The following is a 53962-nucleotide window of genomic DNA, read 5'->3' as shown; positions in this document are numbered from 1 at the left end:
GTGCTCGACGCGCTCGAGGCGCAGGGCGCGCTGGTCCGCGTGCGGGACGCGGCCGACCGTCGCATCGTGCGGGTCTCGATCACGACGCGCGGTCGGGAGCGGATGGCCGAGGCCGCCGCGGGTGTCGAGCGCGTGCTCGCCGGATTGCCCCAGCCGACCCCGGGGCAGGCCGCGACGATCCGAGCGCACCTGCTCGAGCTCCTGGAAGCCCTGGACCGCGCCGATCAGCGCTAGCCTCGATGCGGTGCGGGCGCTGCTGATGGACTACGCGGGCGTGCTGACCGAGGCGCCGGAACTGCTCGACATCGTTGCCAGGGCCCGCGCGGCGGGCGTGGCAACCGCGCTGGTGTCCGATGCGCAGGTCGTTCCCGAGGCGTGTGCGGGTGCGTTCGACCTGCTGGCGCTCGGCGCCGCGCTGGGCGTGCGGAAGCCGGACCCCGAGCTCTACCGCCGTGTCGCCGCACGGCTCGGGGTGGCTGTCGCCGAGTGCGTGGTGGTCGACGACCACGCACGCAACGTACGCGGGGCCCGCGCGGCGGGTGCGATCGTCGTGCACCACGTGTCCGCGGACACCACGCTGGTGGAACTGGAGGCTCTGTTGGCCCTCGGGACGTGAACGTCCCGGAGCGCGGACCGGCCGGAGCGCTCCTCGTCCGCGTCGTCGTTCGGCGCGGGGTGGGAGTGCTCCGGCCGGCTCGGTCCGGTCAGTCCTGGGTCAGTGTGTCACTGCGGCGGGGGCGGGGGCGGCTGCTCGCCCGACTCCTCCGGAGGCGGAGCCTGGGTGGTGTCACCGCCGCCCGTGGCCCCCTGGAGGTGGTCGACGCCCTGGTCGATGTGCTCCTCGTGGCCGGCGAAGCGGCCCTTCGCCGCCTCCCCCGCCTTGTCGAGCCCCTGGTCGACCTTGTCGTCGTGCTGACTCAGCATGTCCTTGGCCTTGTCCATGAAACCCATGCCCCCACCATGGACCCTCGCGCCCGTCCGCGCTGCTTCAGCTGTCACCCGTTCGGACGAAGATGGACGTGCGACGGGCGGAGCTCGTCGACGCTGTTCACCCCGATCAGCTGGAGGGTCCGCACGATCTCTCCCGCCAGGATCGAGACGGCCTTCTCCACACCGACCCGGCCGCCCGCCATCAGCCCGTACAGGTACGCCCGTCCGATCAGGGCCGCGCGGGCACCGAGCGCGACGGCGGCGAGCACGTCGGCGCCGTGGACGATGCCGGTGTCGACGAACACCTCGGCGCGATCGCCGACGGCCTGCACGGTGGGCTCGACGAGCTCCAGCGGCACCGGAGCACGGTCGAGCTGGCGCCCCCCGTGGTTGGACAGCAGCACCGCGTCGGCCCCGGCGTCGACCACGCGGGCGGCGTCCTCGACGCTCTGGATGCCCTTGATCACGAGCTTCCCGGACCAGGCGCCGCGGAGCCACTCGACGTCGTCCATCGTGAGCGCCGGGTCGAACACCCGATTGATCAGCTCGGCGACGGTGCCCTCGGTCGACCCGAGGCTGGCGAAGTTCAGCGGCTCCGTGGTCAACATGTTGAACCACCAGTGCGGGTGCAGCGCACCGTCGGCGAAGGTGCGCAGCGACAGCGCGGGCGGGATCGACATCCCGTTGCGCACGTCGCGCAGCCGCGCCCCGCCCACGGGCGTGTCGACGGTCAGCATCAGCGTGTCGTACCCGCACGCGGCCGCCCGCTGGACCAGGTCCGCGGCGTGGGCGCGGTCGCGCCAGATGTAGAGCTGGAACCACTTGCGGGCATCCGGTGCGGCCGCGGCCACGTCCTCGATCGTGGTGGTGCCCATCGTCGAGAGCGTGTAGGGGATCCCGACCTGCTGGGCGACCGACGCGACGGCCCGCTCGCCCTCGTGGTGCATCATCCGCGTGAAGCCGGTGGGGGCGAACGCGAACGGCAGCGCGGCGCGCTCGCCGAGGATCTCGCGCGTGGTGTCGGTGGCGGAGACGTCGCGCAGCACCGTGGGGTGGAACTCGATCCGGGCGAACGCGCGGCGGGCCCGGTTCAGCGACAGCTCGCCGTCCGCGGCCCCGTCGGTGTAGTCGAAGACGGCGCGCGGGGTGCGGCGCCGTGCGATCGTGCGCAGGTCGGCGATGCTCGCGGCGCGCCGCAGCCGGCGCTCGTCGGCGTCGCGCACGAACGGCGCGGGGCGCAGCAGCGGACGGAGCTCGGAGGGGCGGGGCAACCGACGCTGGACCATGTGGTCAGCCTATTTCGCCCGCCGTCAGAGCGGGCCCGCCGAGCGAAGCGGAGGCAGTTCAACACCGCCGGGAGAGCTCGAACGCGGCGACGGCGCCGGCGCTGGCCACGCCGAGGGACTCGACCCCGCCGTGCATCGGGATCGCGAGCAGGCCGTCCAGCAGCGGGCGGACCGATTCGGACAGGCCGTCGGTCTCGTTGCCCAGCACGAGCGCCACGCGGTCGGGCAGCGTGGCGTCGAGCAGGGAGTTGCCGCCGGCGTCCAGGCCGTACAGGGCGAACCCGGCGTCGGCGAGCGCGGCGCAGCCCTCCTCGACGGTGGCCGATCGCAGCACGGGCGCCCGGAACGCGACGCCGGCCGACGCCTTGACCACCAGCGGGTCGATCGCCGGCAGGCCGCGGCGGGGCAGCAGCACCCCGTCCAGGCCCGCCGCGGTGGCACTGCGCAGGATCATCCCGACGTTGGCGGGGTTGGTGAGCCGGTCCAGCACGAGCACGGCGGCGGGCGCGCCGGGTGCCAGCGCGCCGGTGAACTCGGCGACCGGTGCCATCCGCGGCGCGACGACGTCGGCGAGCACGCCCTGGTCGTGCCGCCCGTTGCCGGCCAACACCTTGACGCGGTGCGCCGTCGCCCGCTGCACCGGCACCCCGCGCTTGCGGGCGCTGTCGAGGATGGCCTGCACGGGTTGGCCGCGCAGACCCTCGGCGAGCACGACCTTGTCCACCCGCAGCGCCCGGTCATCGAGTGCCTCGAGTACCGGCTTGCGGCCGTAGACGGTGATGAAGGTGTCTTTCGGGGACCGCTCGCCGCTCATGCACCGAGCCTAGGATCGGGGGATGCCGCCCCGGCTCTCCGCCCTCGATGCCTCGTTCCTCTACCTCGAGGCGCCGACCACGCCGATGCACGTCGGCGCGGTCTCGGTCTTCCGGCGGCCGCGGGCCGGGTTCGACTACGACCGGCTCGTGGGCCTGATCGAGCAGCGCATCGCGCTCGTGCCGCGCTACCGGCAGAAGGTCCGCCACGTGCCGGGCAACCTCGCCCGACCGGTGTGGATCGACGACCCCGACTTCGACGTGGCCTACCACGTGCGGCGCTCCGCGCTGCCGAAGCCCGGCTCGGACGAGCAGCTCACCGAGCTCGTCGCCCGGTTGATGTCGCGCCCGCTCGACCACACGCGCCCGCTCTGGGAGATGTACCTGGTCGAAGGGCTGGCGCGGGGCCGCACCGCGGTCGTCACGAAGACCCACCAGGCGATGGTCGACGGCACCAGTGCGATCGACATCGGCCAGGTGCTCCTGGACGTCTCGTCCGAGCCACGGGTGGTGCCCGAGGACCTGTGGATGCCCCGCCCGGAGCCGTCGGGCGCGGAGCTGGTGCTCGAGGCGGTCGCGGAGGCGGTGGCGCGGCCCGGGGAGATCGTCGACAACGTGCGTGTGGCCACCGGCGACGCCATGGCCACCGTGGGGAAGATCACCGGTGCCGCCGGCACGCTGTTCTCGATGGCCTGGACGGCGAGCCGCCCGGCCCCCGGCACCCCGCTCAACGTGGGGATCTCCACACAGCGCCGGTTCGCGGTCGCCCGCACCGAGCTGGAGGACTACCGCCGCGTGCGGGCGGCGCACGGCTGCAGCGTGAACGACGTCGTCCTGAGCGTCGTGGCGGGCGCGCTGCGCAACTGGCTGCTCTCCCGGGGCGAGCCGGTCACCCCGTCGTCCACCGTGCGGGCGATGGTGCCGCTGTCGGTGCGCGGGGAGGCGGACGTGCCGAGCTCCGCAGCGGCCGGGTCGTTGGGCAACCGCGTGTCGTCGTTCCTGGTGGACCTGCCGGTCGGGGAGCCCAGCCCTGTCGTGCGCCTGCACCACGTCACGCACGCGATGCGCGAGCACACGTCGGGCGGCCAGTCCGTCGGCGCCGATACCCTGGTCCGGATCGGCGGGTTCGCGCCGCCTACGCTGCACGCCTTGGGGGCACGCGCCGCGAGCGGGTTCTCGAAGCGGATCTTCAACTTGGTGGTGACGAACGTGCCGGGACCGCAGTTCCCGCTGTACGCCGCAGGCGCCCGGATGCTCGAGATGTTCCCCGTGGTGCCGCTGGCGAAGGGGCAGGCGCTGGCCATCGGGCTCACCTCCTACGACGGTGGCGTCTACTACGGGTTCAACGGCGACCGCGACGCGATGCCCGATGTCGACGTGCTGGCCGGGCTGGTCGACGAGTCGCTCGACGAGCTCCTGACGACGGTGGCCTGATCCGATGCGCATCTACGTTCCGGCCACCTGGCCGATGCTCCGTTCGCTGGTCAAGAACGGTGTTCTCGACCCGATCGGCGGCACCGCGTTCGCCCTCACCCCGGCGCTGCGCGAGGCCTACACCACCGGCGACGACGAGGAGCTCGAGTACGCCGCGATGAACCAGGCGGCGCGGGCCTCGCTGCGGCTGCTCTCGGTCGAGTTCGGGCTGGGGGAGGACACCACCCCGGCCCGCCGCGTGGTGGTGGCCGCCGACCTTGACGAGGTCACGTTGCGCCCCGACCTCGACGACGGCGTCGTGCGCATCGCCGGGTCCGTGCCGTTCGAGTCGATCGCCGCGGTGCACGTCGACACCGAGGAGGCCGCGTACGCGGTGCGCCAGGCCTCCGGCGCGGTCGACGCCGCCGACATGGGCGACCTCGACGCCGAGTTCCTCGTCGGCGAGGCCGAGGACCACGAGCTGGCCTGGTACGACCCCTCCGAGGTGGCGTTCCTGGTGGAGGTCGGCTAGCGGCGCCGACGGGTCCAGAGCAACACCGCGACCAGCGGGATCAGCAGTATCAGCACTCCTTGCCGGGTCAGCAGGAACAGCCCGATCGCGAGGACCAGCACCACGCCCATGAGCGGCGGTTCCCAGCGCTGCACCGGAGCCGGCTGCGGCGCAGCGACCTCGCCCGGCGGCGGTACCTTCGGGCCGCCTGGCAGCGGCGGGTGCGGCTCGGGCAGGTCGGTGAACAGGGCGGCCAGATCGGCCGCGACCACGGCGGCGGCCGCGGCGGCCGACCGGTCCGCGTACTCGTCGACGTCCAGGCGGCCCGCCGCGAGGTGCTCGTCGAGGGCCTGCAACGCCGCCGTGCGCTCGGCGTGGCCGACGCGCAGGGGCGAGCGCTCTGCGTCCATCTGCCTCCGCTCCGGCCGTCGAGACGGCGTTCCGTGTGGCACCTGCTACGAGCCTGCCACCTCGCCGCGGTCAGTGCAGGGCCACCAGGACCCGGCGCAGCGCGGCGAGCCGGCCGGGACCGAGCTTGCCGTCGGCCACGAGGGTGTCGAGCGCGCACTCCGGGTCCGCCGGCGGCCCGAGGTGTCCGCAGCCGCGCGGGCAGTCCTCGATCGCCTCCGCGAGGTCGTCGAACGCCGCGGGCACGTCGTCGGCGGTGACGTGGGCGAGCCCGAACGAGCGGATGCCCGGCGTGTCGACCACCCAGCCGGCGCCGCGCTCGTCGGGCAGTGGGAGGGCGAGCGCCGCTGTGGTCGTGTGCCGGCCCTTGCCGACGGCGGAGACGACGCCCACGGCCCTGCTGGCCTCCGGCACGAGCGCGTTGACCAGCGTGGACTTGCCGACGCCGGAGTGCCCGACCAGCGCGGACACCCGTCCCACGAGCACCTCGGCGAGCGGCGCCGGATCGCGGTCGCGCCGGGTGACCACGACGGGCAGGTCCAGGTCGCGGTACTGCGCGGCGAACGGCTCCGCATCGGCGAGGTCGGCCTTGGTCAGGCACAGCACCGGCGTCAACCCGCCCGCGTAGGCGGCCACCAGGCAGCGGTCCACGAACCCGGTGCGCGGCACCGGGTCGGCCACCGCCGTCACGATGATGAGCTGCTCGGCGTTCGCCACGACCACGCGCTCGTAGGGGTCGCTGTCGTCGGCCGTGCGCCGCAGGACCGTGCGCCGTTCCTGCACGCGCACGATGCGCGCGAGCGTGTCGACGGCGCCGGAGAGGTCGCCCACCAGGTCCACCCGGTCACCCACGACGATCGGTGTGCGCCCGAGCTCCCGGGCCCGCATCGCGACGACCGGCGGGCGGGCCGCGTCGCCCTCGGGGGCGCAGGTCCAGCGGCCGCGGTCGACGGCGGTGACCATCGCCTCCGACGCGTCCGCGTGCTCCGGGCGGCGCTTGCTGCGCGGCCGCGAGCCCCGGCGACCGGGCCGGACCCGGACGTCGGTCTCGTCGTACTCGCGGGGACTCACCCGAGCAGCGCCGTCCAGCGGGCCGGGAAGTCGGGGATGGTCTTGTCGGTGGCGCCGATGTCGTCGACGGCCACCCCGGGCACGGCCAGCCCGACGAGCGCACCCGCGGTGGCCATCCGGTGGTCGGCGTAGGCCCGCCACGGCCGGTCCGCCCGCGCGGTGAGCGGCGCGGGCCGGATCTCCAGCCCGTCCGGGGTCTCGATGACGTCCCCGCCGAGCGCGGTCAGCTCGGTGGCCAGCGCGGCCAGCCGGTCGGTCTCGTGACCGCGGATGTGGGCGACGCCCCGGATGCGCGACGGGGAGGTGGCCAACGCGGCGACGGCGGCGACGGCCGGCGTGAGCTCGCTGGCGTCGTGCAGGTCGACGTCCACGCCGGCGAGCTCGGACGGCCCCCGCACGGTCATGCCGTCCGGGCCGGGGGTGACGGTGCAGCCCGCCTGCTCGAGGACGGAGAGGATCTCGGCGCCCGGCTGGGTGGAGCCGCCCGGCCAGCCCGCGACGGTGACCTCGCCGCCGGTGAGGGCCGCGGCGGCCAGGAACACGGCGGCGTTGGACAGGTCCGGCTCGACGGCCCAGTCGCGCGCCGCGATCGGGCCGGGGGTCACGCGCCACGTGTTGGGCTCGGCGTCGTCGACCTCGACCCCCGCCTCGCGCAGCATGGCGACCGTCATCTCGATGTGCGGCAGCGAGGGCACCGGCTTGCCGTCGTGGTGGACCGTGAGGCCCTTGTCGTAGCGGGCGCCGGACAGCAGCAACCCCGACACGAACTGCGAGGACGCCGAGGCGTCGATCACCACGTCACCGCCGGCGAGCCCGCCGGTGCCGTGCAGGACGAACGGGAGGGCGGAGCCGTCGATGCGGGCGCCGAGGGCGCGCAGCGCGTCCAGCACGGTGTCCATGGGACGTTCCCGGGCGCGCGGGTCGCCGTCGAACGACACCGGGCCGTCGGCGAGTGCCGCCGCGGGCGGCACGAAGCGCATCACGGTGCCCGCGAGGCCGCAGTCGACGCTGCCGCCGCCCCGCAGCCCGCCGTGCCCGCCGAACACGATCCGTTCGCCGTCGGCCTCGACCGCGACACCCAGCGCCCGCAGCGCCCCGACCATGAGCGCGGTGTCGCGGGACGCGGGCGCCCCGTCGACGGTGCACGCACCGCCCGAGAGCGCCGCCAGCAGCAGGGCGCGGTTGGTCACGGACTTGGAGCCCGGCACGCTCACCCGGCCGTGGACGGGCGCGGTGGCGTGCGGGGCGGGCCAGGCTGCGGTCACGACACCATGATTCCGCATGCCGGTTGGATCCCGGACACGGCGCGGCCTGGTTCCCAACCTCATGATCACCGTGTCGGCGCGTTCGCGGGTGGATTTCGCCCGTTCTCGCGCCGACACGCTGATCATGGCCGCTCGGACCGGGGACGGCCGCAGAAGGCGGCGAACGCATGCAGGTACCGGCGAGAGTGCGTTTCGTCGGGCCCGGCTGCAACGATGGGGGCATGTGCGGCCGATACGCCTCCATCAAGGCCCCCGCGGACCTCGCCGACGAGTTCCGGGCCGTCGACGCCACCGACGGCGCAGCGACGGCCGACTACAACGTGGCTCCGACGAAGCAGATCGTCACCGTCGTCGAGCGACACCCCCGCGACGCCGAGGGCACGCCGGATCCGGACCGCACGGAGCGCACGCTGCGGATGGTCCGGTGGGGGCTTGTGCCGTCCTGGTCGAAGGACCCGAAGTCGGGTGCGCGCATGATCAACGCGCGGTCGGAGTCCGCGGCCACGAAGCCCGCGTTCCGCCGCGCGCTGAACTCCCGCCGCTGCCTCATCCCCGCCGACGGCTGGTTCGAGTGGCAGCGCGGCCCCGAGCACAAGCAGCCCTACTACACGCACTACGCCGACGGCCGTTCGCTCGCGATGGCCGGTCTGTGGGAGTTCTGGAAGCCCAAGGACGACCCCGACGAGGAGTACCCCAACGGCCTCGTGACCGCCTCCGTGCTCACCACCGAGGCCGTGGGCCCGCTCGCGCAGATCCACGACCGGATGCCGCTGGTCCTGCCGTCCGACGCCTGGGACGCCTGGCTCGACCCGGATACCGGCTCGGACGCCGAGTCCGTGGCGTCGCTGATCGCCCCGCCGTCGCTGGAGCTGATCGGGCAGCTGCAGCTGCGGCCGGTGTCGCCGCTGGTCAACAGCGTGCGCAACAACGGAGCCCAGCTGCTGGAGGAGCTGCCGCCGGAGGAGGTGCGGGAGCCGGTGCAGCTGGACCTGCTGGCGGGGCCGAATCCGAGCTGAGCCCGGTTCAGGCCGAGAGGTGGTAGTGAGCGCCGGGTGGAGCAGTGGGATCGAGGGAGAACAGGACGAATAGCTTCCCGAGTGGAGTATCTCCGCCCCAGAGGTCCGGCGATCCGTCAGCGACCCTGCGGAGTATTCTCAGCAACGTTTCGTAATCTCGGGTCGACTCCTGCTCGAGAAGGTGCTCCGCGTCGGCCACGACAAGTACGAGACTTCTTTCCCGTCGGCCCGGGCGGTCCCCGTAGTAGCTCCCGAGTCCACCTTCGGAAACGACGAACAGTTCCCTCAGGCACTCGTCCAAGGCGTCCCAGTTCATCCCGTAGTAGCTGGGGAACTCCAGCGCATCGCCGAGTGTGCGCAGCAGGTCCGTGCTGGTCGAGCAGCGTTTTCCCTGGACGATCACGTGATGGAAGTAGGATCCGTGCCGATCGAGGACGCGCGCCGATGCTCCCTCGACCTCCGGGCTGGGCTCCGCCCGTCGTAGCCACTCGGCGTCTGCGGTCCTTACCGGGGCGAGTACGTAGCGCCCTTCCGATCGAGCCTCGAGCTCGACCGGATCACGCTCGACAGGCATCTGTGGCGCGCCTCCTTGCTTCGTCTTGACTCGGGACTTCTCCTTGCTGGAGCTCCAGCGTGGTTGCGTGCCGGGCGTGGCGTCCAGCGCATAAGTTGGACCGGTGTCGCGATCCGGTGCCGAGCCCACCCTCACGGCGGTGCCCACCCCCCACGGTCCCGCCCGCATCACCCGCCGCGACGCCGACGGCGAGGCGCGTGGCCTGCTCCTGCTCGGCCACGGCGCCGGCGGGGGCGTCAGCGCGCCCGACCTCGTCGCGACGGCGGGCGTCGCGCTCGCCCTCGGTGTGCACGTGGTGCTCGTCGAGCAGCCCTACCGGGTCGCGGGCAGGCGAGCCCCGGCTCCTGCCGGCCAGCTCGACACGGCCTGGCTGGCGGTGGTCGAGCACGTCCGCGCGGAGCTGCCGGACCTGCCGCTCGTGGTCGGCGGGCGCAGTTCCGGCGCGCGGGTGGCCTGCCGGACGGCCACCGCGGCGGGCGCGGCCGGTGTCCTGTGCCTCGCCTTTCCCGTGCACCCGCCGGGCAAGCCGGAGAAGGACCGGCTGCCCGAGCTCGCCCAGCCGAGCGTGCCGGTGCTGGTGGTGCAGGGCGAGACCGACCCGTTCGGCCGTCCGGAGCCCGCTCCCGGACGCGAGGTCGTGCTGCTGCGGGGTGACCACAGCCTCAAGTCCGACGTGCACGGCCTCCGCGCCGCGGTGACGGCCTGGCTGACCGACTTGCTGGCCCTACCGGCCTCCTGAGGGCCCCGCGGCCCCGTCGCACACACCTCCCGGGCCTCGCACACACGTCTGAACACGTGTGCGGAGCTCCCGAGGTGTGTGCGGGCGGCTCAGCTCGCGATCTCGGCCACGGTCGCCCCGCAGAGGCGCACCAGGTCGGCCGGGGCGAGCTCGATCTCCAGCCCGCGCCGCCCGCCGCTGCAGAACACCGTCTCCCAGCCTTGCGCCGAGGCGTCGACGACCGTGGCGAGGCTCTTGCGCTGGCCCAGCGGGGAGATGCCGCCCGCCACGTAGCCGGTGGCGCGTTCGGCTGCCCCGATCTCGGCCATGCGCCCCCGCTTGCCGCCGACGGCGCCGGCGAGCGCCTTGAGGTCGAGCGTGGCCGACACGGGCACGACGCCCACGGTGAGGACGCCGTCGACCTCCGCGACGAGGGTCTTGAACACGCGGTCGGGGTCGAGGCCGAGGAGCGCGGCGGCCTCCGGGCCGTACGCCTGGCCGCCGCCGTGGGTGTAGGTGTGCACCTCGTGCGCGATGCCCCGCCTGGTGAGCAACGCCGTCGCCGGGGTCCCCTTGCCTGCCACGAAGGGGAACGGTAGGCGAGTGCATGGTTGCGCGGGGAATCACCCACCGGGGTCCGGTGTTGACGCATCCGTGGCACAGGCAGTGATGGAGGGTCCGCGCACCACCGGAACGGTGCGTCCGGCGGGCCGGGACCGGCGGGGCGGCGTATCCTCGATGCGTCATGCGGTCGCCAGCGCGGCGGCCGACACCGGGGTCGCCGAGCGGGCGGCCCGGCGCGAGAGGAGCGCGGTGCCCGGCACCGAGCAGGACGCGGCGCGGGACGCCGAGTCTCAGACCGCCGAGTCTCAGACCGGCGAGTCCCAGACCGGCGAGCAGGCCGAGCGGGAGGAGACCGCTCAGGAGCGGGCTGCCCGCTTCGAGCGCGACGCCATGCCGCTGATCGACCAGCTGTACGGCGCGGCGCTGCGGATGACCCGCAACCCGGCCGATGCCGAGGATCTCGTGCAGGAGACGTACCTCAAGGCGTACTCGGCCTTCCGGACGTTCCGTGCCGGCACGAACCTCAAGGCGTGGCTGTACCGGATCCTGACCAACAGCTACATCAACGGCTACCGGAAGCGGCAGCGCCAGCCGCTGCAGTCGCCCACCGAGGAGATCACCGACTGGCAGATCGCCCAGGCCGGTGAGCACACCTCGCAGGGCCTCCCGTCGGCCGAGATGGAGGCGCTGGACCGCCTGCCGGACAACGACGTGAAGGCAGCGCTGCAGCAGCTGCCGGACGACTTCCGGATGGCGGTGTACCTCGCCGACGTCGAGGGCTTCGCCTACAAGGAGATCGCTGACATCATGGGCACCCCGATCGGCACCGTGATGTCCCGGTTGCACCGGGGTAGGCGCCAGCTGCGGGACATGCTGACCGACACCGCTCGTGACCGCGGCTTCATGCGCGGACGCCATGAGGAGGTCTCGTCGTGAGCTGTGGGAACCACCACGACACGGACTGTTCGGAAGTTCTCGCCGAGGTCTGGCTGTTCCTCGACCACGAGTGCAACGAGGAGCGACGACGGCTGCTGGCCCAGCACCTCGACGAGTGCCAGCCGTGCCTGTCGGAGTACGGCCTCGACGAGAAGCTGAAGCGGCTGCTCGCGGCCAAGTGCGGCGGTGAGCACGCACCGGCGGGCCTGAAGGACCGGTTGCGCCAGCAGATCCGCGTGGCGGTGCTGGAGCAGGCGGAGGTGACGGTGGAGGCAGGCCCGGAGGGCACCACCACCACGACGGTCGAGGTGCGCAGCACCCGCGTCGAGCAGCGCGGCTAGGGACTCCGCCGTTGAGACGCGGCCAGGGACGTCGCGGGTAGCGCCGTCCCCGGCCGATGAAGCTCAGGTGTTGGGCTTCTTGCCGTGGTTCGCGCCCTTCTTGTTGCGGTCGCGACGCTTACGTGCGCGCTTCGACATGCTCGACCTCCTCGTTCCGTCCGGGGGATGGACCCAATCCTCCCACGTGGTTTCATGGAGCCGAGTACGGACCGGAAGGCGGCGTCGGGTGTCGACCCTGAGTGAGCTGCTCGCCGAGCAGACCGAGTTGCGCGGCGAGGCGGTCGAGCACCTGAAGCGCGTCGTCGCGGAGTGGCAGTTGCTGGCGGACATGTCGTTCGCCGACTTCCTGCTCTGGGTGCCGCTGCCCGGCGGCACGGAATTCCTCTGCGTCGCGCAGGCCCGTCCGACGACGGCGCCCACCGCGCACCCCGAGGACATCGTCGCCGCGCGCGTCACGACGACCGACAGCCCCCAGCTGCGTCGCGCGGTCGTCGAGGGCCGGATCTGCCGGGAGGAGTACCCGCGCTGGCACCTGGAGGTGCCGGTGCGGCGCGAGACGATCCCGGTGCGCTTCGGCAGGTCGGTCATCGCGGTGCTCTCGCGTGACACCAACCTCGCGATGCCCCGGGTGCCGAGCCCGCTGGAGATCGCCTACCTCGGCAGCGCGTCGGACCTGTGCCAGATGGTCGCCGACGGCACGTTCCCGCCCAGCGCGGAGACCGTCGGTGCGGTGACGAGCCCCCGGGCCGGTGACGGCCTGATCCGGCTGGACGCGCACGGCCTCGTGGCCTACGCCAGCCCCAACGCGCTCTCGGCGTACCACCGCATGGGCCACGCGAGCGACCTCGTGGGCGTCGTGCTCTCCGACGCCACCCGCGATCTGGTGCACGACCCGTTCGACGCGGCGGAGGTCGCTGCGCGGATCGACGGGGCGCTTTCGGGCAAGCATTCGCTGCGCATGGAGGTCCGGGCCCGAGGCGCGGTCATGCTGGTGCGCGCGTTGCCGCTGCGCCCCCGCGGGGACGCAGCCGGCGCGCTGGTGCTGGTGCGCGACGTCACCGACCTGCGCCGTCGCGACATGGCCCTGCTCTCGAAGGACGCCACGATCCGGGAGATCCACCACCGGGTCAAGAACAACCTGCAGACGGTGGCGGCCCTGCTGCGCCTGCAGGCGCGGCGCACCGGGATCCCGGAGGCGCGGATCGCGCTCGCGGAGAGCGTGCGCCGGGTGAACTCGATCGCGCTGGTGCACGAGGCGCTGTCGGTGTCGGTGGCGGAGCGCGTGGACCTCGACGAGCTCGTCGACAAGGTGCTGCCGGCCATCGGCGACGGCGCCACCGCGGAGTCGCGGGCGAAGGTGCGCCGGGAGGGCAGCTTCGGCACCTTGCCCGCCGCGCTGGCCACGCCGCTGGTGCTGGTGCTCACGGAGCTGGTGCACAACGCGCTCGCGCACGCCTTCGACCCGGGCCGGGCCGGTGAGGTCGTGGTGTCGGCCCAGCGGTCGGACACCACCCTCGACGTGGTGGTCGCGGACGACGGGCGGGGCATACCGGAAGGCACCGATCTGGAGCGCTCCGCAGGGCTCGGCCTCCAGATCGTGCGCACGCTCGTCGACTCGGAGCTGGGCTCGGCGCTGGAGGTACGTCCCCGGCCGGGCGGCGGAACGGAGGCCGTTATCAGGCTCTCGTTGCGGGGGCGCTAGCCTGCATCGTGAGGTCGCTGGTCCGACAAGCGAGGTCGCGCCGCCCGGATCGACGGCCCCCTCCGGAGCTGCCCCGCGTGCGCCCGGTGTAACGACCGCGGGCCCGGAGCCGGGTGCAGTCCGGCTTCGGGCCCGCGGTGCGGAGGTTGGGAGGTTCAGGCAGTGCGTGCGCGTGTACGCGCATTCCGGCGCTTCAGCGCCCGCCGCTCGTCCTCGCTCATACCGCCCCAGACGCCTGCGTCCTGGCCGCTCTCGAGTGCCCATGCGAGGCACTCACTGGTGACAGGGCAGCGCCGGCAGACGGTCTTGGCCTCGGCGATCTGCAGCAACGCAGGACCGCTCGTCCCCACGGGGAAGAACAGCTCGGGGTCCTCGTCGCGGCAGATAGCGCGGTGACGCCAATCCATGTCTCTCGGCTCCTTGTGCTTGCGCGATCGGGGTCGCGCCGATCGTCTGTCACGGTCTTGTGGTCCGCGCTTGTGAATGATTTCACGAGCGCCCTCGATCTTCAAGGGACCAGGTCCATCCAGGTGACCACTCTCACCCACTCACCGCAACGATCCTGAGCACCGACAGTTACTGCGCCTGTACTCATCCAACTGTGGTCGTTGCGACGATCGATCGACCTCGTCCCGTCCACCGGCCCCGTGTACCCCGGGAGCGGCTGGACCATGCGAGAAGTCCACTTGCGATCACTCGCTTGTCCGTGACCTACCATGGAGCAACGTTTGCCCAGGTGCGAGCCCTTATCGGCTCGACGGTCCGCGAGCATCGGTGAGTGGACACCCGCGGTCACCTCAACGGGTGACACCGCCCGCTTGCCTGCGGCGAGCTGCGCGTCTCGTACGACGACGCGTAGTGCGCCGGACACGGGGCGCAGCGGGCGTTCGTGCAGGCGCAACCACAGCGTAGGCCCGGCCCGTCACGGCCTATCCTCGAGGTCGTGAGCTCCGAGGACCGCGCGATCGCGCGCCCGCCCCGCCAGGTGCGGGTGGCCGGCGTGCTGGTCGGTGTTCAGGGGCTCGTGGCGCTGGGCTTCGCGGTGGCGCTCGCCGTCCGGGCGTCGGCGGCCGAGGGCAGCGGCATGCTGGTCCGCGACATCGTGGGCGAGGCCGGGTACTTCGTCATCGTCGGCGCCGCGCTCGTCGCCGTGGGCGCCGGGCTTGTCGTCGGCCGCCGCTGGGCGCGCACCCCTGCGATCGTGACGCAGCTGCTGCTGCTGCCCGTCGTCTACACCCTGCTCGGGCCGTCCCGCCAGCTCCTGCTCGGCATCGTGGTCGGCATCGTCGTGGCGGCCGCGTTCCTGCTGCTGATCAGCGAGGCGTCCCGGATCTGGTCGATGGGCCTCGATCTGCCGGAAGCGCCCGCACAGGGCCGTTGACGGCGAAAGCGGCGAGCGCGTCGCCGTCGAGCCGGTAGCTCGTCCACTCGTCCATGGGCACCGCGCCCAGCGCCCGGTAGAAGCCGATCGACGGCTCGTTCCAGTCGAGCAGCTGCCATTCCAGGCGCGCGTAGCCGCGCTCGACGCAGACGGCGGCCAGGGCGGCGAGCAGGGCGCGGCCGAAGCCGCTGCCGCGGTGCGCGGGCCGGACGAAGAGGTCCTCGAGGTGGATGCCGGCCACGCCGGTCCAGGTGGAGAAGTTGAGGAACCAGAGGGCGCAGCCCACCACCTCGCCCGCCGCCTCGCCTTCCGCCACGGCCACGTGGCACTGCGCAACGGGCTCCGGGCCGAACAGCGCGGCGTGCAGCTGCGCCTCGGTGAGGGTGCAGGACGCGGCGGCGCGTTCGTACTCCGCGAGCTCGTGCACGAGCCCGACGACGGCGGGCACGTCGTCGGCGCGCGCTTCCCGGATCACCAGGGTCCTCCCGATGTCGTCAGGGTGTGACCGGCCGCAGGTTGACGTGGTCGAGCCGGGGGACCCCGCGCTCCTGCCCGAGGACGGCCCAGCCGGCCGCCTCCATCGCGAACCGGACGCCGTCGGTCGCCGCCAGACCGATCCAGCGGGCGACGAGGACCCGGCTGAAGTGGCCGTGCCCCACGAGCACGACGTCGCCCGCGTCCAGTCGCTCCCGGACGTCGGCCAGCAGGCTGTCCGCCCGCGCGGTGACTTCCTGCGGTGCCTCGCCGCCGGGGTGGGGGTGGGTCCACACCGTCCAGCCGGGCACGGTCTCGCGGATCTCCGGGGTGGTGCGGCCCTCGTACTCGCCGTAGTCCCACTCGGCCAGGCGCTCGTCGACGGCGTCGACGCGGAAACCGGCCAGACGGGCCGTGTCCTGGGCCCGGGTGCGAGGGCTGGTCAGCACCAGCGCGGGCGGCCCGGCGGCGCGCAGCGGCGCGACGAGCGGCCCGGCGGCGGCCGCCAGTTCGCGGCCGCGATCGGTGAGGGGGACGTCGGTGCGGCCGGTGTGCTTGCCGGAACGCGACCACTCCGTCTCGCCGTGGCGCAGCAGGAACACGCGGCCCGAGGTCATGGTCCGCAGCCTAGGCGACGCCGATCCGGAGCCGGCCGGTCCGCAGGCCTGCGGCCCGGCGGCGTTCCCGGACCGAGGTCGACCTCCACCGGCGCGCCCGCTGAGCGTCCGGTGATCACGCCGGGCGGCCCGCGCTACTGCGCCGGTTCCTCACCCGTCTGCGCCACGCGCTCGGCGATCTCGCGGAGCTTGATGTTGGACTGTTGGGACGCGCTCGTCAGCAGGGCGAATGCCTGCGCCGACGTCAGCCGCCGGCGCTCCATCAGGATGCCGATGGCTTCGCCGATCACCTGCCGGCTGGAGATGGCCTCGCGCAGCTGCGCCTCGGTGCGCGACCAGGCCATCGCGACCGCAGCCTGCGCGGCGAAAACGGTGCCGACCTGCCGGGCCTGCTCGCCGAAGGCGTGGGATGCCTTCGCGTACAGGTTCAGGGCGCCGAGGGTGTCGCCACCGGTGGACAGCTGGAAGCCGAAGCCGCTGCCGATCCCCAGTTGTACGGCCCGGGGCGCGTACCGCTGCCAGCGGGTCTCGCCGGCCATGTCGGGGATCTCGAAGGTCCTGCCCTCCCGCAGGGCGTCGTAGCACGGACCCTCCCGCAGCTCGCCCTGGACGGCGTCGGACTGCCGGACGACGTCGTCCGTGGCCGCCGCGGACAACACGTTCCCGCGGCGGTCGATGGTGAGGATCCCGGCGTGGTCGCACCCGTCGACCGTCTGCACGGCCCACTCGACGATGGTGTCGAGCGTGGCCTGCACGGTCCGCTCGCCCAGCAGGACCCGCGCCATCTCCGCCAGCTTGGACGCCACGTCGTCCGCGTCGTCGGTCATCGTCCTCCTCGCTCCGGCCCGGACGGTCCGGTCCTGCCGCCATCAGACCACGGGCGGCCGGGGCCCGCGGCGCGGAGCACGGTGGTCAGACGGCTGTGGAAGGGGGGCCGGCCGCCTCCGTCATCGTCCTTGACTTATATCGGCATTACCTTATGGTTGGGTCGTGCACGCGTTCGATGTTCTCGGCGATCCCGTCCGAAGACGCATCCTCGAGCTGCTGGCCGGCGACGAGAGGTCGGCGGGCGAGGTCGTCCGGGTGGTCGGCGACGAGTTCGGGATCAGCCAGCCGGCGGTGTCCCAGCACCTCAAGGTGCTGCGGGAGTCGGGGTTCGCGGGCGTGCGGGTCGAAGGGGCGCGCCGGGTGTACACGCTCGACACGACACCACTTCGCGGCGTCGACGAGTGGCTGGATCCGTTCCGGCGGTTCTGGGAGCCGCGCCTGGATGCGCTTGCGACCGAGATCGCCCGGGGGAAGAAGGCGCGACGAGAGAGCACCGGGCCGAGCCGGAGCACCGAGGAGGAGTAGTCATGGCTCAGCAACCCGAGCGGATCATCGCCGCACAGCCGGACGAGGTGCGCCGCGAGCTCACCGTCCGACGCGACGAGAAGAGGCAGCACACGTTTCAGACCATCAGCCGGTCCTATCCGACCACCGTGGATGACCTCTGGGAGGCCTGCACGCAGGCCGACCGGCTCGAGCGCTGGTTCGCACCGGTGAACGGGGACCTGCAACTGGGAGGTCGCTACCAGGTCGAGGGCAACGCGTCCGGCGAGGTGGTGGCGTGCGAGCCACCGCAGTCGTTCACGGTGACGTGGGAGTTCGCCGGGGATTCCAGCCAGGTCGTCGTGCACCTCACCCGGAAGGGGACGACCGGACCCGGCTCACCCTCGAACACGCGCACACGGGCGACGTCGACTCGGATTTCTGGGCCCGGTTCGGACCGGGCGCGACGGGGGTGGGCTGGGACCTCGCGTTGCTGGGTCTGTCGCTGTACCTGATCGCCGGGGTGGACCGTCCCGACGATCCTGATGCCTTCGCCCGGACTGCACCCGCCCAGCAGTTCATCCGCGCGGTGAGCGGGCGTTGGGCCGAGGCGTCGGTGCAGGCGGGAACACCGGAGGAAGACGCCACCGCGGCCGGGAACCGCACCACAGCCTTCTACCTCGGCGAGGAGCCCGCATGACGTGCCCGGGTCGGGTGCCGCCACCCGACGGCGGTCCTTCGTCGCACAGGTGCAGGAGGCTGAGGTGACCGACCGGGTGGTGGCCGGCGTGTTGGCCGAGTTGGCCGCGCTCGAGGACCCGAAGACGCGCGAGGTGAACGCGAGGCACGGTGACGATCACGGTGTGAACCTCACCGAGCTACGTGCGCTCGCGAAGCGGCTGAAGACCCAGCAGGAACTCGCGCGCCGGCTCTGGGACACGGATGACACCGCGGCGAGACTGCTGGCGATCCTGATCTGCCGGCCGAAGGCGTTCGAGCGTGCCGAGTTGGACGCCATGTTGCGCGCGGCGCGCACCCCGAAGGTGCACGACTGGCTCGTGAACTACGTGGTGAAGAAGAACTCGCATTCCGAGGAGCTGCGCCTGGCCTGGTCCGCCGATCCGGATCCGAGGGTCGCCGCTGCCGGTTGGGCGCTGACCACCGAACGCGTGAGGAGGAAGCCCGAGGGCCTCGACCTCGCAGGACTGCTCGACGTCATCGAGGCGGAGATGAAGGGCGCCCCGGATCGCCTGCAGTGGGCGATGAACGAGTGCCTCGGTCGGATCGGGATCGAGCACGCCGAGCACCGCGACCGTGCCATCGACATCGGTGAGCGCCTGCAGGTGCTCGAGGACTACCCGACTTCCCCGGGCTGCACGTCTCCCTTCGTGCCCACCTGGATCGCCGAGGTGGTGCGCCGGCAACACGGCCAGTAGGACGCTGGGCCGTGGGAGACCGCCCACCAACGAGAAGCGACGCTGACCGACGAGAAAGTGTTCTCGCCGGTCAGCGCCGCTTTCGGTGCCTGGATCAGGCAGCTGCCTTGGTCTCCCAGAAGATCTTGTCGATCTGGGCGATCAGTTCGAGCAGCTCCTGGCCGGTGGCCGGGTCCATCGACGACTTGGCGCCGTCGGCGCCGCCGCCCGCCTTCTTCGTGGCCTTGTTGAACAGCTCGTGCAGCTCCGGGTACTTCTCGAAGTGCGGGGGCTTGAAGTAGTCGGTCCACAGCACCCACAGGTGGTGCTTGACCAGGTCGGCGCGCTGCTCCTTGATGTGGATCGCGCGGGTGCGGAACTCGGGGTCCTCGTTGCCCTGGTACTTCTCCTGGATCGCCTTCACCGACTCGGCCTCGATTCGGGCCTGCGCCGGGTCGTACACGCCGCAGGGGAGGTCGCAGTGCGCGGTGGCCTCCAGCCGCGGGCGGAGAATGCGCGTGAACAGCCGCATGGGTCCTCCCTGGATGGTGATCGTTCTGGCGTGCCCGACACTACTCCCGGCGTCGGGGCGCAGCAGGGTGACGAGGGGGTGGGAGTGCGCTTGCGGAGGGTGGCCGTGCGCGGACCGTCGATGTCTCCGACGTTGCGCGACGGCGACGTCGTGCTCGTCTGGTTCGGCGCGCGGGTCCGGGCGGGCGACATCGTGCTGGTCCGCTGGTCGTCCCGGCCCGAGCAGCTGTCGGTCAAGCGGGCTGCTCGCCCCGCGGACCGCGGGTGGTGGGTGCTCGGCGACAACGACCACGGTTCGACGGACTCGCGCCTGCTCGGCCCGGCGGAGGTGCTGGCGGTCGTCCGGGCCCGGTTGTGGCCGCGGCCGCGGAGGTTCCGCAGCCGCCCGTGACGCGGCCGTCGAACGTCGGTTGGTGCGGCGGCCGCGGCAGGGATGCGGATCATGTCGCTGCCGGCCCGCTCATGCCCCCCTTCTCCGCCCACGCGACCCGTCGACGGGGTGCGTGGCGCGAGTTCGGGTGCGTGGCGGGACGCGGGGTGTGGGGGTGGTGCGGGACAGTGGCCGCGAGCCGGGGACGGCCCGCCCACAGGAGTTTCATGACCATATGGACGTGAGGGGTTCTGGATCTTCCCCGAATTTCTCTCAGGTCTATCTGATCATGAAAAGTGCGCTCCGCGGAACGTGTGGGGTGACCGGCCGGCGTGCGAGGCGTACGTGAGTGCGGCCGTGAGGGCCCTGGTGCGCGATTCGCACCGCGCCGTCGCAGGAGTGGAGCCGCGCCAGGCCTGCCTCCCAGGCACGAGCAGACGAGTGCGCCGTTCGTCGGCCGGAGGCGCGGTCCGGCCGCGGGTTCGCGTAGGCTCGCGCCGAACCCGACTGCCCATCCGCCGGGGCTCGCCGCATCATCCTGCGGCGCCCCCGCGAGGCCGTCCGGCACCGGTCGCGACCCGCGACCTCCGGTGCACGGCGAGCGAGCGCCCCTGACGGCGCCCCCACCGAGCAGAGCTTGCGGCGCGAGCGTCTGCACCGAGCAGAGCTTGCGGCGCGAGCGTCTGCACCGAGCACCTGTACGAGGAAGTGGACCTGTGACGATCGCTGGAGAACGCACCCTGCCCACCCGCGAGGAGATCTTCGCCGCCCACGGCGGTGGCAAGCTCGCGACCGCGCTCACCGCCCCGCTGGTGGACGCGCGCGACCTGGCCGTCGCCTACACGCCGGGTGTCGCGGAGGTGAGCCGCGCCATCGCCGCCGAGCCGGGGCTCGCTGCGCGCTACACCTGGGCGAACCGCCTCGTGGCGGTCGTCAGCGACGGCACCGCCGTGCTCGGGCTCGGCGACATCGGCCCGCGCGCGTCGCTGCCGGTGATGGAGGGCAAGTCAGCGCTGTTCAAGGCGTTCGCGGACCTCGACTCGATCCCGCTCGTGCTGGACACCACCGACGTCGAGGAGATCGTCGAGACGCTCGTGCGGCTGCGGCCGAGCTTCGGCGCGGTGAACCTGGAGGACGTCTCCGCGCCTCGCTGTTTCGAGCTGGAGCGCAGGCTCGTCGAGGCGCTCGACTGCCCGGTGATGCACGACGACCAGCACGGCACGGCGATCGTGCTGCTCGCGGCGCTTCGCGGTGCCTGCGCGGTGCAGGACCGGGACCCGGCGGGGCTGCGCGTCGTCATCTCCGGGGCGGGTGCCGCCGGCGTGGCGTGTGCTCGCATGCTGCTGGCCGCCGGGATCGGCGACGTCGTCGTGCTCGATTCGCGCGGCGTGCTCGACCACGGCCGTGGCGGGGAGAAGGCGGCGCTGGCCGCCGTCACCAATCCCCGGGGTGTGGCGGGCGGGGTCGCGGAGGCGCTCGACGGCGCCGACGTCTTCGTGGGGCTCTCGAGTGCGGTGCTTCCCGAGGAGCTCCTCGCCCGGATGGCGCCGGAGGCGATCGTCTTCGCGCTCTCCAACCCCGACCCCGAGGTGCACCCGGACGTCGCGCGGCGGCACGCCGCGATCGTCGCCACGGGGCGCAGCGACTTCCCGAACCAGATCAACAACGTGCTCGCGTTCCCCGGGGTGTTCCGCGGTGCGCTCGATGCCGGTGCGCGGCGGATCACGGAGCCGATGAAGCTGGCCGCCGCGGACGCGATCTTCTCCGTCGCCCGCGACGACCTCACGGCCGAGTCGATCGTGCCGAGCCCGTTCGACCCGCGTGTCGCGCCCGCCGTGTCGGCCGCGGTCGCGGCGGCGGCTGAAACGCCCGACCGCGCCGTGTGACGCTGTGCAGCCTGCGGTTCTGCGCCGTTGGAGATCAAATGAAGATCAATTTGATCACGGAGCGTGCGTAAAGGAGCGTCACTCACTCGGGGTGGGGTAGGCCGATCGAGAAGTTCGCCCAGATCCCGTGGCGGATGTCGTCGTTGAAGCTGTGAGTATTCAGTCCGCAACGCTGGGAGACGCCGTGAGAGACCGCGGACACCGTTCCGGTCAGGGCGCGGCCATCGAGCCGCCGACCGAGCCGACCGGCACCGGGTGCGCCTCCGACGCGGTGTTGCGGACGGACCTGCACCGTTCGCGGCAGGCCGTGCTGGGCGGGGGCCTGCATCCGGATGCGGCGCTGTTCGCGTCACGCCTGGCCCAGGCGGTCGTCGAGGCGCCGACCGGCGAGTGGGGGGACGGGCGAGGGCCCGGTCCCCTCCCGGCGTTGCGCGATGCGGTGTTCGGTGGCGGGGCCGTCCCGGCGGCCGTGCCGGACGTGGTGGCCCTGCCCAGCGATCCCGCGCTGGTGTGCGACCGCGAAGAGCGGGTCGTGCGCGTCAACCCGGCGCTCGCACGCCTGGCCGGCGCGCACGACGCGGACCTGACCGGTGTCGGGCTGCACGAGCTCGTCCTGGGCCCCGACGCCGAGGCGCGGCTGGTGCGTGCGGACGGGGGCCAGGTCCCCGTGCGGACGGTGCGCTGGACGGTTCCCGGCACCGGACTGACCGTGGTCGTACTGCTCGAGCGCAACGCCGCAACGGTGATAGACCCCCTGTGGGTCACCGAGCTGGAGCGGCTGGCCCGCGTCGGCACGTGGTCGTTCGAGCTGGCGACGGCCACGCTGCACCGCAGCGGGACCCTGGACGAGCTCTACCACGCGGTGGGTGTCGACCCGGACGGCGCCGGCACCGGGCCGGTGGAGGGCGAGCAGGTCGCGGCCCTGTGCCGGGCGTTGCGCACGGGCGCGCCGACCGGCGACCACCACATCGAGCTGCAGTTGCCCGGCGACCGGATGCTCAGCTGTCGCGCGGAGGTCGAGCGCGCCGAGGACGGTGTGCCGGTGCGGCTGATCGGCGTCGTGCACGACGTGAGCGCGGAGCGGGTCGCCCGCAGGCGCGTGGAGCGCTCGTGCGAGCGGTTCTCCGACCTGATGTCCGTGGCCCCCGGGGGTGTCGTGCTGCTGGACCCCTCGGGTCGCGTGGTCGACGCCAACGCGGCGTTCTGCACGTTGCTCGACGTTCCGCTGGAGGACCTGCGCGGTGTGGCGGCGACCGCGCTGGCCGCCGATGAGAGCGCCGGTGGAGCGGCGCTGCCGGCGTGGCTGCGTCCGCTGCCCCCGGGAGCGAGCCACGGCTACCGCGTCGAGAGCACGCCGCTGCGCCGCGGCGACGGCACCACGGTGTGGTGCGACCTGGCCGTCTCGGTCACCACGGCCGACGACGGCGGCCGGCTGTGGCTGGTGACCTGCACCGACGTCTCGGACCGCAGGCGGGCCGCCGAGCTGCTGCGCAGTGCGGGCACGGTGGACGAGCTCACCCGCCTGCCCAACCGCGCCGCATGCCTCGAGCTGGTGGACCGGCTGCTCGCGGGCCAGGAGCGCGAGCGGGTCGCCGTGGTGTGCGGGGACCTCGACGACTTCGCCCGGGTCAACTCCTCGCTCGGTCACGACGCGGGGGACGACCTGCTCGTCTCGCTCGCCGGGCGGCTGCAGCGCGAGCTGCCGTTCGGGTGCACGGCCGCGCGGCTGGGCGGCGACGAGTTCGTCGTCATCTGCGCCGACCACGCGGAGGTCGGCGGGCCGGACCAGCTCGCCCGCACCGTCGCCGACCTGTTGCGGACCACGATCACGGTGTGCAGCCGGCCGGTGCAGATGACGGCGTCGGTCGGACTCGCCACGCCGGTCCCCACCGGCGAGGTGCGGGCCGCGGATCTGCTGCGGTTCGCCGAGGCGGCGATGCACGACGCGAAGCGCCGCCAGTCCCGCGGTGGGATCGGGATCGCCACCGACGGCGTCGTCACCTCGGCCACCACCGCCCTCGAGCTCGAGGCGGAGCTGCGCGCCGCGATCGCGGGCGAGGGCCTCGTGCTCGACTACCAGCCCGTCGTCGGGCCGGACGGCACGGTGCTGTCCGTGGAGGCGCTGGTGCGCTGGCGACACCCGGAGCGCGGCCTGATCCCGCCGGCCGACTTCCTGCCGGTCGCGCAGCGCAGCGGTCTGCTCCGCGAGCTGGACCTGTGGGTGCTGCGCACCGCCACCCGGGAGGCCGCGACCTGGCCCGAGCAGCGGGGCCGCCGCTGCGGCGTCGCGGTGAACCTGGCCGGGCTGCTCCCCGGGGACGCGGGCTTCCTCACCGCGGTGAGCGACGCCGTCCACGCGGCCGGCCTGGCGTGGGACCAGCTGGTGCTCGAACTGGTCGAGACCAGCCTCGTCGCCCTGCCGCCGCACGCGCTGGCCGCGATGGCCGAGCTCACCGAGCGCGGGGTGCGCTTCGCCGTGGACGACTTCGGCACCGGCTACTCCTCGCTGGCCCGGCTCAAGGAGCTGCCGGCGCAGACGGTCAAGGTCGACAGGGCGTTCGTGACGGGCATCGCCGACGACCCGGCCGACTTCGCGGTCGCCCGTGCGGTGGTCGACATGGCGCGCGCGATGGGCCGCACCACGGTGGCCGAAGGGGTGGAGACCGCCGAGCAGTTCCACGTGCTGCGCGGCATCGGTGTCGACGCCTACCAGGGCTGGTTGTTCTCCCGCCCGGTCCGGCCGGACGACTTGCGGGAGGTGCTGAGGCGGGGGAAGCTGGCGACGCCCGCCTCGGCGGGCCGCTGACGCGGGTATCGCTCGCGGTTGTCGGTGTGTCGGGATAGCCTCGCGGAGATGCGGCGACCGGCAAGGGGTCGTCGGTGAACACGGAGGTCTCCCGGGTGATCGAGTTCCGGGGCGTGACCAAGCGCTTCCCCGACGGCACCGTTGCGGTCGATTCCCTCGACCTCGTCGTGGACGCCGGCAAGATCACGGTCTTCGTCGGTCCGTCCGGATGCGGCAAGACCACGTCGTTGCGGATGATCAACCGCATGATCGAGCCCACTGGCGGCACGATCACGGTCGACGGGCGCGACGTCACCGCCGCCGATGCCGCCGACCTGCGTCGGGGCATCGGGTACGTCATCCAGCAGGCGGGGCTGTTCCCGCACCGCACCATCCTCGACAACATCGCCACGGTGCCGCTGTTGCTGGGCTGGGGCAAGGCGAAGGCCCGCGGGCGCGCCGCCGAGCTGATGGAGCTGGTGGGCCTGGACCGCGAGATGGCCAAGCGCTACCCCGCCCAGCTGTCCGGCGGTCAGCAGCAGCGGGTGGGTGTGGCCAGGGCACTGGCGGCCGATCCGCCGATCCTGCTGATGGACGAGCCGTTCAGCGCGGTCGACCCGGTGGTGCGCGAGAGCCTGCAGGACGAGCTGCTGCGGCTGCAGTCCGAGCTGGGCAAGACCATCGTGTTCGTCACGCACGACATCGACGAGGCCGTCAAGCTCGGCGACAAGGTGGCTGTGCTGCGGGTGGGCGGGGTGCTCGCCCAGTACGACGAGCCCGGCCATCTGCTCGCACGGCCCGTCGACGACTTCGTCGACAACTTCGTCGGACGCGACCGGGGTTACCGGGGCCTGGGCTTCCTCTCCTCCGACACGATCGCGATCGGCGAACTGCCCACCCTCGCGCTGGGTGAGCCGGTCCCCGACGACGACGCCTGGGTGCTCGTGATCGACGCCGAGCGGCACCCGCAGGGCTGGTTCAACGGCGCCGACCGCAACGGCGCCACCGTCGTCGACGCGGCGCACCTGGTGCCGGGCGGCTCGCTCTACGACATCGGCTCCGGCTCGCTGCGGAGCGCGCTCGACGCCGCGCTCTCCTCACCGTCGGGCCAGGGTGTCGCGGTCGACGCCGACGGCCGGGTGGCGGGATCCATCACGGCCGACGACGTCCTGCGCGTGGTCGATGACGTCCGTCGTGACGACACGGCTGCGGCCTGAGGGGACGCGCACCTGTGGTCTGGGTCTGGGACTGGATCCCGCGCAACACCTCCTTGATCAGCACCTTGCTGGTGGAGCACGTGCAGCTCTCGCTGGTGCCGGTGGTGGTCGGGCTGGTGGTCGCCGTTCCGCTGGGCTGGCTCGCCAACCACACGCGGGTGGCGCGGTCCGTGCTGATCCCCACGTCCGGCCTGCTGTACACGATCCCGTCGCTCGCCCTGTTCGTCCTGCTGCCCGGGCTGCTCGGCCTGCAGGTCAGCAACTCGCTGAACGTCATCATCGCCCTTGCGCTCTACACGGTCGCCCTGCTGGTCCGATCGATCGCCGACGCGCTGGCCGCGGTGCCGGCCATGGTGGTGGCCGCAGCCACCGCGATGGGGTTCCGCCCGGGCCGCCGGTTCGTCGCGGTGGAGCTTCCGCTCGCGGTCCCCGTGCTCATCGCGGGTCTGCGGGTCGCCACCGTCTCGAACATCAGCCTCGTCAGCGTCGGTGCGCTCATCGGCAACGGCGGGCTCGGCGAGCTGTTCACCGACGGCATCCAGCGCTCGAACATCGTCGAGATCATCACCGGTATCGTGCTCATCGTCGTGCTCGCGCTGGCCGCCGACGCCGTCCTGCTGGGCATCGGGAGGGTCGCCACCCCGTGGAACCGGGTGGGCAGCGGGTCCGGGGGTGGCGCGTGAGTCTCTTCGCCGGGGTGGTGGAGTGGTTCGCCACGGCCGCCAACTGGACGGGCAGCGACGGCGTACCCGCCCGGCTGGTCGAGCACCTGTACTACAGCGGCATCGCGCTGCTGATCGGGTTGGTCATCGCGTTGCCCGTCGGGGCGTTGGTCGGCCACACCGGCCGCGGCAGCTTCCTGCTGGTCGGTTTCGGCAACGGCATGCGCGCGCTGCCCGAGCTGGGCCTGCTGACGCTTCTGGCGCTCCTCATGGGCATCGGACTGCTGCCCGTCGTCCTCGCGCTCGCCGTGCTCGCGGTACCGCCGGTGCTGGCCGGCGCATACGCGGGGGTGCGCAACGTCAACCGCGCCACCGTCGATGCCGCGCGCGGCATGGGCATGCGCGAGTCGCAGGTGCTGTTGAAGGTGGAGCTGCCGAACGCCCTGCCGCTGATCCTCGGCGGGGTCCGCTCCGCGGCCCTCCAGGTGATCGCGACGGCCGCCATCGCCGCAGTCGTCAGCTTCGGCGGTTTCGGCCGGTACCTGATCGACGGGCAGCGCCAGTACGACTACGCCGAGATGGTCGCCGGTGCCGTCCTGATCGCGCTGCTCGCCCTGCTGGTCGAGGGCGTGCTCGCGATGCTGCAGCGCGCCGTCGTCTCTCCCGGGTTGCGCAGCCGCGCCGGGCGCTCACCCACCGTCGACATCGCTCGACCGGAACCCGACGCACCCTCCACCCCACCTCCCCCCGCTCCCGAACTCGCTGGAGTCGAACGATGACGCGCACGTCCACCCTCCTCGCCGGCGCAGCAGCCGGAATCCTGCTGCTGTCCGCCTGCGGCGGGAGCGATCCGCTCGCGCCCGGCGGTGGCGGACAGGCTCCCGCGCCGTCCGACACCATCCGCATCACCTCCGCGGACTTCCCGGAGAACCGCGTCCTCGCGGAGATCTACGCGCAGACCCTGGAGAAGCGGGGCGTGAGCGTCGAGCGCGATTTCGGCGTGGGCGCCCGCGAGGTCTACTTCCCCGGCCTGACGGACGGCTCGTGGGACCTGGTGCCCGACTACACCGGTGTGCTCCTGCAGTTCGTGAATCCCGACGCCGCCGAGACCGAACCCGACGCCGTGTACTCCGCGCTGCAGGGGCAGGTGCCCGAGCCGCTCACGGTGCTCGACCGGTCCGAGGCGGAGAACAAGGACGCGATCGTCGTCACCGCCGAGACGGCGCAGCAGTACGGCACGTCGCTTGCCGACTACGGCCCGATCTGCGGAGAGCTCGTGTTCGGCGGCCCGCCCGAGTTCGAGACCCGGCCCGACGGGCTGCCCGGCATCGCGGAGTCCTACGGCTGCACGTTCAAGGAGTTCCGCCCGCTCGACACCGGCGGCCCCCTCACGGTGGCTGCCCTGGCCGACGGCACCGTGCAGGCGGCCGACCTGTTCACCACCGACCCGGCGATCGAGGAGCGCGGGTTCGTCGCCCTGGAGGATCCGCAGAACAACTTCGCCGCGCAGAACGTCGTGCCGCTGATCAATGAGTCGAAGGCCACCCCGGAGGTGGTCGAGGCGCTCAACGCCGTGTCGGCGGCGCTCACCACCGAGGGCCTCGTGGAGCTGAACCGGGAGCTCAACTCGCCGGAGAAGCCCAACGTGGACGTGGTGGCGAAGGGGTGGCTGGACGCCAACGGTCTCTGAGCCTCGTCGGCCGACGGGTCACTTGCGGGGATTTCCGGGATTCTCACCCCACCACTGGTAGATCAGGTGACCCGTCTTCTCGGCGCGCCCCTTGATCGGGGCTCCCTCGGGGTCGGAGCCGCAGTATTTCTGCACTTCGTAGATGTAGACGTCGTCGCGGGTGCCGGCCTCGATGAACCACCTCTTGCCGGGAGGTCCCTCGGGCATGTTCAGCTCGAAGCTGGCCGAGTGGGACACCGAGTCGGTCACCTCGAACCCCAGCGCGGTCGAGATCACGGGTATTGCGGCCTCGACCGACACCGAGACGCTGTTGGATGCCTCCACGGTCCTCGACAGGGCGAGCGTCCCTGGTCCTTGCCCCGCGACCATCCACTCCGGGCCGTGCTCGTAGTTGTCGAAGCTGAGGCTCCACTTGTCGTTCTGCACCTTGAACGTGGGCAGCAGGCCGCGCTGCTCGCAGGTGGGCTCTTGCGCGACGGCGACTCCGGCGCTGGTCAGGAGGGTGAGGGCGGCGCCGACGAGGGCGACCGCGACGGATGCCGGGCGACAGGCGACCATGATGTTCCTTCGGGCGAAGGTGGCGAGATCCAGGAGTTCGAAGGCTACGGACCCTCCTCTCCGAGATGTGGCGTTTCGGAGAACTCCCCGCTCCGATTCCTGCATGCAGGCGACGCGCCGCGGGACCCGTAGAGTTTCGGCGCGCGGTGCTCAGCGGTAGCCCGTCACGTCTGCCGGCTTGCCGGCGTCCTGCACCTCGACGATGTAGCGCCAGCTGTCCGGGGTCGAGCCGTCGAGGTCGGTGAAGCCGTACTCCTTCGCGAGCCCGCCGCTGGACAGGCTTGTGCCCTGCCAGCGGGCGCGGTCGGGGTCGGCGGCCAGCGCGGCGACGGCGCGGCCGACGAAGCGAGGGGTTTCGGAGATCGCGAAGTGCGGTTCCGCCACGCACGCGTCGCGCCAGTTGTCCTCGGTGACGCCGAAGTGGTCGAGCATCATCTCCGAGCGCAGCCAGCCAGGTGTGATCACCACGGACGTGCCGCCGTGCGGGCCGAGCTCGTGCGCCCAGCTGCGCGCCAGCCGGATCGGCGCGATCTTGGCGAGGTCGTAGTAGGCGTTGAGCCGGTAGTTCTCGGCGTTGTACTCCGCGGTTCCGTCGGTGACCTCGACGACGAGCCCGCCGGGCCGCTCGATCAGCAGCGGGAACGCGTACCGCGCGGTGATCAGGTGGGTGTCGACGGCGAGGTGCAGGATCCGCAGTCCCGCCTCCATCGGGTGCTCCCAGACGGGCTTGTCCCACTCCGTCAGGTTCTCGCCGCCCCAGATGTCGTTGACGAGGACGTCGAGACGGCCCTGCTCGGCGCGGATGCGGGCCACGAGCGCCTCGACCTGCTCGGGGACCAGGTGGTCGGTGGGCACGGCGATGCCGGTGCCGCCTGCCGCCGTGACCAGGTCGGCGGTGTCCTCGATCGTCTCCGGTCGGTCGTACTCGCTGCGCCGCTCCCGGGTCGTGCGGCCGGTGACGTACACCGTGGCCCCGGCCGCCCCGAGCTCCACGGCGATGCCCCGGCCCGCGCCCCGCGTCGCCCCCGCCACCAGCGCGACCTGCCCGGCGAGGGGTCTTTCCATCGATGCCATGGTTCGAGGATGGCGCGCTTCGCTGACATCTACTGTCGGTGTAGCGCAGGTGTATCGTATGTGCATGGCGCGTACCAACATCGACATCGACGACGAGCTCGTCGCCGAGGCGATGCGGAAGTTCGGCCTCAAGACCAAGAAGGATGCCGTCGACCTGGCGCTGCGCAGGCTCGTGGGGCCGCGGCTGTCGCCGGAGTTCTTCGAGAGCCTGGAAGGCATCGGCTGGGACGGCGATCTCGACGAGATGCGGGAGTCGCGGGTCCAGGAGATCGAGGACCGCGAGTGGAGCTGATCGACTCTTCGGTGTGGATCGAGTTCCTCCGGCGCACGGGTTCGCAGGCCAACGTCGAGCTGCGTGAGATGTTGCAACACCGTCCGGGCGACGTCGCGACGACCGAGCCCGTCGTCATGGAGCTGCTCTCGGGCGCAGGGAGCGACCGGGCGTTCTCCCAGATCGACAAGCTGTCGCGTGGGGTCCGGTTGCTGCCGGTCGAGGCCTCGCTCGACTACCGCGACGCCGCGATCGCGTACCGCGCGGTCCGGAGGGGCGGTCACACCGTCCGGAAGACGATGGACTGTCTCATCGCGGTCGTCGCCGCCCGCACCGGAGCCACGTTGGTGCACTGCGACCGCGACTTCGACGTGCTCGCCGCGGCCCTACCCGACCTGCGGGTCCGCTCGCTGGTCTGAGCGCGTCGACGTCCACGCCACCCGGAGCGACCGGACGGCGGAGCGGATCACCACCACGAGCACCACGGCGCTCGCGACGACCGCGACCAGGGCGAGGGGCCTGGTGGTGAGCATCAGCCCCGCCTGCTCGGCGTGCGCCAGGTTCATCACGATGGCGGTGCCGCCGCACACGAGCGCGCCGCCGGCGGCCGTGAGGCCGGTCAGCGCGGTGATCCACCGGGGTGCGGCGGTGCGCCGGAACGTGGCGGTGAGCAGCGCGAGCGCGGCCGCCGCGATCCCGAAGCTCGCGACGTCCTGAACGCGGGCCAGCGCGGCGACGACCGCCGGCGCCGGGCCGGGCCAGCCGACACCGGACTGCCACAGCAGGTCCCAGCCGAGGACCATCGCGGGGAACGTGACCGCCAGCAGCAGTGCGGTCGCGCGGCCCTGGCGCACGGTGAGCTCCTCCTGCATCAGCGGCGCCACCTCGCGGACCGGCCCGAAGTCCTGCACGGCTGCGGCGGCGGCCGGCAGCGGCTCCAGCCCGCCGGCCCGGTAGGCGTCGGCCGCGTCCTGCAGCCCGTCGTGCACTTCCGCGATCATGCTGCGCTTGTGGGTGCCGGGCCCGTGCAGCATGCGGTCGAGCTCGGCCACGTGGCTGGCCACGGGGTCTGCGATGCGGTTCACGATGCGTTCTCCGCGGGTCGGGCCGGCCGCAGGACGGCCTCCACGACCGCGCTGAACTCCCCCCAGTCGGCGCGCTGCCCGGCGAGCGCGTGTCGCCCGGCGCGAGTGAGCGTGTAGGTGCGGCGCTCGCGCCCGCCGACCGTGCTCCACGCGCCCGAGAGCAGGCCGGCCCGCTCCAGCCGGCGCAGCGCGGGGTAGACGGTGCCCGTGGGCAGGTCCAGCCGCCCACTGCTGCGCGCCTGGAGGGATTCGATGATCGCGTAGCCGTGGCGGGGCCCGTCCTCGAGGACGGCGAGGATCAGGCCGTCGAGGTGGCCGCGGACCGCGTCGGGCTTCATGCATAGAGACTCTACCTAGTCGGGCGCCCCTGAGATCCGGCTCAGTATCAGGGATGTCCCGGATTCATACGTAGGCTCTCTACCTATAGCGTCCCGAGCGTGGACACTCTCGCCCCTCCGGCGGTTCCCGTGCGGAGGCCCCGGATCACCCTCTGGACGCTGCGGCTGGTGCTCTCCGTGCACCTGCTGGCGGTACTCGCACAGCCGGTGCTCGCCGGCAGGTACCTGATCGGTGACGTCGACGCGATGGCGGCGCACGGGCTCGTCGGCTCGCTGCTGACGTTCGTGGCGATGGTCGTGATCGCCGCGGCGCTGGCCTACGTGCTCGTCGTCCGGGGGCGGGTGTGGATCCTGCCGGTCGCGGTGCTGCTGTTCCTGGCCGACGGCTTCCAGATCGGGTTCGGTTACGGCCGCGAGCTGAACCTGCACGTGCCGCTCGGTGTGGGGATCGTCGTCGGCGCGGTCCTGCTCACGACCTGGGCGTGGATGCCGGTGGCCGCCCGGCCACGGGGGCGGCGATGAGCCCGCGGGTGTCGCGGCGGGGGTTCCTGGGGCTGCTCGGCGGGGCGGCGGCGCTCGCGGCGCTCCCGGCGTGCGGAGCGCTCCCCGCCGGATCCACCGGAGAGGTGCTGGCCAGCGCGCTGCCGTTGCCCGAGCCGTTCCGGGTGCCGCTGCCGGTGCCGCCGGTGGCGCGGCCGGTCGGCGTCGACGAGGCGGGGGCGGAGCTCTACCGCGTGACGCAGCGGGTGGTCGAGCAGGAGATCATCCCGGGGTACCGGACGCCGGTCCTCGGCTACGACGGGATCTTCCCCGGCCCGACGTTCGAGACCCGTCGCGGGCGTCCGGTCGTGGTGCGGCACCGCAACGAGCTGCCGGTGCCCACCGTGGTGCACCTGCACGGCGGGCACACGCCTGCCGAGCACGACGGGTGGCCGCTCGACCTCGTGCTCCCGGTGGGCGACACCAGCGACTGGACCGGCCACCACGGGATGGTCGGGGACCTCGCCGCGGGGGAGCGCGAGCACCGCTACCCGAACGATCAGCGCGCCGCCACGCTCTGGTACCACGACCACCGGATGGATTTCACGGCACCTGCGGTCTACCGCGGGCTCGCCGGCTTCCACCTGGTTCGCGACGACGTCGAGGACGCGCTCCCGCTCCCGCGCGGCGAGCGCGAGCTGCCGTTGATGATCTGCGACCGCGCCTTCGCGGTGGACGGCTCCTTCGCCTACCCGGGCCTGGACCAGGGGATGCGCTCGCTCCCCGGCGTGGAGGACGCGTGGATGGAAGGCGTGCTCGGTGACGTCGTGCTCGTCAACGGCGCGCCATGGCCGGTGCACGAGGTGGACGCCGCGCGCTACCGGCTGCGCCTGCTCAACGCCGCGAACGCCCGGCGTTTCCGGATCGCGCTGACGGTGCCCGGCGGGCCTGCGGTGCCGCTCGTGCAGATCGGCTCCGACGGCGGGCTGCTCGCCGCACCCGTCACGCACGAGGCGATCGAGATGGCGCCGGGCGAGCGGTTCGACGTGGTCGTCGACTTCTCCGTGCTGCCGGTCGGCACCGAGGTCACGATGGTCAACGGCCTCGACGGGGGGCGGGCGGGTGACGTGATGCGGTTCCGGGTCGTGCGCAGCGCCGCCGACGACAGCCGGGTGCCCGACCGGCTCGCCGGGATCGAGCCGCTGGTACCGCCGGCCGGGGCGACCGAGCGGACGTTCCGCTTCGGTCGTGGCGCGGTCGGCGACCACAAGGGCTGGACGATCAACGGCACGTCCTTCGACCCGAACACCTCGCTCGCGGACATCCGGCTCGGCGAGATCGAGGTGTGGCGGTTCGTCACCGACGTCCACCACCCGGTGCACGTGCACCTGGACGCGTTCCAGGTGCGCAGCCGTGGCGGGCGGCCGCCCTCGCCCTACGACGGCGGGTGGAAGGACACCGTGGACGTCCGTCCGGCCGAGGTCGTCGAGGTCGCGGTGCGCTTCACCGAGCACGCCGGCCGGTTCGTCTTCCACTGCCACAACCTCGAGCACGAGGACATGGCGATGATGGCGACGATCCGGACGGTCTGACCCCCGCTCTTGTCCGCGCCGCGACCCTGCCCTTCGATGGTCACGTGCGCGGTCAGGACCTGCATCTCGATCTCCAGCCCGGTCGTGGGCGTGGTCGTGCGCTCGAGGTGGCCCTGCGCGACGCGGTGCGCTCCGGTCGGCTCGCCCCCGGCACCCGGCTGCCCGGCACCCGCAGCCTCGCCGCCGACCTCGGATTGGCCCGCGGCACCGTCGTGCAGGTCTTCGACCAGCTCGTCGCCGAGGGCTGGCTCGTCGGGGTGGCCGGCTCCGGCACCGTCGTCAACGACGTCGCCACCGCGACCGCGCGTCCGCGTGCGAAGCGGTCACCGTCCGCATCGGGCGGGTCGTGCATCGACCTGCGGCCGGGGCGCCCCGACGTGAGCGCGTTCCCGCGCGCGGCGTGGGCGGGCGCCGTGCGCCGGGTGCTCGCGGGGAGCAGCGCCCCGCTCGACTACGTCGACACCGCGGGACTCCCGGTGCTGCGGGCCGCCGTCGCCGACCACATCGCCCGCACCCGGGGGGTGCAGGCCGCGCCGGAGTCGGTGGTCGTCACCGCAGGGTTCACGCAGGCGCTGGCGCTGCTCGGGCGGGCGGTGCACGCGCTGGGTGTCCGGGATGCGGTGACCGAGGACCCGGGTTTCGCCCGGCACCGGCAGGTGCTGCAGGCCGCGCGGCTGCACGTGCGGCCGCTGCCCGTCGGGCCGGGCGGTGCGGATCCGTCCGCCCTGCCCGACCGGCCGGCCCTCGCCGTGCTCACGCCGGCGCACCAGCACCCGTACGGGATGCCGCTCGCCCCGGAACACCGGGCGGGCGTCGTCGCGTGGGCGCGCCGATGCGGCGGATTCGTCGTCGAGGACGACTACGACGGCGAGTTCCGCTACGACCGGCAGCCCGTCGGGGCGATGCAACCGCTCGATCCCGACCGCGTCGTCTTCGCCGGCAGCGTCAGCAAGACCCTCGCTCCCGCGATGCGGATCGGCTGGTTGGTCGTCCCGCAGGCGCTGCGGGCGGCGCTGCGCGAGGAGATGGTGGCCGTGGCGGCCGCGGTGCCGGCCGTCGACCAGCTGACGCTCGCCGACCTGCTCGGACGCGGCGACTACGACCGTCACGTCCGGCGGGTCCGGCTCGCCTACCGCAGGCGGCGGGAGGAACTCGGGAACCGCCTCGCGGCGATCGGCGGACCCGTACCTGCGGGCGTCGCCGCCGGGCTGCACGCGCTGCTGCCCGTCGGGTCGGCCGCGCAGGAACGGGACCTGGTGGCCGCGGGCGAGCGCTCCGGCGTGCGGCTGCACGGGCTGCACACCAGCAGGTACTGGCACCGGCCCGCGCCCGAGCGCCCCGGCGCGTTGGTGATCGGCTACGCCACACCCGCCGCGCACGCGTGGCGCCCGGCGCTCGACGCCCTCATCGAGCTCCTGCGGTGAGCGCGAACCCGGTGCGCCACGAGTGGTGCCGCGGAGTCCACCCGCGCTCCTCGCGGGCCCGCCGGTTGTCCGCCCCCCGCGCCCAGGGGCGCCTGGCGGTCCCGGCGGCCGGTCCCGGTGGTGGAGCGCCGACCGCCTCGCAGAACCGCGGCACCCAGTCCCGGGCCGCGGCCGGCTCGTCGTCGCAGACGTTCACCGCGCCCGACGGCCAGGACAGGGCGGCCACGGCGGCCGCGGCCGCGTCGTCGACGTGCAGGAAGCTCGTGACGTCGCCGTCCGCGGGCAAGCGGCCGGCGCGCGCGTCCGCGGCCCGGAGCCCGTCCGCGGTGAACCAGGTGTCCGGGCCGTAGAACATCCCGTAGCGCAGCACCACCCATTCCGGCGCCTCCCGCACGGCCGCTTCGAGGGCGGCGATCCCGCGCACGCTGGTGCTGCGCGGCTCCGGGGCGTCCAGGTCCAGCGGGGCGTCCTCGTCCGCGGGGGCCCCGCCGCCCGCGTAGGCCCACGCGATGCTCTGGGCGACGATCCGGCGGGTGCCGGCGGCGAGCGCGGCGTCGACGAGGTGGCGGGTGCCCGTCACGCGCACCTCGGCATTGGCCGCGGGGTCGCCGCTGCCGAGGTCGGTGAGCTGGTGCACGACGACGTCGGGAGCGGCGTCGTGCACCGCGGCCGCCACGGCGTCCGCATCGAGGACGTCGGCGACCACCGGGTGCGCTCCGGCGGCCCGGAGCAGGGGGAGGCGGTCCGGTCGGCGGGTCAGGGCCGTCAGGTGGTGGCCGTCGGCAACCAGGAGCGGGACCAGCCGCCTGCCGATGACGCCGGTGGCTCCGGCCAGGAGGATCCGCATCGTCACGGCCTGGGGTGGCGCAGGTGCCGCCTGGCCTCGAGCTCTGCCTCGTCGACCAGGGTGAGCATGGGCTCGCCGGGTGCGTGGATCATCACGACCACGAAGCGGCTCCAGCCCTCGGCGGCGGCGTTGCCCGCCTGGTAGTGGATGACGTCGCCGCCGGGCTCCCAGAACGCCTCCCCGGCGCGGATGACCCGCTCCGGCTCGCCCTCCAGCTCGAAGAGGATCTCCCCCTCCGTGACATAGCCGTACACGGGGCCGGAGTGGCGATGCGGTGGGGTGCCCGGGGAGCCGGGCGGGAGCTCGACCGTGGCCGTCATGACCTCGGCGCGGTCGGGGACCTGTGGCAGGGGTGCGTGGGCGAGCGCGGTGAGGACCGTGTCGGAGGAGGACTGCACGGACCGAGGCTAGGCCCGGACCGGTCCATAGGACTGGGCCACTAGTGGCCCGATCTGCTGTACCGGTTACGGCGTGGTCGCGGGAAGCCCCTCAGTGATCACGACCGACGCGGTGCTGCACCCCTTCCGGATCTCGACCAGCCGCTGGTACTCCGGTGACCGGTAGAAGGCGAGGGCGGCGTCGTAGCTGGGGAACTCGACGATCACGACCCGCGGCAGCCACTCACCCTCGACCGCCGTGGCCGTGCCGCCGCGGGCGAGGAAGCGCCCGCCGTGCTCGGCGATGACCTGCGGGGTTCCCGCCTTGTACTCCTCGTAGGCGTCGGGGTCGGTGACCTCGCCGTTCAGGATGATGTATCCGGGCACTGCGCTCCTCCTCGATCAGGCCAGCGCGGGGATGACCGAGGCGCCGTACGCCTCGATCGTCGACTCGCGGGCGTCGTGCATCGCGTAGATCGCGAACTGGTCCACACCCAACTCGTGCAGCTCCGCGAGCCGCTCCCGCTGGGCCGCGGGCGGGCCGAGCAGGCAGAAGCGGTCGACGACCTCGTCGGGCACGAAGTCGGTGGACCGGTTCCCCGCCCGGCCGTGGTGGCGGTAGTCGTACCCCTCGCGGCCCGCGATGTAGGCGGTGAGCGCCGCCGGCACGGCCGTGGACCCCTCGCCGTAGCGCGTGACGAGATCGGCCACGTGGTTGCCCACCATCCCGCCGAACCAGCGGCACTGGTCGCGGGCGTGGGCGAGGTCCTCGCCGACGTACGCGGGTGCGGCCACGCACATCGTGATCGACGCCGGATCACGGCCCGCGGCCTCCGCGGCGGCCCGCACCGTCTTGATCGTCCATTCGACGAGGTAGGGGTCGGCGAGCTGCAGGATGAACCCGTCGGCCGCGCGCCCGACGAGGTCGAGCGCCTTCGGGCCGTACCCGGCCATCCACACCGGCAGCTGCGCGCCCTCGGCGATCCAGGGGATCTGCACGGTCGTGCCGTGCATGTCCACGGCCCGGCCCTCGGCGAGCTCGCGGATCACGTGGATCGACTCCTCGAGCCGGGCCAACGTGGTGGGCGGGCGGCCCTGCACGCGCACGGCGGAGTCGCCGCGGCCGATGCCGCAGACCGTCCGGTTGCCGAACTGCTCGCCCAGCGTGGCGTGCATCGAGGCGAGCACGGTCCAGTCGCGGGTGGCCGGGTTGGTGACCATCGGCCCGACCACCAGCCGGGACGTCCGCTCCAGGATCCGCGGGTAGAGGACGTAGGGCTCCTGCCACAGGACGTGCGAGTCGAAGGTCCACCCGTGGCTGAACCCCAGCGACTCACCCCGCACCATGAGATCGACGACGCCCTGAGCAGGCGGATCGGCCTGAAGAACGAGCCCCACATCCATCACGTGCCCCCACCCCGACCGCACCTTGGATCCTCACTGCTGTTTTTCGGCCGGCAGAACAGCACTATGGCTCCAAGGTGCGGGGTGTTGACCGTCATTTGAGGTATTGGCACGTGCTGCGCTGTTGGAAGCGGCCGTGGCCTGCGCTTCCGTGGTACTCGCCCTTCTCCACGATCACTTTTCCGCGTGACAGCACTGTCTCCGCGCGGCCGGTGATCGCCCTGCCCTCGTAGGGGGAGTAGTCGACGTTCATGTGGTGCGTCTGCGCCGACAGCACCTGCTGGGCTGCCGGGTCGTAGACGACCACGTCGGCGTCGGCGCCGGGGGCGATGGTGCCCTTGCGCGGGTAGAGGCCGAACATCCGGGCCGGCGTGGCGCAGGCGATCTCGATCCAGCGCCGTCGCCCGATGTGCCCGTCGAGCACGGCCTGGTGCAGCAGGTCCATCCGCGTCTCGACGCCGGGCAGCCCGTTGGGAATCTTGGAGAAGTCGCCCAGCCCCAGTTCCTTCTGGTCCTTGAAGCAGAACGGGCAGTGGTCGGTGGACACCACCGACAGATCGTCGGTGCGCAGCCCGCGCCACAGCGCCGCCTGGTGATCCACGGGCCGCAAGGGCGTGGAGCAGACGTACTTCGCGCCCTCGAAGTCCGGCCGGGCGAGGTCCGCCGACGAGAGGTAGAGGTACTGCGGGCACGTCTCGGCGAAGGCGTTGTAGCCCTCGTCGCGGGCGCGGGTGATCTCGGCCAGCGCCTCGATGGCCGAGAGGTGCACGATGTAGATCGGCGCGCCCGCCACCTGCGCGAGCTTGATGGCCCGGTGCGTGGCCTCGGCCTCCAGCAGGGCGTGGCGCACCACGCCGTGGTAGCGGGGGTCGCTCTGGCCGCGGGCCAGCGCCTGCTCCACGAGCACGTCGATCGCGATGCCGTTCTCGGCGTGCATCATGACCAGCCCGCCGGTCTCGGCGCCCTTCTGCAGCGCCCGCAGGATCCGCCCGTCGTCGCTGTAGAGGTTGCCCGGGTAGGCCATGAACAGCTTGAAGCTGGTGATGCCCTCGCCGACCAGCGCCTCCATCTCCTTCAGCGAGGAGTCGGTGACGTCGGACATGATCATGTGGAAGGCGTAGTCGACGGCGCAGTTGCCCTCGGCCTTGGCGTGCCACGCGTCGAGGCCCTCGCGCAGCGAGCCGCCGCGGGGCTGGATCGCGAAGTCGACGATCGTGGTGGTGCCGCCCCACGCCGCGGCCCGGGTGCCGGTCTCGAAGGTGTCGGACGCGACGGTGCCGCCGAACGGCATCTCCATGTGCGTGTGCGCGTCCACGCCGCCGGGGATGACGTAGCGGTCCGTGGCGTCGATGACGGTGTCGGCCGTCCAGCCCTGCGAGACCGCCGGGTCGACGACCGCCACGATCTTCTCGTCCTCGATCAGGACGTCGGCGCTCAGCTCGTCCGACGCGGTGACGACCAACCCGTTGCGGATCAGCGTGCGGGTCACGGCGTGACCTCCTCGATCGCGGCCACGAGGGTGGCGAGCCCCTCCTCGGCCTCCTCGGCGGTGAGCGAGAGCGGCGGGGCGATGCGCAGCGCGTTGCCGTGCAGCCCGCCCTTGCCTACGAGCAGCCCGCGGCGCTTGCAGGCCTCCAGCACGGCGTTGGCCAGCTCCGGTGCCGGCTCGCCCGGGCTGCCGGTGCCCGGGCGCACGAGCTCCACCCCGATCATCAGGCCCTTGCCGCGGACGTCGCCGACGATCGGCGAGCCGTGCGCCCGCAGACCGGCCAGGAGCGTGGGCCCGTGGCGGGCGGCGTTGCCCTGCAGATCGTGGTCGAGCAGGTGGCGCAGGTTGGCCAGGGCGCCCGCCGAGGTCAGCGGGGAGCCGCCGAACGTCGAGATCGAGTTGGCGCCGAGGCAGTCCATCACCTCGGCGCGCGCGATGACCCCGCCCATCGACAGCCCGTTGCCGACGCCCTTGGCGAACGTGACGATGTCGGGCCGCGCGCCGTGGGCCTGCCAGCCCCAGAAGTGCTCCCCGGTGCGGCCCCAGCCGGTCTGCACCTCGTCGGAGATCCACAGGATGCCGCGTTCGCGCAGGACCTCCGCGAACGCGCCCAGCAGGCCGTCCGGGCCGGAGGTGAAGCCGCCGACGCCCTGGATCGGCTCGGCGATCAGCGCGGCGACGTCGCCGCCCGCCTGGTCGAGCACCTCGTTGAGGTCGGCGACGCAGGCGGCGATGTACTCGCCGTCCGACAGGCCGGCGTAGGGCGAGCGGTACTGCTGCCCGCCGTGCACGTAGTAGACCTGGAACGGCGAGAGCGACGTGGGTGACCACGTCCGGTTGCCGGTGATCGCCACCGTGGAGAACGACCGGCCGTGGTAGCTGTTGCGCAGCGCCAGGATCTGGTTCGACCGGCGCAGCGAGCTGGCCAGCAGCAAGGCGGTGTCGTTGGCCTCGGTGCCCGACGTGGTGAGGAAGACCTTGGCGTCGGGGAGGTCGGACACCGCCGCGATCTGCTCGGCCAGCTCCACCATCGGCCGGTTCAGGTACAGCGTGGAGCTGTGGATGATCCGCCCGGCCTGGTCGGCCACGGCCTTGGTGACCTCGGGCAACGCGTGCGCGGTCATCGTGGTGAGGATGCCGCCGAAGAAGTCGAGGTAGCGGGTGCCGTCGGTGTCCCAGACGTGCCGGCCCTCGCCGCGCTCGATCTCGATCGGTTCCTGGTAGTAGATCGCCAGCCAGGACGGCAGCACCGCCCGGGTGCGGGCGAGCAGGTCGTCGGCGTCGCTCATGCCTGCGCCAGCGATCCGTAGGCGTCGGGACGGCGGTCGCGGTAGAACGCCCAGGTCTGGCGCACCTCGTCGATCAGGTCGAGGTCCAGGTCGCGGACGAGCAGCTCCTCGTCGGAGCCGCTCGCGACCTCGCCGACGAACTGTCCCCGCGGGTCGACGAAGTAGCTCGTGCCGTAGAAGTCGTTGTCGCCGTACTCCTCCACGCCGACGCGGTTGATCGCCGCCACGAAGTACTCGTTGGCCACGGCCGCGGCCGGCTGCTCGAGCTTCCACAGGTAGGACGACAGGCTGCGGCTCGTGGCGCTGGGGTTGAACACGATCTGCGCGCCCGCGAGGCCGAGCGCCCGCCAGCCCTCCGGGAAGTGCCGGTCGTAGCAGATGTACACGCCGACCTTGCCGACCGCGGTGTCGAAGACCGGCCAGCCGAGGTTGCCCGGCTTGAAGTAGTACTTCTCCCAGAAGCCCTTGACCTGCGGGATGTGGTGCTTGCGGTACTTGCCCAGGAAGCTGCCGTCGGCGTCGATCACGGCGGCGGTGTTGTAGTAGTTCCCGGCGCTCTCGACCTCGAAGACCGGCACGACCAGCACCATCCCGGTCTCCTTGGCCAGCGCCTGCATGCGCTGCACCGTCGGGCCGTCCGGCACCGGTTCCGCCCACCGGTAGTGCTCCGACTCCTGCACCTGGCAGAAGTACGGGGCGTTGAAGACCTCCTGGAAGCCCATCACCTTCGCCCCCTGCTCGGCGGCCGAGCGCGCGTAGGACTCGTGCACCTCGATCATGGACGCGGTGTCGCCCGTCCACTTGGCCTGCAGCAACGCCGCCCGCACCACGCGGGACCCATCCGACATCTGAAGAACCTCCGCCGTGCTCGCCCGAGAGGGGAAGTGGTCACCTTCGAACGCGGAGAGGCCCCAGTGCAAGACCCAATCGCATTGACATCCCGCGGACATCCCGGGGACCTCGCGCGGACCTCCCGCGCGGCGTCAGCGCGCGTACACCTCGCTCAGAACGGCGTAGTCCGGTTCGGCGGGTGTCTCGCCGTCCAGGTGGGCGGCCAGCGCGTCGAGCATCGCGTGCCAGCCCGTGGCGTAGTCGGCGGCGGGCTCGGGACGCAGCGGTCGGTGCAGCAGCACCAGCACCGAGCCGTCGCCGTCCGCGCTGATCTCCCAGCGGACGGTGGACGCCGGCTCGTCGGGCCACAGCCAGGTGTGCTCCAGCGCGCGGGGCGGGTCGACGAGCAGCACCTCGCCCTCGGCGCGTCCCTCGGCGTCGAAGTCGAACACGACCGGCCCGCCGACCCGGGCGTGGATCCGCACGCCGGGGACCCAGGAGTCCTGCTGGTCGACGTCGACCAGCGCTTCCCACACCCGCTCCGGCGGGTGCGGGACGCGGCGCTCGAACCGGATCTGCCACTGCCCGTCCTCGCCGACGCCCAGCGTGCCGCGCCGGTCGTCGCGGGAAGGGGCGGTGTCGGGGTGCTCGGTCATTCCTCGTTCCACCTCTCGTCCAGGTGCTTCTCGAAGGCGTCCAGCCGGGTCGCCCAGTTGCTGCGCGTGCGCTCGATCCACGCCCCCGCATCGGCGAGCGGGGCCGCGTCGAGCCGGTAGAGGCGCCGCTGCGCGTCACCCCGCCACGCGACGAGCCCGGCGTCGCGCAGCACCCGCAGGTGCCGCGAGACGGCGGGCCGGGACGTCGCGAACTCGGCGGCCAGCTCGCCCGCGGTGCGCTCGCCGGAAGCGACGAGCTCGAGGATGCGCCGGCGCGTGGGATCGGCGAGGGCCTCGAAGACGGCGTCGTCGGACACCCGTCTTTTGTAACCGAGCTGCTACGTAACCGTCAAGTGACAGAAGGGGTGGGGTCGCGGAGTGCCTGTGGCGGGAGCCGGCGCTCCAGCACCAGCACCCCGACGACGCTCACGGCGTTGAGCAGGCCCAGCGCGATCCACGGCAGGGGCGGACCCAGCTCGAACAAGGTGGCGAAGAACGCGGGGCGATGATCGAGGACACGGCGAACGAGTACTGGAACGTGGCGAGGTAGCGACCCCGCGCGGCGGGCGGCGCCACCGCGGCGGCCAAACCCATCGAGACCGGTGCGTGCACCAGTTCGGCCGCCGTGAACAGCAACGTGCCACCGATGAGCACCGGCAGGACCCAGCCGGCCTGCCCCGGCCCGAGGACCGCGAGCGAGGCGCACCACCCCGTCCACAGCAGCGCGGCGACGACGATGCTGCGGGTGCGGCGGAAGCCGTCGAGCCTGCGCACGACGGGCGCGGACAGCAGCGTGATCAGCACCGCGTTGCCCGCGAGGACCACCGAGGTCAGCCACGCCGGCTGCGCCAGCCAGGTGAGCACCACCGTCGGGAGCGCGACACCGAGCATCATGCTGCTCAGGGCGTACACCGAGTTGAGGGCGACCAGGCCGAGGAAGGGGCGGTCGCGCAGCAGGGTGGCGTAGCCGGAGCGCGCCAGTGGTTCGTGCGCGTGGCCGGGCCCGGTCCGGACGAACGCCGTGATGAGGACCGCGGCCAGCGCGAAGCAGCCGGCCGCCACGTAGGCGACCGCGCGGTAGGTGGCCTCCCGGCCGTCGGCCACGACGATCCCGGTGACGAGCCCGCCGGCCGCGAGCCCGGCCGTCCGCGCGCCGTTGGCCAGTGCGTACCAGGTGTCGCGGCTCAGCGTGGACGTGCCGCCGTCGACGTGGTCGGCGATGGCGGTGAACACCGCCGACCAGAAGAACCGCACCCCGATCGCGACGAGCGCGGCGGAGACGAGGATGCCCACCGGCCCCGCCACCCACGCGTACGCCAGGAACCCGACGGCCTGCAGCAGTTGCGCGCCGACCACCAGCGGCAGCGCGCCGAACCGGTCGGCGAGCGTGCCGGCCCACACGGGGATCGGAAGGGTGATCGCGTTGGCGATGCTGAGCAGAATCCCGATCAGGGCGAGCGGCACGTCCGTGAGCTGCACGAAGTAGACCAGCGAGAGGGGGAGGAACAGCCCGTTGCCGAGCGAGTCGACGGCCAGTGCCCCGATCAGGATGCCGCCGCCGCGGCTGCCATGATCGCTGATCATGCGCCGCGTCGCGCGCCCCCCGTGCACCACGACGGACGAGCGTAGGGCGGCCGCACTCGGCCGGAAACCGAGTAACGGGCCGCATGCGCCGGGTAGCCACAACGCGGTTAGATTTGTACGGGTAGTAACGGGTACGGGGATCAGGGGAGTTACGGGGACATGGCGAGCATCGAAGAGGTTCGAGCCGGCATCGCGCTGGCCAACGACAAGGCCTCGGAGAGTCTCGGAGCGCTGCAGCAGGCCCACTCCTCGCTCGAACAGGCGCAGGGCGCGCTACTGCGCGTCACCGAGGGCAGCGCACAGTCCGACGTCTCGGAGGCGAACGGGCTGCTCGCCCAGGCCGTCAGCAGCATCGGTGAGGTGCAGCAGGCCGTGCAGGCGGCGATCCAGGCGTCCGAGGGCGTCGCGAACCGGCTGTGAGCTCGCCCGGCGAGGAGATCACATGAGTGGACTCGGTGAGATCCGGGTGGTGCTGGCGGGGGTGGCCGAGCAGCTCGGCAGCGCCTACCAGCACGCAGGGGTCGCGCGTGACCGGATCGCCGACGCCGTCGCCGTGCTCGACGGGCTGGACCCGCAGCACTCCGAGCCGTTGGTGCCCGTCGAGCTGCAGCGGGCGGCCGAGGAGCTGGATCGCGGGCTCGGGTTCATCAGCGGTGGCGTGGCCGCCGTCGCCGACATCGACGCGCGGCTGTAGGCCCGGCCGTGGCACGCGGGCCGAGCAAGCGCCAGCAGCGCATCACGGCGGCGTTCGACGCGCTGTGCGCCGCGATGGCGCGCGCGCTCGGCGCGGCCGAGGGCGCCCGCGAGGCCACCGTGCGCGCCCACGCCGAGGCGATGGCCGAGATGTGGCTGCGCACCGAGGGGCTGGACGGCGCGCAGGCCGACCCGGAGCTGCGCGGGCTGCTCACCAACCCCCGCCTCGCCGGCCCGCTGGAGCGGGTGCGGTCCGACCGGACCGCGGCGTTCGGGGAGTGGTTGGACGGGGGTCCGCAGCGGCTCGCGCGCATCCTCGCCGAGGCCGCTCCGGACGCCGCCGGCCGCGAACCGGACCAGTGGCTCGGTCAGGTCGGCAAGACCGACGGCGCCGGGCCGGTGCCCGCGCTGTGGTCGATCGGCACCGGGCGGATCGGCGGCGCCGAGCCGGGCCTGCCGGTCGCCGTACCGCTGCTGGACGAGTCCCACCTGCAGATCACCTCCACCCACGACAGCCGGGCGCGCGCCGAGGCGCTGGTGGAGAACCTGCTGCTGCGCGTGATGAGCAGCTTCCGGCCCGGCATGGTGCACCTGCACGTGTGGGACGTCGGCCAGTTCACCGGATCGCTGCCCGGGCTCTATCCGCTGACCCGCACCGGGCTGCTCACCGTCCACGACCCGAGCATGCTCGCCCAGCTGCTCGAAGAGCTGTCCGACCGGATCCGACGCGTTCACACCCGCGTGCTCGTGGACGGGCACCCGTCGCTGCGGGCGATGGCCGAGACCACCGGCGGGCGCACCGAGCCGTGGGTCGTCGCGGTGCTCGTGGGAAACCGGGCGGCGCTCTCCGCCGACGACCACCGCCAGCTGCAGCGGGTGGCCCGCGGCGGGCTCGCGTGCGGGGTGCAGCTGGTGCTGCTGGACGTCCCGATGACGGTGAACGCGCCCATCGAGACCGTCCGGTTCGACGACAGCGGCGCCGCGAGCACGTCGATGACCGGTCCGCACGTCACGGTGGAGCCGGACCCGCCGCTGCCGACCGCGGAGGTCACGCGCGCCTGCCACACGATCGCCGACGAGCACGAGCGCTGGCGCAGCCGGATCGGCACGTTCGCCGACCTGCTCCCGCCTTCGGCGCAATGGGGCACCACGCGGTCGGTCAGCGGGTTGCACGCCCCGGTGGGGTTCGCCGACGGGCTGCCGGTGCAGATGGCGTTGTCCGACGCCGCCCCGCACGCGCTGATCGGTGGCCCGAGCGGCTCGGGCAAGACGAACCTGCTGCTCACGATGATCAGCTCGATGGCAGCGCGCTACGGCCCGGACGAGCTCGAGTTCTACCTGCTCGACTTCAAGGAGGGCGTCTCCTTCGCGCAGTTCGCCCCCGGGCGGCGGGACCGCACGTGGCTGCCGCACGCGCGCCTGGTCGGGGTCAACATCAACACTGACCGGGAGTTCGGGCTGGCCCTGTTGCAGTTCCTCTCCGACGAGATGCGCCGCCGCGCGGAGGCCGCCAAGACGCACGAGGTCACCAAGCTCGAGGAGCTGCGCGACGCCGACCCGGACGCGCGTTGGCCGCGGATCGTCGCGGTCATCGACGAGTTCCAGTACCTGTTCGCCGAGCGCGACGCCGTGACGCGCCAGGCCACGCTGCTGCTCGAGGACGTCGCCCGGCGTGGCCGCTCACAGGGCATCCACCTGGTGCTGGCCAGCCAGGACGTCTCCGGCATCGAGGCGTTCTGGGGCCGCCCGGCCATCTTCGAGCAGTTCGTGCTGCGGATCGCGCTGCCCCGCGCGCGGCGCGTGCTCGCCGAGCTGAACGACGCCACGCTCGGCCTGCCGCGCTGGCACGCGGTGCTCAACCACGAGTCGGGGCACACGCACGGCAACGAGGTGGTGCGGATCCCCGACGCCACGGGCAAGGGCTCGGTCGACGAGGTGCAGCGGGTGCTGCACGAGACCTACGCCGAGGGCAGGCGCGAGCCGCGTCTGTTCGACGGGAGCCGCTCCCCGCGGTTCGCCGACCTGCTGGCGCGCCTCCCCGAGGGTGAGCCGAGCGCGCTCGTGGGGCAGTGCATCGACGTGGCGGGCAGCGCCGCCGCGGTCGGGCTCCCGGACGCCCCCGGCCGCAACCTCGCCGTGTTCGCCTCCGCCGGCCGGGAGGCGGTGCGCGTGCTCGGCGCCGCCGCGGCGTCGCTGGCCGGCCGGCACCCGCGGGGGGAGCTGGACGTCGTGATCGCCCCGCTCGTCGCCGAGGCCGCCGAGCCGGCGCAGCGGCTGGCCGAGCAGGTCACCGCGGCGGGGCAGCGGGCGGAGACCGTCACGCTCGACGGCCTGCGGGCCCGGGTCGTGGCGCTCGCCGCGGACATCGGCGGCCGGCTCGGCGACACCACCCCCCGCCGTCACATCACCGTCGTGCTCTACGCCGCGGACGCCGCCGACACCGTCCTGGAGCGGGAGGGCACGGAGGCGCTGCGCAAGCTCCTGCGCTTCGGACCGGAGACCGGTGTGCACGTCCTGGGCTGGTGGCGCAGCCCGGCGCGGCTCAAGGCGCTGCTCACGATGGGCGCCTCGTCCGACGACGTGGGCGCGTGGGTCGCGCTCGACGTCCAGGGGTCGGAGCTGCAGCCCCTCGTGCCCGGGATGATGATCCCCTGGTCACCGCGCCCGGGCCGCGGCCTGCTGTTCGACCGGGCCCAGCACGCGCAGCCGGAGGTCGTCATCGTGCCGTCGCTGGAGGGGTCGTGAGCGATCGGCTGCGGAAGGGCCCCGTGAGCGCGGCCCGGGAGTACAAGGAGGTCGTCGCCGGCATCACGGCGGCGGCCGAAGGGCTGCGGGAGCGCGACCGGGAGCGGGCCGCGGCGCTCGTGCGCGAGCTCGTGGGGCTCGCGGATGCCATGCACGGTGCGGGCGAGCGGGCGGCGCTGACCCGGCTGGGCGTGGAGCTGCACTGGGAGGCGGCGCTCGAGGCGCTGTGGGTGGAGTCGTGGATGAAGCTGCGTCCCCGGCCCGGCCCCGACCTGCGCGCCGACCCCGCCGACCTCGACGACCTCGACGCCGAGGTCGAGGCGCGGGCCGCGGAGCTGCAGGAGGCCGTGCGCCGCCGCTGGCGGATCGCGCGCCGCTGACCCCCACTCACGACCGCCCTGGGAAGGTGGCGGTGTGGCTGATCTCGACGAGCGGTGGAACCACAACATCCACTACCACCCCGTGGTGCTCGGGGCGGTCCCGCCCGGCTGCCACACGGCGCTCGACGTCGGGTGCGGCGAGGGGATGCTCACCCGCGAGCTGCGGGCGGTGGTCCCGTCCGTCACCGGCATCGACCTCGACGCGCCGAGCCTGGAGCTCGCCCGCGCGCAGGACGACGGCGTCGAGTACGTGCGGGGCGACGTCCTCACCCATCCCTTCGCGCCCGCGTCCTTCGACCTGGTGGCCTCGATCGCCGTGCTGCACCACATGGACACCGCCACCGCACTGCGCCGGATGCGCGAGCTCCTCCGCCCCGGAGGGGTCCTCGCCGTGGTCGGGCTGCCCCGCCACCGCCTCCCATACGACCTGCCCTACGTGCTCGCCGGGGCGGTCGCGCACCGCTGGCACCGGCGTCGCCGTAGCTACTGGGAGCATTCCGCACCGACCGTGTGGCCGCCTCCGGACACCGTCGCCGACGTCCGGCGCACCGCGGAGCGGGAGCTGCCCGGCGCGCGGCTGCGCCGGCACGCGCTGTGGCGCTACTCGCTGGTCTGGACGAAGCCCGCAGCCTGATCAGAAGGTCGTGTGCGCCCACCAGTGGTCCACCAACGCCCGGTCCCCGGTGATCGTGAGCCGGTCGTCGTCGGGGTCGGTGCGCCGGGAGAACACGAGCAGGAGGTCCCGCACCGTCCCGGAGACCACGACGTCCGCATCCGCCGTCCGGTGCTCCCACGTGACGCCGCCGGGCGTCCGTGTGATCAACCACCCCACGGCCAGGTCGTCGGGCCGGAGCTGGAGCGTCTGGCCGTCACCGCGCAGCTCGGCCAGCGCGGGCTTCAGGTTCGCGGTGCCCGCGGCGCTGATCAGCCCGAGTCCCTCGCTGATCGTGTCCGCCGCGAGGTCCGGGGCGATCGCGAAGCCGACCCGCGCCGCCAGCGCGGCGTCGGCGTGGTGCACCGACGTGTCGGCCAGCATGCGGCGGAGCCAGAAGACGGCCGGGCGCTCGCCGAGGAACGTCCAGACGGGGGTCGCCGGGTCGCCGTCGACGACCGCGGAGACGAGCTCGTCGGCGCCGTCCCGCAGCCACACCGGCCAGCGCTGCGGGTCGCCGGGCTCGGCGGCACGAGGATCGGGCACGGGCGCGGCGGCACGGGTGCGCACGAGCTCCGCGCTCCACCGGTGGGCCTGCCCGATGTGCCCGACGAGGTCCCGCACCCGCCACTCGGGGCACGTGGGTACCGGCGCGTGCGGGTCGAGGCCCGCGACCGCGTCGGCGAAGGCCTCGGTCTCCTCCCGCAGGCCGGTGGCCAGCCGTTCGACGTCCAACTCGTGGTCCTGTAGCTGATGCATGCGTCGTACCGTAGGAACTCCACCCGACCGGAGGTTCCAGCGACTGTGACCGACAGCACGGCCACCCTCGGGATCGGCGACCTCGCGGCGCTGACCGGCGTGCGCGTGCGCACCATCCGCTTCTACTGCGACGAAGGGATCCTCGACACGCAGCGCAGCGCGGGTGGGCACCGCCGGTTCGACGCGTCGGCGGTCGACCGGCTCGACCTCGTGCGGCGCCTGCGCGGGCTCGGCCTGGGCCTGCCGGCGATCGCCGGCGTCGTCACCGGTGAGCGGTCGCTCGCCGATGCCGTGGCCGCGGAACGGGCTGCGCTCGACGTCGAGCTGGCCGCGCTCGCATGGCGGCGCGCGACGCTGCGTGCGGTCGAGGAGAGCGCGCCGGTCGAGCGGGCGGCCCGCCTCGCGCTGCTCGCGGCGGTGCAGGACCACCGCGCCGCCCACGACGCACTGGTCTCCTTCTGGCGCCGGCTGGTGGTGGCGCCGCTGCCCGGGGACCTGCTCGAGATGTTCCTCGAGGTCAGCGTGCCGGTACCGCCTGCCGACCCGACCCCGCAGCAGGTCGTGGCGTACGCCGAGATGGTCACCCTGGCCAGCGATCGGGCCCTGGCACAGCGGATGCGGGCGCGCGGGCGCGTCAACCTCGAGCGGATCTCGGACGAGTCCGAACTGCTGATCGGGATCGCCGAGGCGTGCGAGCTGGCCCGTCCGTCGCTGCTCGCCGGGAACCGGCCCGCCGCCGGCCCCGCGCTCGACCGCTTCGTGGCCGCCTACGCCGGCGTGCAAGGCGCCCGCGACACCCCCCGGTTCCGCCGCGAACTGCTCACGACCGCGAGCACCGACCGCGACCCGCGCCTGCGCCGCTACTGGAGTCTCGTGGGTGAGGTGACCGGCGAGCCGGTGACGGTCGGCACCGCCCAGGCGTGGCTGGTCGACGCCCTCGAGTGCTCCGTGGACGGGCGGCGCGCCGGCTGACGCTGTGCCGGGCGGCGGTTCGGAGCACCGACGTCCGTCGCGGGGATGTGGAGCGCGACCCGCAGTCCTCTGGCGCGCTCGGCCGCGCGCGTCTGCCAGCTTTGATCAGTGTCGGCGCGGTGCGAGTCGCACACCAGGGCGCTCGCGGCCGCACCACGTACGCCTCGCACGCCGGCTTGTCACCATGATCGCCGTCCCCGGCTCGCAACCGCTGCCCCACACCCCTGTCCCGGCCTTCGGCGTAGTCGGCCGGGCTCCCCTGCGCCTGCCCGTCGGCGAGATGGCCGGGTTGGCACAACTACCGAATATCCGGGCTGGGTGGACAGCCGTCCCCGGCGCGGGCCCAGGCCCGTTTCACGACGAGCCCGCCCCTGCCGGGTGGGTGCCCGGCAGCGGCAGGTTTCGGGGCCACCGCACGTAAGCGCGACTCGCGAGCGGTGGTGCCGTCAGGTGGCGCGGAGGTCGGCCACCGTGACGCCCGGGGCGAGGGTGCCGTCGGTGACCCGCAAGGCGATGAGCGCGGGTACGCCTGCGGCCATCGCCCGTTCCAGCGCGGGGACGAACTCGGCCGTGCGCGTCACCGTCTCGCCGTGCCCGCCGTACGCGCGCACGAGCGCGGCGAAGTCGGGGTTGACCAGATCGGTGCCGCTGACGCGGCCGGGGTGGCGCTGCTCCTGGTGGGCGCGGATGGTGCCGTAGGTGCCGTTGTCGAGCACCAGGACCAGCGGGGCGACGCCCTGGGCGCGCGCCGTCGCCAGCTCCTGGCCGTTCATGAGGAAGCAGCCGTCGCCCGCGATCGAGACGACCGGTCGCTGCGGGTGCGCGATCGCGGCCGCGACGGCGGCCGGCACCCCGTATCCCATCGAGCCGTTGCGCGGCGCGAGCTGCGAGGGGTAGCCGTGCCGGCTCAGGAAGCGGCTCGGCCATGCGCAGTGGTTGCCGGCGCCCCAGGTCACGATCGCATCGTCGGGGAGGTGATCACGCAGCTGCCCGAACACCTCGTCCAGGTCCAGGTCCGCGCCGCGGCCACGGGGCACGCGCCACTCCTCGTGCGCCTTGCGCAACAACCGGGTGCGCTCGGCCCAGCCGGGGTCCTCGGGAGCGGCGAGGTCGTCGAGGGCAGCGGTGAACGCCGGTGCGGTGGCGACGATCCGCAGCGCGTCCGGGTGGGCGCTCCCGCGGGCCTCGGCGTCGGGCAGCACGGTCACGAGCCGGGCACCCGGAGCGTCGACCGGAAGCAGTTCCCAGCCGTCGGTGACGACGTCGCCCAGCGGGGAGCCGATCCCGATGACCAGGTCCGCCTCGCGCAGGGCGCTGGTCAGCTCGGCGGGGCGCCCGAACCCCATGCACCCGACGTAGGAGGGCGAGTCGTGGTCGATCAGGTCCAGCGCGTTGAACTCCACGGCGACGGGGAGCGCGAAGCGTTCGGCCCAGCGTCGGGCCTGGTCGGCGGCAGCCGGGCTCCAGCCGACCCCGCCGAGCACGACGAGCGGGCGCGTGGCGTCGCGCACCAGGCCGGCGAACCGCGCCATCGTCGCCGGCGCGGGAACCGGCTCGGTGACCTCGACCGGTGCCACGGGCCCGACGGCGGCCCGCTCGCGCAGCACGTCCTCGGGCAGCCCGACGACCACCGGTCCCGGCCTGCCGGACCGGGCCGTCGCGAACGCTCCGGCCAGCAGCTCCGGCACGCGGGCGGCGTCGTCGACGCGGTGCACGGCCTTCGCCGTGGTGCCGAACCAGCCCTGCAGGTCGAACTCCTGGAACGCCTCCCGGCCGGTCTGCCCGCGCGGCACCAGGCCGACGAGCAGCACGAGCGGGGTGCTGTCCTGCCACGCGGTGTGCAGCGCCACGGCTGCGTTCGCCGCGCCCGGCCCGCGGGTCACCAGCGCGACGCCCACGGTGCCGGTGATGCGCGCGTACGCGTCGGCCATGTAGCCGGCGCCGCCCTCGTGCCGGCAGGTGACCAGGCGGATCCCGGAGCCGTGCAGCGCGTCGAGCACCTCGAGGTAGCTCTCACCCGGAACGCAGAAGGCGGTGTCCACCCCCTCGGAGCGCAGCTGGTCGACGACGAGTCGCCCGCCGGTCCGCCCGTCCGTCACACGCTCTCCTTCCGGTGGTCGGCGCCGATGACGCGCCGGGCGATGATCGACGCGACCAGCGAGATCACCGCGATCGCGAGCAGCAGGGACGCGGGTCCCCACGAGGCGCCGCCCGACCGGGAGGACACGAAGGTCGCGAGGGCGGGCATGAACCCGGCGATGACCCCCGAGATGTTCGCCGACAGCGCCAGCCCGCTGTACTGCAGCCGGGTCGGGAACAGCTGCGAGAGCAGCTCGCCGATCGGGCCGTAGGCGATCGTGGTCAGGCCGAGCTGGAGGACGAACCCGACGGCGATCAGCGCGGCGTTCCCGGTGTCGACGATGAAGAAGATCGGGAAGGCCATGAGGACGGAGAAGACGTACCCGATGATCACGGTGCGCGGCGAGCCGAGCCGTACCGCCATCCGCCCCGCCACGAAGAGGCCGACGACCTGCCCGAGCGCGCCGATCGTCAGCGCGTTGAGGATGAGCGACGCGGGCAGCTCCCGCACCCGTGTGGCGTAGCTGATCATGAACGTGGTGACGATGAAGAAACCCGCGTTGTTGAACAGGTAGGCGCCGACGCCCAGCGCCAGCCGACCGGGCGCCTTGAGCACCTCGATGACCGGCGCCCGCTCCGTCTTCGACGCCGCGGCCAGCGCGCGGAACGTCGGCGTCTCCTCGACGCGCCACCGCATCCAGAGGGCGACCGCGACGAGCACGATCGAGGCGACGTAGGGCAGCCGCCAGCCCCAGGCCAGGAAGTCCTCCCGCGGCAGCAGCGTCACGAGCGCGACGGCGCCGGTGGACAGCAGCGTGCCGGTGGGCGAGCCGATCTGCACCATCGAGGCGTAGAAGCCGCGCCGCCGGGCCGGCGCGTACTCGATGGCCAGCAGCGTGGCCCCGCCCCACTCGCCGCCGGTCGCGAAGCCCTGCACGGCGCGCAGCAGGGTCAGCAGGATCGGCGCGACGATCCCGGCCGACGCGTAGGTCGGCAGCGCGCCGATGAGCGTCGTCGCGATGCCCATCAGCCCGATCGTCACGACGAGGGCGACCCGCCGCCCGTACCGGTCGCCGATGTGCCCGAACACGACCGCGCCCACCGGCCGCGCGACGAAGCCCACGGCGAAGCTGAGGAACGCCGAGAGGGTGGACAGCACCGGGTCGTCGCCGGGGAAGAACAGCGGCGCGAACACGAGCGCGGCGGTGGTGCCGAAGAGGAAGAAGTCGTACCACTCCAGCGCCGTGCCGACGTAGGCGGCGGTGGCGATCTTGCGGACCTGCTGCTCCGTGGGACGAGCCGTCGCTTCCGTCATGTGCGTCTCCGCCCGGCCGGGGAACTGCGGGATTGGCCGGAGGGTAGGCGAGCGGACCGATGCCGGCCAATACTGGAAAGCGATAGATGCCATGCCGCCCAGGCATGCCGCCCGCGCATGCCGCCCGCACCTTGGAGCCTTACTGCTGTCCAGCGTGCCGAAAAGCAGCAGTACGGCTCCAAGGTGCGGATCGGTGCAGGAACGTCGCCAGCCGGCCGGCGAGGGTGGCGATCACCTCGGCGGCGTAGTGGTGCTGCTCCCACGCGACGTGCAGTGGCACTCCGAGGACAGAAGCCGGGTCGTCGACTTCGGCGAGGACCGGGACCGGGTGGGCGCCGTAGCGCGGGCCGTCGGTGACCACCGCGACCCCCTTGCCGGACGCCGCGATGGCCTGCGCGGTGCGCCCGTCGTCGCACTCCTCGACCGGGCCGTAGGCCAGCCCGCACCGCGCAACGGCCTCGTCGAGCACCCGCCTGCTCACCGCGGAGCTGCTGGGCAGCACCAGCGGTTCGGCGAGCAGTTCGGCGAGGCCCACGCGGGTCCGGCCGGCCTCGGCCCACGGGTGCCTCGCCGCGACGTGCGCCTGCAGTGGCACCGCCCCGAGCGGTTGTCGGGCGAAACCCGCCTCTCCCGGGGCGGGCGAGACGATCGCGTCGGCGCCGGCGCGCAGCGCGTCGTACAGCGCGAAGTGCGATTCCGGGCGCGTCAGCAGGAGCGGGTCTGTCGGGCCGAGCGTGGCGACGAAGGGCGCGACGAAGGCGCTGAGCGACGCGGGGGTCGCGGCGATCGTCAGCCGCCGGACGGTGCCGGCCGCGAGCGCGTCGGCCGCTGATGCGAGGTCCTCCGACTGCACGAGCAGGCGGCGGGCCATGCGGGCGAACTCCACCCCGGCCGGCGTGAGGCGCAGGGTGTTGTGGTGGCGGGAGAACAGCTGCAGGCCCACCTCCTTCTCCAGCGCGTGCACCTGGCGGCTCAGGGCGGGCTGGGCGATCAGCAGCCGGCGTGCCGCGGCGGTCACGGTGCCGGTGTCGACCACCGCGAGGAAGCAGCGCAGCCGGTGCAGGTTCACGGCCGCACCATGCCGCATCGGCATGGGCAGCCACCAGTTCTCGTAGTCGCGGGTCCGGACGGGCGTGCGTAGCGTCCCGACGATGCGGGTGGATGCGATCTACGAAGGTGGCA

The 53962-nt window shown here is 73.1% G+C and carries 65 protein-coding genes (2 of these 65 cut by a window edge); 33 read left to right on the top strand and 32 right to left on the bottom strand.

Annotation, left to right across the window (positions count from 1 at the left end; translation table 11 throughout):
* Both CFP66_RS14095 and CFP66_RS14090 read left to right on the top strand, forming a co-directional pair.
* A protein-coding gene (locus CFP66_RS14095) for a MarR family winged helix-turn-helix transcriptional regulator (protein WP_094923816.1) crosses the window boundary here: on the top strand, positions 1 to 234 show its 3' portion. The gene continues 207 nt to the left of window position 1, outside the view; only the last 234 of its 441 coding nucleotides appear in the window; its start codon lies beyond the left edge, outside the window; it ends in the stop codon at positions 232 to 234.
* 10 nt (positions 235 to 244) lie between these two features.
* Complete coding sequence (locus CFP66_RS14090) at positions 245 to 616, top strand: HAD-IA family hydrolase (protein ID WP_233159405.1); 372 nt, start codon at positions 245 to 247, stop codon at positions 614 to 616.
* Positions 617 to 723: 107 nt separating this feature from the next.
* Here CFP66_RS14090 and CFP66_RS14085 read toward each other — a convergent pair whose 3' ends face one another.
* Genes CFP66_RS14085 through CFP66_RS14075 form a run of 3 tightly spaced genes read right to left on the bottom strand, consistent with a single transcriptional unit; the run spans position 724 to position 3030 of the window.
* Positions 724 to 951: an antitoxin gene (locus tag CFP66_RS14085; RefSeq protein ID WP_094923813.1), complete on the bottom strand. Its 228-nt coding sequence runs from the start codon at positions 949 to 951 to the stop codon at positions 724 to 726.
* 44 nt (positions 952 to 995) lie between these two features.
* Complete coding sequence (locus CFP66_RS14080) at positions 996 to 2216, bottom strand: alpha-hydroxy acid oxidase (protein ID WP_094923810.1); 1221 nt, start codon at positions 2214 to 2216, stop codon at positions 996 to 998.
* A gap of 58 nt (positions 2217 to 2274) precedes the next feature.
* Positions 2275 to 3030 (bottom strand): RNA methyltransferase, encoded by a 756-nt coding sequence (locus CFP66_RS14075; protein ID WP_094923808.1) that lies wholly within the window; start codon positions 3028 to 3030, stop codon positions 2275 to 2277.
* Between the two features lie 22 nt (positions 3031 to 3052).
* On the opposite strand from CFP66_RS14075, the gene CFP66_RS14070 reads away from it, so the two are divergent.
* Both CFP66_RS14070 and CFP66_RS14065 read left to right on the top strand, forming a co-directional pair.
* The gene (locus tag CFP66_RS14070) at positions 3053 to 4462 is read left to right on the top strand and encodes a wax ester/triacylglycerol synthase family O-acyltransferase (protein WP_094923805.1); all 1410 of its coding nucleotides are present in this window, start codon (positions 3053 to 3055) and stop codon (positions 4460 to 4462) included.
* Positions 4463 to 4466: 4 nt separating this feature from the next.
* The gene (locus tag CFP66_RS14065; protein WP_094923801.1) at positions 4467 to 4973 is read left to right on the top strand and encodes a hypothetical protein; all 507 of its coding nucleotides are present in this window, start codon (positions 4467 to 4469) and stop codon (positions 4971 to 4973) included.
* On the opposite strand, the gene CFP66_RS14060 is transcribed toward CFP66_RS14065, so the two are convergent.
* The 3 genes from CFP66_RS14060 to aroA all read right to left on the bottom strand — a co-directional run bounded on the left by CFP66_RS14060 (position 4970) and on the right by aroA (position 7696).
* Positions 4970 to 5362, bottom strand: coding sequence for a DUF1707 domain-containing protein (locus tag CFP66_RS14060; RefSeq protein ID WP_094923798.1), 393 nt, complete (start codon positions 5360 to 5362; stop codon positions 4970 to 4972). The two genes, CFP66_RS14065 and CFP66_RS14060, sit on opposite strands and share 4 nt — an antisense overlap.
* Before the next feature lie 70 nt (positions 5363 to 5432).
* Positions 5433 to 6431, bottom strand: coding sequence for a ribosome small subunit-dependent GTPase A (rsgA, locus tag CFP66_RS14055; RefSeq protein WP_198961432.1), 999 nt, complete (start codon positions 6429 to 6431; stop codon positions 5433 to 5435).
* Positions 6428 to 7696, bottom strand: coding sequence for a 3-phosphoshikimate 1-carboxyvinyltransferase (aroA, locus tag CFP66_RS14050; protein WP_094923794.1), 1269 nt, complete (start codon positions 7694 to 7696; stop codon positions 6428 to 6430). The genes rsgA and aroA overlap by 4 nt, the downstream gene beginning before the upstream one ends.
* A gap of 221 nt (positions 7697 to 7917) precedes the next feature.
* Between aroA and CFP66_RS14045 the strand changes: the two genes are divergently transcribed.
* Entirely contained in the window at positions 7918 to 8712 is a 795-nt protein-coding gene (locus CFP66_RS14045) for an SOS response-associated peptidase (protein ID WP_094923790.1), read from the top strand.
* A gap of 7 nt (positions 8713 to 8719) precedes the next feature.
* On the opposite strand, the gene CFP66_RS14040 is transcribed toward CFP66_RS14045, so the two are convergent.
* Positions 8720 to 9286 carry a barstar family protein gene (locus CFP66_RS14040; RefSeq protein ID WP_158228096.1) on the bottom strand — a complete coding sequence of 189 codons (567 nt, stop codon included), beginning with the start codon at positions 9284 to 9286 and terminating at the stop codon, positions 8720 to 8722.
* Between the two features lie 139 nt (positions 9287 to 9425).
* Here CFP66_RS14040 and CFP66_RS14035 point away from each other — a divergent pair, with 139 nt between their 5' ends.
* On the top strand, positions 9426 to 10025 hold the full coding sequence (locus tag CFP66_RS14035) for an alpha/beta family hydrolase (RefSeq protein WP_233159404.1): 600 nt from the start codon (positions 9426 to 9428) through the stop codon (positions 10023 to 10025).
* An 89-nt stretch (positions 10026 to 10114) separates the two neighbouring features.
* Here the strand turns inward: CFP66_RS14035 and ybaK are convergent, their stop codons facing one another.
* Entirely contained in the window at positions 10115 to 10588 is a 474-nt protein-coding gene (ybaK, locus tag CFP66_RS14030) for a Cys-tRNA(Pro) deacylase (protein WP_094923785.1), read from the bottom strand.
* A gap of 229 nt (positions 10589 to 10817) precedes the next feature.
* Here ybaK and CFP66_RS14025 point away from each other — a divergent pair, with 229 nt between their 5' ends.
* Positions 10818 to 11504, top strand: a complete 687-nt coding sequence (locus CFP66_RS14025; RefSeq protein WP_369805045.1) for a sigma-70 family RNA polymerase sigma factor — start codon at positions 10818 to 10820, stop codon at positions 11502 to 11504.
* A complete protein-coding gene (rsrA, locus tag CFP66_RS14020; RefSeq protein WP_094923783.1) occupies positions 11501 to 11845 on the top strand; it encodes a mycothiol system anti-sigma-R factor in 345 nt (114 codons plus the stop codon). Before CFP66_RS14025 ends, rsrA begins: the two co-directional genes overlap by 4 nt.
* A 63-nt stretch (positions 11846 to 11908) precedes the next feature.
* On the opposite strand, the gene CFP66_RS50300 is transcribed toward rsrA, so the two are convergent.
* On the bottom strand, positions 11909 to 11983 hold the full coding sequence (locus CFP66_RS50300; protein WP_369805044.1) for a 50S ribosomal protein bL37: 75 nt from the start codon (positions 11981 to 11983) through the stop codon (positions 11909 to 11911).
* 88 nt (positions 11984 to 12071) lie between these two features.
* Here CFP66_RS50300 and CFP66_RS14015 point away from each other — a divergent pair, with 88 nt between their 5' ends.
* Positions 12072 to 13547 carry a sensor histidine kinase gene (locus CFP66_RS14015; RefSeq protein WP_094923780.1) on the top strand — a complete coding sequence of 492 codons (1476 nt, stop codon included), beginning with the start codon at positions 12072 to 12074 and terminating at the stop codon, positions 13545 to 13547.
* A gap of 155 nt (positions 13548 to 13702) precedes the next feature.
* Here CFP66_RS14015 and CFP66_RS14010 read toward each other — a convergent pair whose 3' ends face one another.
* Positions 13703 to 13954 (bottom strand): WhiB family transcriptional regulator, encoded by a 252-nt coding sequence (locus CFP66_RS14010; protein WP_094923777.1) that lies wholly within the window; start codon positions 13952 to 13954, stop codon positions 13703 to 13705.
* Between the two features lie 536 nt (positions 13955 to 14490).
* Here CFP66_RS14010 and CFP66_RS14005 point away from each other — a divergent pair.
* Entirely contained in the window at positions 14491 to 14928 is a 438-nt protein-coding gene (locus CFP66_RS14005; RefSeq protein ID WP_233159403.1) for a hypothetical protein, read from the top strand.
* On the opposite strand, the gene CFP66_RS14000 is transcribed toward CFP66_RS14005, so the two are convergent.
* From CFP66_RS14000 to CFP66_RS13990, 3 genes are all read right to left on the bottom strand, one after another.
* Positions 14861 to 15403, bottom strand: a complete 543-nt coding sequence (locus tag CFP66_RS14000; RefSeq protein ID WP_094923775.1) for a GNAT family N-acetyltransferase — start codon at positions 15401 to 15403, stop codon at positions 14861 to 14863. The genes CFP66_RS14005 and CFP66_RS14000 overlap by 68 nt on opposite strands.
* Before the next feature lie 19 nt (positions 15404 to 15422).
* Entirely contained in the window at positions 15423 to 16019 is a 597-nt protein-coding gene (locus CFP66_RS13995; RefSeq protein ID WP_094923773.1) for an acid phosphatase, read from the bottom strand.
* A gap of 134 nt (positions 16020 to 16153) precedes the next feature.
* On the bottom strand, positions 16154 to 16846 hold the full coding sequence (locus CFP66_RS13990) for a GAF and ANTAR domain-containing protein (protein ID WP_094923771.1): 693 nt from the start codon (positions 16844 to 16846) through the stop codon (positions 16154 to 16156).
* Between the two features lie 163 nt (positions 16847 to 17009).
* Between CFP66_RS13990 and CFP66_RS13985 the strand changes: the two genes are divergently transcribed.
* The 4 genes from CFP66_RS13985 (at position 17010) to CFP66_RS13970 (ending at position 18766) form a co-directional block, all read left to right on the top strand.
* Entirely contained in the window at positions 17010 to 17372 is a 363-nt protein-coding gene (locus tag CFP66_RS13985; protein ID WP_094923769.1) for a helix-turn-helix transcriptional regulator, read from the top strand.
* A gap of 2 nt (positions 17373 to 17374) precedes the next feature.
* On the top strand, positions 17375 to 17845 hold the full coding sequence (locus CFP66_RS50295) for an SRPBCC domain-containing protein (protein ID WP_094923766.1): 471 nt from the start codon (positions 17375 to 17377) through the stop codon (positions 17843 to 17845).
* The gene (locus CFP66_RS50290) at positions 17821 to 18030 is read left to right on the top strand and encodes a hypothetical protein (RefSeq protein ID WP_158228095.1); all 210 of its coding nucleotides are present in this window, start codon (positions 17821 to 17823) and stop codon (positions 18028 to 18030) included. The genes CFP66_RS50295 and CFP66_RS50290 overlap by 25 nt, the downstream gene beginning before the upstream one ends.
* A 64-nt stretch (positions 18031 to 18094) precedes the next feature.
* Positions 18095 to 18766: a DNA alkylation repair protein gene (locus CFP66_RS13970; protein ID WP_233159401.1), complete on the top strand. Its 672-nt coding sequence runs from the start codon at positions 18095 to 18097 to the stop codon at positions 18764 to 18766.
* A gap of 94 nt (positions 18767 to 18860) precedes the next feature.
* Here CFP66_RS13970 and sodN read toward each other — a convergent pair whose 3' ends face one another.
* Positions 18861 to 19271 (bottom strand): superoxide dismutase, Ni, encoded by a 411-nt coding sequence (sodN, locus tag CFP66_RS13965; RefSeq protein WP_198961443.1) that lies wholly within the window; start codon positions 19269 to 19271, stop codon positions 18861 to 18863.
* Between the two features lie 36 nt (positions 19272 to 19307).
* Between sodN and CFP66_RS13960 the strand changes: the two genes are divergently transcribed.
* The 7 genes from CFP66_RS13960 to CFP66_RS13930 all read left to right on the top strand — a co-directional run bounded on the left by CFP66_RS13960 (position 19308) and on the right by CFP66_RS13930 (position 27886).
* Positions 19308 to 19667, top strand: a complete 360-nt coding sequence (locus CFP66_RS13960; protein WP_369805040.1) for a S26 family signal peptidase — start codon at positions 19308 to 19310, stop codon at positions 19665 to 19667.
* A gap of 695 nt (positions 19668 to 20362) precedes the next feature.
* Positions 20363 to 21532: an NADP-dependent malic enzyme gene (locus tag CFP66_RS13955; protein ID WP_094923757.1), complete on the top strand. Its 1170-nt coding sequence runs from the start codon at positions 20363 to 20365 to the stop codon at positions 21530 to 21532.
* Between the two features lie 184 nt (positions 21533 to 21716).
* Positions 21717 to 24338, top strand: a complete 2622-nt coding sequence (locus CFP66_RS13950; protein WP_233159400.1) for an EAL domain-containing protein — start codon at positions 21717 to 21719, stop codon at positions 24336 to 24338.
* Between the two features lie 95 nt (positions 24339 to 24433).
* Positions 24434 to 25534, top strand: coding sequence for an ABC transporter ATP-binding protein (locus CFP66_RS13945; protein ID WP_094923934.1), 1101 nt, complete (start codon positions 24434 to 24436; stop codon positions 25532 to 25534).
* 14 nt (positions 25535 to 25548) lie between these two features.
* The gene (locus tag CFP66_RS13940) at positions 25549 to 26217 is read left to right on the top strand and encodes an ABC transporter permease (protein WP_094923754.1); all 669 of its coding nucleotides are present in this window, start codon (positions 25549 to 25551) and stop codon (positions 26215 to 26217) included.
* Positions 26214 to 26975: an ABC transporter permease gene (locus CFP66_RS13935; RefSeq protein WP_094923750.1), complete on the top strand. Its 762-nt coding sequence runs from the start codon at positions 26214 to 26216 to the stop codon at positions 26973 to 26975. Before CFP66_RS13940 ends, CFP66_RS13935 begins: the two co-directional genes overlap by 4 nt.
* Positions 26972 to 27886: an ABC transporter substrate-binding protein gene (locus CFP66_RS13930; RefSeq protein ID WP_094923745.1), complete on the top strand. Its 915-nt coding sequence runs from the start codon at positions 26972 to 26974 to the stop codon at positions 27884 to 27886. The genes CFP66_RS13935 and CFP66_RS13930 overlap by 4 nt, the downstream gene beginning before the upstream one ends.
* 18 nt (positions 27887 to 27904) lie before the next feature.
* On the opposite strand, the gene CFP66_RS13925 is transcribed toward CFP66_RS13930, so the two are convergent.
* Positions 27905 to 28444, bottom strand: a complete 540-nt coding sequence (locus CFP66_RS13925; RefSeq protein WP_094923742.1) for a hypothetical protein — start codon at positions 28442 to 28444, stop codon at positions 27905 to 27907.
* Between the two features lie 150 nt (positions 28445 to 28594).
* Positions 28595 to 29509, bottom strand: a complete 915-nt coding sequence (locus tag CFP66_RS13920; RefSeq protein WP_198961431.1) for an SDR family oxidoreductase — start codon at positions 29507 to 29509, stop codon at positions 28595 to 28597.
* Positions 29510 to 29582: 73 nt separating this feature from the next.
* Here CFP66_RS13920 and CFP66_RS13915 point away from each other — a divergent pair, with 73 nt between their 5' ends.
* Together CFP66_RS13915 and CFP66_RS13910 are read left to right on the top strand one after the other, a co-directional pair.
* Positions 29583 to 29810, top strand: coding sequence for a type II toxin-antitoxin system VapB family antitoxin (locus tag CFP66_RS13915; RefSeq protein ID WP_094923931.1), 228 nt, complete (start codon positions 29583 to 29585; stop codon positions 29808 to 29810).
* Positions 29801 to 30208, top strand: a complete 408-nt coding sequence (locus tag CFP66_RS13910) for a PIN domain nuclease (RefSeq protein WP_094923735.1) — start codon at positions 29801 to 29803, stop codon at positions 30206 to 30208. The genes CFP66_RS13915 and CFP66_RS13910 overlap by 10 nt, the downstream gene beginning before the upstream one ends.
* Here the strand turns inward: CFP66_RS13910 and CFP66_RS13905 are convergent.
* On the bottom strand, positions 30176 to 30874 hold the full coding sequence (locus CFP66_RS13905) for a hypothetical protein (RefSeq protein ID WP_094923730.1): 699 nt from the start codon (positions 30872 to 30874) through the stop codon (positions 30176 to 30178). The two genes, CFP66_RS13910 and CFP66_RS13905, sit on opposite strands and share 33 nt — an antisense overlap.
* Complete coding sequence (locus CFP66_RS13900) at positions 30871 to 31212, bottom strand: PadR family transcriptional regulator (protein WP_094923727.1); 342 nt, start codon at positions 31210 to 31212, stop codon at positions 30871 to 30873. The genes CFP66_RS13905 and CFP66_RS13900 overlap by 4 nt, the downstream gene beginning before the upstream one ends.
* A gap of 99 nt (positions 31213 to 31311) precedes the next feature.
* On the opposite strand from CFP66_RS13900, the gene CFP66_RS13895 reads away from it, so the two are divergent.
* From CFP66_RS13895 to CFP66_RS13885, 3 genes are read left to right on the top strand one after another with little or no spacing between them, the layout of a single operon-like run.
* The gene (locus tag CFP66_RS13895) at positions 31312 to 31734 is read left to right on the top strand and encodes a hypothetical protein (RefSeq protein ID WP_143517253.1); all 423 of its coding nucleotides are present in this window, start codon (positions 31312 to 31314) and stop codon (positions 31732 to 31734) included.
* Positions 31731 to 33284, top strand: coding sequence for a multicopper oxidase family protein (locus tag CFP66_RS13890; protein ID WP_094923928.1), 1554 nt, complete (start codon positions 31731 to 31733; stop codon positions 33282 to 33284). Before CFP66_RS13895 ends, CFP66_RS13890 begins: the two co-directional genes overlap by 4 nt.
* A 44-nt stretch (positions 33285 to 33328) precedes the next feature.
* Positions 33329 to 34708 carry a PLP-dependent aminotransferase family protein gene (locus CFP66_RS13885; RefSeq protein ID WP_233159399.1) on the top strand — a complete coding sequence of 460 codons (1380 nt, stop codon included), beginning with the start codon at positions 33329 to 33331 and terminating at the stop codon, positions 34706 to 34708.
* On the opposite strand, the gene CFP66_RS13880 is transcribed toward CFP66_RS13885, so the two are convergent.
* From CFP66_RS13880 to CFP66_RS13835, 10 genes are all read right to left on the bottom strand, one after another.
* Positions 34689 to 35555, bottom strand: coding sequence for an NAD(P)-dependent oxidoreductase (locus CFP66_RS13880; RefSeq protein ID WP_094923920.1), 867 nt, complete (start codon positions 35553 to 35555; stop codon positions 34689 to 34691). The genes CFP66_RS13885 and CFP66_RS13880 overlap by 20 nt on opposite strands.
* 2 nt (positions 35556 to 35557) lie before the next feature.
* Entirely contained in the window at positions 35558 to 35953 is a 396-nt protein-coding gene (locus tag CFP66_RS13875; protein ID WP_233159398.1) for a cupin domain-containing protein, read from the bottom strand.
* Between the two features lie 66 nt (positions 35954 to 36019).
* A complete protein-coding gene (locus tag CFP66_RS13870; protein WP_094923721.1) occupies positions 36020 to 36319 on the bottom strand; it encodes a DUF1330 domain-containing protein in 300 nt (99 codons plus the stop codon).
* 15 nt (positions 36320 to 36334) lie between these two features.
* A complete protein-coding gene (locus CFP66_RS13865; protein ID WP_094923718.1) occupies positions 36335 to 37336 on the bottom strand; it encodes a TIGR03842 family LLM class F420-dependent oxidoreductase in 1002 nt (333 codons plus the stop codon).
* Positions 37337 to 37430: 94 nt separating this feature from the next.
* Positions 37431 to 38825 (bottom strand): dihydropyrimidinase, encoded by a 1395-nt coding sequence (gene hydA / locus CFP66_RS13860; RefSeq protein ID WP_094923715.1) that lies wholly within the window; start codon positions 38823 to 38825, stop codon positions 37431 to 37433.
* A complete protein-coding gene (locus CFP66_RS13855; RefSeq protein ID WP_094923712.1) occupies positions 38822 to 40114 on the bottom strand; it encodes an aspartate aminotransferase family protein in 1293 nt (430 codons plus the stop codon). The genes hydA and CFP66_RS13855 overlap by 4 nt, the downstream gene beginning before the upstream one ends.
* On the bottom strand, positions 40111 to 40962 hold the full coding sequence (locus CFP66_RS13850) for a nitrilase-related carbon-nitrogen hydrolase (protein ID WP_094923709.1): 852 nt from the start codon (positions 40960 to 40962) through the stop codon (positions 40111 to 40113). The genes CFP66_RS13855 and CFP66_RS13850 overlap by 4 nt, the downstream gene beginning before the upstream one ends.
* Positions 40963 to 41097: 135 nt before the next feature.
* Complete coding sequence (locus CFP66_RS13845; RefSeq protein ID WP_094923706.1) at positions 41098 to 41601, bottom strand: SRPBCC family protein; 504 nt, start codon at positions 41599 to 41601, stop codon at positions 41098 to 41100.
* Positions 41598 to 41918, bottom strand: coding sequence for a helix-turn-helix transcriptional regulator (locus CFP66_RS13840; protein ID WP_094923704.1), 321 nt, complete (start codon positions 41916 to 41918; stop codon positions 41598 to 41600). The genes CFP66_RS13845 and CFP66_RS13840 overlap by 4 nt, the downstream gene beginning before the upstream one ends.
* 109 nt (positions 41919 to 42027) lie before the next feature.
* Positions 42028 to 43185: an MFS transporter gene (locus CFP66_RS13835; protein ID WP_198961430.1), complete on the bottom strand. Its 1158-nt coding sequence runs from the start codon at positions 43183 to 43185 to the stop codon at positions 42028 to 42030.
* A 159-nt stretch (positions 43186 to 43344) separates the two neighbouring features.
* On the opposite strand from CFP66_RS13835, the gene CFP66_RS13830 reads away from it, so the two are divergent.
* Genes CFP66_RS13830 through CFP66_RS13810 form a run of 5 tightly spaced genes read left to right on the top strand, consistent with a single transcriptional unit; the run spans position 43345 to position 47637 of the window.
* Positions 43345 to 43605 (top strand): hypothetical protein, encoded by a 261-nt coding sequence (locus tag CFP66_RS13830; RefSeq protein ID WP_094923702.1) that lies wholly within the window; start codon positions 43345 to 43347, stop codon positions 43603 to 43605.
* 22 nt (positions 43606 to 43627) lie between these two features.
* Positions 43628 to 43879, top strand: coding sequence for a hypothetical protein (locus tag CFP66_RS13825; protein ID WP_094923700.1), 252 nt, complete (start codon positions 43628 to 43630; stop codon positions 43877 to 43879).
* An 8-nt stretch (positions 43880 to 43887) separates the two neighbouring features.
* Positions 43888 to 46623: an FtsK/SpoIIIE domain-containing protein gene (locus tag CFP66_RS13820; protein WP_094923698.1), complete on the top strand. Its 2736-nt coding sequence runs from the start codon at positions 43888 to 43890 to the stop codon at positions 46621 to 46623.
* Positions 46620 to 47003, top strand: a complete 384-nt coding sequence (locus CFP66_RS13815; RefSeq protein WP_094923696.1) for a hypothetical protein — start codon at positions 46620 to 46622, stop codon at positions 47001 to 47003. The genes CFP66_RS13820 and CFP66_RS13815 overlap by 4 nt, the downstream gene beginning before the upstream one ends.
* A 34-nt stretch (positions 47004 to 47037) precedes the next feature.
* Positions 47038 to 47637 (top strand): bifunctional 2-polyprenyl-6-hydroxyphenol methylase/3-demethylubiquinol 3-O-methyltransferase UbiG, encoded by a 600-nt coding sequence (locus CFP66_RS13810; protein WP_094923694.1) that lies wholly within the window; start codon positions 47038 to 47040, stop codon positions 47635 to 47637.
* Here CFP66_RS13810 and CFP66_RS13805 read toward each other — a convergent pair whose 3' ends face one another.
* Positions 47638 to 48414 (bottom strand): maleylpyruvate isomerase family mycothiol-dependent enzyme, encoded by a 777-nt coding sequence (locus CFP66_RS13805; RefSeq protein WP_094923692.1) that lies wholly within the window; start codon positions 48412 to 48414, stop codon positions 47638 to 47640.
* Between the two features lie 45 nt (positions 48415 to 48459).
* Here CFP66_RS13805 and CFP66_RS13800 point away from each other — a divergent pair, with 45 nt between their 5' ends.
* Positions 48460 to 49386: a MerR family transcriptional regulator gene (locus tag CFP66_RS13800; protein ID WP_233159397.1), complete on the top strand. Its 927-nt coding sequence runs from the start codon at positions 48460 to 48462 to the stop codon at positions 49384 to 49386.
* 446 nt (positions 49387 to 49832) lie between these two features.
* Here CFP66_RS13800 and CFP66_RS13795 read toward each other — a convergent pair whose 3' ends face one another.
* The 3 genes from CFP66_RS13795 to CFP66_RS13785 all read right to left on the bottom strand — a co-directional run bounded on the left by CFP66_RS13795 (position 49833) and on the right by CFP66_RS13785 (position 53849).
* A complete protein-coding gene (locus CFP66_RS13795) occupies positions 49833 to 51485 on the bottom strand; it encodes a thiamine pyrophosphate-binding protein (protein ID WP_094923688.1) in 1653 nt (550 codons plus the stop codon).
* On the bottom strand, positions 51482 to 52780 hold the full coding sequence (locus tag CFP66_RS13790) for an MFS transporter (RefSeq protein WP_094923686.1): 1299 nt from the start codon (positions 52778 to 52780) through the stop codon (positions 51482 to 51484). Before CFP66_RS13790 ends, CFP66_RS13795 begins: the two co-directional genes overlap by 4 nt.
* Positions 52781 to 52919: 139 nt before the next feature.
* Positions 52920 to 53849: a LysR family transcriptional regulator gene (locus CFP66_RS13785; RefSeq protein ID WP_158228094.1), complete on the bottom strand. Its 930-nt coding sequence runs from the start codon at positions 53847 to 53849 to the stop codon at positions 52920 to 52922.
* 82 nt (positions 53850 to 53931) lie between these two features.
* Between CFP66_RS13785 and CFP66_RS13780 the strand changes: the two genes are divergently transcribed.
* Positions 53932 to 53962, top strand: partial view of an amidohydrolase gene (locus CFP66_RS13780; protein ID WP_094923681.1) — the 5' portion only. It continues 1604 nt past the right edge of the window; only the first 31 of its 1635 coding nucleotides appear in the window; its start codon is at positions 53932 to 53934; its stop codon lies beyond the right edge, outside the window.

The organism is Pseudonocardia sp. MH-G8, assembly GCF_002262885.1.
Classification (GTDB): Bacteria; Actinomycetota; Actinomycetes; order Mycobacteriales; family Pseudonocardiaceae; genus Pseudonocardia.
Note: the sequence above shows the minus strand (reverse complement) of the source record. Positions and strands in the feature narration are given on the sequence as shown.

What these genes read in the sequence shown, in the direction of transcription:
- CFP66_RS14085 (WP_094923813.1), bottom strand. Translation starts at nt 951, where the DNA reads ATGGGTTTCATGGACAAGGCCAAGGACATGCTGAGTCAGCACGACGAC.
- CFP66_RS14080 (WP_094923810.1), bottom strand. Translation starts at nt 2,216, where the DNA reads ATGGTCCAGCGTCGGTTGCCCCGCCCCTCCGAGCTCCGTCCGCTGCTG.
- CFP66_RS14075 (WP_094923808.1), bottom strand. Translation starts at nt 3,030, where the DNA reads ATGAGCGGCGAGCGGTCCCCGAAAGACACCTTCATCACCGTCTACGGC.
- CFP66_RS14070 (WP_094923805.1), top strand. Translation starts at nt 3,053, where the DNA reads ATGCCGCCCCGGCTCTCCGCCCTCGATGCCTCGTTCCTCTACCTCGAG.
- CFP66_RS14065 (WP_094923801.1), top strand. Translation starts at nt 4,467, where the DNA reads ATGCGCATCTACGTTCCGGCCACCTGGCCGATGCTCCGTTCGCTGGTC.
- CFP66_RS14060 (WP_094923798.1), bottom strand. Translation starts at nt 5,362, where the DNA reads ATGGACGCAGAGCGCTCGCCCCTGCGCGTCGGCCACGCCGAGCGCACG.
- CFP66_RS14045 (WP_094923790.1), top strand. Translation starts at nt 7,918, where the DNA reads ATGTGCGGCCGATACGCCTCCATCAAGGCCCCCGCGGACCTCGCCGAC.
- CFP66_RS14040 (WP_158228096.1), bottom strand. Translation starts at nt 9,286, where the DNA reads ATGCCTGTCGAGCGTGATCCGGTCGAGCTCGAGGCTCGATCGGAAGGG.
- CFP66_RS14010 (WP_094923777.1), bottom strand. Translation starts at nt 13,954, where the DNA reads ATGGATTGGCGTCACCGCGCTATCTGCCGCGACGAGGACCCCGAGCTG.
- CFP66_RS13995 (WP_094923773.1), bottom strand. Translation starts at nt 16,019, where the DNA reads ATGACCTCGGGCCGCGTGTTCCTGCTGCGCCACGGCGAGACGGAGTGG.
- CFP66_RS13990 (WP_094923771.1), bottom strand. Translation starts at nt 16,846, where the DNA reads ATGACCGACGACGCGGACGACGTGGCGTCCAAGCTGGCGGAGATGGCG.
- CFP66_RS50295 (WP_094923766.1), top strand. Translation starts at nt 17,375, where the DNA reads ATGGCTCAGCAACCCGAGCGGATCATCGCCGCACAGCCGGACGAGGTG.
- CFP66_RS13930 (WP_094923745.1), top strand. Translation starts at nt 26,972, where the DNA reads ATGACGCGCACGTCCACCCTCCTCGCCGGCGCAGCAGCCGGAATCCTG.
- CFP66_RS13925 (WP_094923742.1), bottom strand. Translation starts at nt 28,444, where the DNA reads ATGGTCGCCTGTCGCCCGGCATCCGTCGCGGTCGCCCTCGTCGGCGCC.
- CFP66_RS13920 (WP_198961431.1), bottom strand. Translation starts at nt 29,509, where the DNA reads ATGGAAAGACCCCTCGCCGGGCAGGTCGCGCTGGTGGCGGGGGCGACG.
- CFP66_RS13915 (WP_094923931.1), top strand. Translation starts at nt 29,583, where the DNA reads ATGGCGCGTACCAACATCGACATCGACGACGAGCTCGTCGCCGAGGCG.
- CFP66_RS13900 (WP_094923727.1), bottom strand. Translation starts at nt 31,212, where the DNA reads ATGAAGCCCGACGCGGTCCGCGGCCACCTCGACGGCCTGATCCTCGCC.
- CFP66_RS13890 (WP_094923928.1), top strand. Translation starts at nt 31,731, where the DNA reads ATGAGCCCGCGGGTGTCGCGGCGGGGGTTCCTGGGGCTGCTCGGCGGG.
- CFP66_RS13880 (WP_094923920.1), bottom strand. Translation starts at nt 35,555, where the DNA reads ATGCGGATCCTCCTGGCCGGAGCCACCGGCGTCATCGGCAGGCGGCTG.
- CFP66_RS13865 (WP_094923718.1), bottom strand. Translation starts at nt 37,336, where the DNA reads ATGGATGTGGGGCTCGTTCTTCAGGCCGATCCGCCTGCTCAGGGCGTC.
- CFP66_RS13855 (WP_094923712.1), bottom strand. Translation starts at nt 40,114, where the DNA reads ATGAGCGACGCCGACGACCTGCTCGCCCGCACCCGGGCGGTGCTGCCG.
- CFP66_RS13850 (WP_094923709.1), bottom strand. Translation starts at nt 40,962, where the DNA reads ATGTCGGATGGGTCCCGCGTGGTGCGGGCGGCGTTGCTGCAGGCCAAG.
- CFP66_RS13845 (WP_094923706.1), bottom strand. Translation starts at nt 41,601, where the DNA reads ATGACCGAGCACCCCGACACCGCCCCTTCCCGCGACGACCGGCGCGGC.
- CFP66_RS13835 (WP_198961430.1), bottom strand. Translation starts at nt 43,185, where the DNA reads ATGATCAGCGATCATGGCAGCCGCGGCGGCGGCATCCTGATCGGGGCA.
- CFP66_RS13830 (WP_094923702.1), top strand. Translation starts at nt 43,345, where the DNA reads ATGGCGAGCATCGAAGAGGTTCGAGCCGGCATCGCGCTGGCCAACGAC.
- CFP66_RS13825 (WP_094923700.1), top strand. Translation starts at nt 43,628, where the DNA reads ATGAGTGGACTCGGTGAGATCCGGGTGGTGCTGGCGGGGGTGGCCGAG.
- CFP66_RS13805 (WP_094923692.1), bottom strand. Translation starts at nt 48,414, where the DNA reads ATGCATCAGCTACAGGACCACGAGTTGGACGTCGAACGGCTGGCCACC.
- CFP66_RS13790 (WP_094923686.1), bottom strand. Translation starts at nt 52,780, where the DNA reads ATGACGGAAGCGACGGCTCGTCCCACGGAGCAGCAGGTCCGCAAGATC.